Annotated in this window: 50 protein-coding genes and 3 pseudogenes (1 of these 53 only partly in view); 22 read left to right on the plus strand and 31 right to left on the minus strand. The window is 43.6% G+C overall.

The features are described from left to right. On the plus strand, positions 1-985 hold the final stretch of the coding sequence (locus WA1_RS02920) for an alpha-2-macroglobulin family protein (protein WP_017741418.1). The gene continues 4751 nt to the left of window position 1, outside the view; 985 of the gene's 5736 nt are visible here — the last part of the coding sequence; the start codon falls outside the window, past its left edge; its stop codon occupies positions 983-985. Positions 986-1491: 506 nt separating this feature from the next. Here the strand turns inward: WA1_RS02920 and WA1_RS52185 are convergent. From WA1_RS52185 to WA1_RS02945, 4 genes are all read right to left on the minus strand, one after another. After that, positions 1492-1695, minus strand: coding sequence for an SDR family oxidoreductase (locus tag WA1_RS52185; protein WP_081402821.1), 204 nt, complete (start codon positions 1693-1695; stop codon positions 1492-1494). 461 nt (positions 1696-2156) lie between these two features. Next, the gene (locus WA1_RS02935; RefSeq protein ID WP_026134451.1) at positions 2157-2444 is read right to left on the minus strand and encodes a hypothetical protein; all 288 of its coding nucleotides are present in this window, start codon (positions 2442-2444) and stop codon (positions 2157-2159) included. Positions 2445-2522: 78 nt separating this feature from the next. Then, positions 2523-3449 (minus strand): zinc-dependent alcohol dehydrogenase family protein, encoded by a 927-nt coding sequence (locus WA1_RS02940; RefSeq protein WP_051077013.1) that lies wholly within the window; start codon positions 3447-3449, stop codon positions 2523-2525. Then, the gene (locus tag WA1_RS02945; protein ID WP_272819054.1) at positions 3422-3925 is read right to left on the minus strand and encodes an SDR family NAD(P)-dependent oxidoreductase; all 504 of its coding nucleotides are present in this window, start codon (positions 3923-3925) and stop codon (positions 3422-3424) included. Before WA1_RS02945 ends, WA1_RS02940 begins: the two co-directional genes overlap by 28 nt. 34 nt (positions 3926-3959) lie before the next feature. Between WA1_RS02945 and WA1_RS58505 the strand changes: the two genes are divergently transcribed. Then, the gene (locus tag WA1_RS58505) at positions 3960-4235 is read left to right on the plus strand and encodes a hypothetical protein (protein WP_201789062.1); all 276 of its coding nucleotides are present in this window, start codon (positions 3960-3962) and stop codon (positions 4233-4235) included. On the opposite strand, the gene WA1_RS02950 is transcribed toward WA1_RS58505, so the two are convergent. From WA1_RS02950 to WA1_RS02995, 11 genes are all read right to left on the minus strand, one after another. After that, positions 4186-4956: an SDR family oxidoreductase gene (locus WA1_RS02950; RefSeq protein ID WP_017741424.1), complete on the minus strand. Its 771-nt coding sequence runs from the start codon at positions 4954-4956 to the stop codon at positions 4186-4188. The genes WA1_RS58505 and WA1_RS02950 overlap by 50 nt on opposite strands. Before the next feature lie 224 nt (positions 4957-5180). Then, a complete protein-coding gene (locus WA1_RS02955; protein WP_081402822.1) occupies positions 5181-5615 on the minus strand; it encodes a nuclear transport factor 2 family protein in 435 nt (144 codons plus the stop codon). Continuing rightward, entirely contained in the window at positions 5579-5827 is a 249-nt protein-coding gene (locus tag WA1_RS02960) for a hypothetical protein (protein WP_148662599.1), read from the minus strand. Before WA1_RS02960 ends, WA1_RS02955 begins: the two co-directional genes overlap by 37 nt. A 117-nt stretch (positions 5828-5944) precedes the next feature. Next, positions 5945-6310: a cupin domain-containing protein gene (locus WA1_RS02965; RefSeq protein ID WP_017741427.1), complete on the minus strand. Its 366-nt coding sequence runs from the start codon at positions 6308-6310 to the stop codon at positions 5945-5947. 11 nt (positions 6311-6321) lie between these two features. Then, the gene (locus tag WA1_RS56570) at positions 6322-6489 is read right to left on the minus strand and encodes a hypothetical protein (RefSeq protein WP_158516588.1); all 168 of its coding nucleotides are present in this window, start codon (positions 6487-6489) and stop codon (positions 6322-6324) included. A 19-nt stretch (positions 6490-6508) separates the two neighbouring features. Continuing rightward, complete coding sequence (locus WA1_RS02970; RefSeq protein ID WP_017741428.1) at positions 6509-6871, minus strand: hypothetical protein; 363 nt, start codon at positions 6869-6871, stop codon at positions 6509-6511. A 128-nt stretch (positions 6872-6999) separates the two neighbouring features. Continuing rightward, entirely contained in the window at positions 7000-7353 is a 354-nt protein-coding gene (locus tag WA1_RS02975) for a nuclear transport factor 2 family protein (protein WP_017741429.1), read from the minus strand. A gap of 97 nt (positions 7354-7450) precedes the next feature. Continuing rightward, positions 7451-7807, minus strand: a complete 357-nt coding sequence (locus tag WA1_RS02980; protein ID WP_017741430.1) for a helix-turn-helix domain-containing protein — start codon at positions 7805-7807, stop codon at positions 7451-7453. A 111-nt stretch (positions 7808-7918) separates the two neighbouring features. Next, a complete protein-coding gene (locus tag WA1_RS02985; protein WP_026134452.1) occupies positions 7919-8476 on the minus strand; it encodes a DsbA family protein in 558 nt (185 codons plus the stop codon). Between the two features lie 245 nt (positions 8477-8721). Further along, positions 8722-9138, minus strand: a complete 417-nt coding sequence (locus WA1_RS02990; protein WP_017741432.1) for a hypothetical protein — start codon at positions 9136-9138, stop codon at positions 8722-8724. Then, positions 9131-10024, minus strand: coding sequence for a pirin family protein (locus WA1_RS02995; protein WP_017741433.1), 894 nt, complete (start codon positions 10022-10024; stop codon positions 9131-9133). Before WA1_RS02995 ends, WA1_RS02990 begins: the two co-directional genes overlap by 8 nt. A 124-nt stretch (positions 10025-10148) precedes the next feature. Between WA1_RS02995 and WA1_RS03000 the strand changes: the two genes are divergently transcribed. After that, complete coding sequence (locus WA1_RS03000) at positions 10149-10691, plus strand: PadR family transcriptional regulator (RefSeq protein ID WP_017741434.1); 543 nt, start codon at positions 10149-10151, stop codon at positions 10689-10691. Positions 10692-10863: 172 nt separating this feature from the next. On the opposite strand, the gene WA1_RS03005 is transcribed toward WA1_RS03000, so the two are convergent. From WA1_RS03005 to WA1_RS03040, 10 genes are all read right to left on the minus strand, one after another. Next, on the minus strand, positions 10864-11589 hold the full coding sequence (locus tag WA1_RS03005; protein WP_017741435.1) for an alpha/beta fold hydrolase: 726 nt from the start codon (positions 11587-11589) through the stop codon (positions 10864-10866). A 93-nt stretch (positions 11590-11682) separates the two neighbouring features. Continuing rightward, positions 11683-11760 carry an SDR family oxidoreductase gene (locus tag WA1_RS52190; RefSeq protein ID WP_081403102.1) on the minus strand — a complete coding sequence of 26 codons (78 nt, stop codon included), beginning with the start codon at positions 11758-11760 and terminating at the stop codon, positions 11683-11685. Between the two features lie 15 nt (positions 11761-11775). After that, a complete protein-coding gene (locus tag WA1_RS03010; protein WP_017741436.1) occupies positions 11776-12741 on the minus strand; it encodes a zinc-dependent alcohol dehydrogenase family protein in 966 nt (321 codons plus the stop codon). A 76-nt stretch (positions 12742-12817) separates the two neighbouring features. Then, entirely contained in the window at positions 12818-13396 is a 579-nt protein-coding gene (locus WA1_RS03015; RefSeq protein ID WP_017741437.1) for an ester cyclase, read from the minus strand. A gap of 74 nt (positions 13397-13470) precedes the next feature. Beyond that, the gene (locus WA1_RS03020) at positions 13471-13794 is read right to left on the minus strand and encodes a carotenoid oxygenase family protein (protein WP_017741438.1); all 324 of its coding nucleotides are present in this window, start codon (positions 13792-13794) and stop codon (positions 13471-13473) included. A gap of 55 nt (positions 13795-13849) precedes the next feature. Next, positions 13850-14251 (minus strand): RidA family protein, encoded by a 402-nt coding sequence (locus tag WA1_RS03025; protein ID WP_017741439.1) that lies wholly within the window; start codon positions 14249-14251, stop codon positions 13850-13852. A gap of 162 nt (positions 14252-14413) precedes the next feature. Continuing rightward, positions 14414-14986, minus strand: coding sequence for a TMEM175 family protein (locus tag WA1_RS03030; protein WP_017741440.1), 573 nt, complete (start codon positions 14984-14986; stop codon positions 14414-14416). A gap of 44 nt (positions 14987-15030) precedes the next feature. Next, a complete protein-coding gene (locus tag WA1_RS59325) occupies positions 15031-15192 on the minus strand; it encodes a hypothetical protein (RefSeq protein ID WP_017741441.1) in 162 nt (53 codons plus the stop codon). 223 nt (positions 15193-15415) lie between these two features. Beyond that, entirely contained in the window at positions 15416-16045 is a 630-nt protein-coding gene (locus WA1_RS03035; RefSeq protein ID WP_017741442.1) for a response regulator, read from the minus strand. Positions 16046-16049: 4 nt separating this feature from the next. Further along, on the minus strand, positions 16050-22349 hold the full coding sequence (locus WA1_RS03040; RefSeq protein WP_017741443.1) for a PAS domain S-box protein: 6300 nt from the start codon (positions 22347-22349) through the stop codon (positions 16050-16052). A gap of 163 nt (positions 22350-22512) precedes the next feature. On the opposite strand from WA1_RS03040, the pseudogene WA1_RS03045 reads away from it, so the two are divergent. From WA1_RS03045 to WA1_RS03085, 9 genes and pseudogenes are all read left to right on the plus strand, one after another. Beyond that, positions 22513-23170, plus strand: a pseudogene (locus tag WA1_RS03045) (response regulator). Between the two features lie 198 nt (positions 23171-23368). Next, positions 23369-23926 carry a DsbA family protein gene (locus tag WA1_RS03050; RefSeq protein ID WP_017741444.1) on the plus strand — a complete coding sequence of 186 codons (558 nt, stop codon included), beginning with the start codon at positions 23369-23371 and terminating at the stop codon, positions 23924-23926. 202 nt (positions 23927-24128) lie between these two features. Then, positions 24129-24278, plus strand: a complete 150-nt coding sequence (locus WA1_RS52195) for a hypothetical protein (protein ID WP_201789063.1) — start codon at positions 24129-24131, stop codon at positions 24276-24278. Positions 24279-24335: 57 nt separating this feature from the next. Beyond that, a pseudogene (locus WA1_RS03055) lies at positions 24336-24747 on the plus strand (SDR family oxidoreductase). A gap of 229 nt (positions 24748-24976) precedes the next feature. Then, on the plus strand, positions 24977-25447 hold the full coding sequence (locus WA1_RS03060; RefSeq protein WP_017741448.1) for a nuclear transport factor 2 family protein: 471 nt from the start codon (positions 24977-24979) through the stop codon (positions 25445-25447). A gap of 432 nt (positions 25448-25879) precedes the next feature. Then, on the plus strand, positions 25880-26248 hold the full coding sequence (locus WA1_RS03065; protein WP_017741449.1) for a cupin domain-containing protein: 369 nt from the start codon (positions 25880-25882) through the stop codon (positions 26246-26248). A 204-nt stretch (positions 26249-26452) separates the two neighbouring features. Further along, on the plus strand, positions 26453-26728 hold the full coding sequence (locus WA1_RS03070; protein ID WP_017741450.1) for a UBP-type zinc finger domain-containing protein: 276 nt from the start codon (positions 26453-26455) through the stop codon (positions 26726-26728). Positions 26729-26798: 70 nt separating this feature from the next. Continuing rightward, positions 26799-27737, plus strand: a complete 939-nt coding sequence (locus WA1_RS03075; RefSeq protein WP_017741451.1) for a DUF5996 family protein — start codon at positions 26799-26801, stop codon at positions 27735-27737. Between the two features lie 725 nt (positions 27738-28462). After that, on the plus strand, positions 28463-28642 hold the full coding sequence (locus WA1_RS03085) for a hypothetical protein (RefSeq protein ID WP_017741453.1): 180 nt from the start codon (positions 28463-28465) through the stop codon (positions 28640-28642). On the opposite strand, the pseudogene WA1_RS03090 reads toward WA1_RS03085, so the two are convergent. From WA1_RS03090 to WA1_RS03095, 3 genes and pseudogenes are all read right to left on the minus strand, one after another. After that, positions 28630-28977 (minus strand): annotated as a pseudogene (locus WA1_RS03090) (IS4 family transposase); the annotation flags it as partial. The gene WA1_RS03085 and the pseudogene WA1_RS03090 overlap by 13 nt on opposite strands. A 142-nt stretch (positions 28978-29119) precedes the next feature. Further along, a complete protein-coding gene (locus WA1_RS56575; protein ID WP_017741455.1) occupies positions 29120-29284 on the minus strand; it encodes a hypothetical protein in 165 nt (54 codons plus the stop codon). Positions 29285-29641: 357 nt separating this feature from the next. Beyond that, positions 29642-29956: a PIN domain-containing protein gene (locus WA1_RS03095; protein ID WP_017741457.1), complete on the minus strand. Its 315-nt coding sequence runs from the start codon at positions 29954-29956 to the stop codon at positions 29642-29644. Between the two features lie 42 nt (positions 29957-29998). Here WA1_RS03095 and WA1_RS03100 point away from each other — a divergent pair, with 42 nt between their 5' ends. The 3 genes from WA1_RS03100 to WA1_RS03110 all read left to right on the plus strand — a co-directional run bounded on the left by WA1_RS03100 (position 29999) and on the right by WA1_RS03110 (position 33855). Then, a complete protein-coding gene (locus WA1_RS03100; RefSeq protein WP_017741458.1) occupies positions 29999-30223 on the plus strand; it encodes a DUF433 domain-containing protein in 225 nt (74 codons plus the stop codon). Next, entirely contained in the window at positions 30207-30530 is a 324-nt protein-coding gene (locus WA1_RS03105) for a hypothetical protein (RefSeq protein WP_017741459.1), read from the plus strand. The genes WA1_RS03100 and WA1_RS03105 overlap by 17 nt, the downstream gene beginning before the upstream one ends. A gap of 829 nt (positions 30531-31359) precedes the next feature. Further along, positions 31360-33855: a hypothetical protein gene (locus WA1_RS03110; RefSeq protein WP_066612686.1), complete on the plus strand. Its 2496-nt coding sequence runs from the start codon at positions 31360-31362 to the stop codon at positions 33853-33855. A gap of 232 nt (positions 33856-34087) precedes the next feature. Here WA1_RS03110 and WA1_RS03115 read toward each other — a convergent pair whose 3' ends face one another. The 3 genes from WA1_RS03115 to WA1_RS03125 all read right to left on the minus strand — a co-directional run bounded on the left by WA1_RS03115 (position 34088) and on the right by WA1_RS03125 (position 38526). Beyond that, complete coding sequence (locus WA1_RS03115; protein ID WP_017741461.1) at positions 34088-34882, minus strand: CAP domain-containing protein; 795 nt, start codon at positions 34880-34882, stop codon at positions 34088-34090. A gap of 420 nt (positions 34883-35302) precedes the next feature. Then, positions 35303-36130 (minus strand): sulfurtransferase, encoded by an 828-nt coding sequence (locus tag WA1_RS03120; RefSeq protein WP_017741462.1) that lies wholly within the window; start codon positions 36128-36130, stop codon positions 35303-35305. A gap of 353 nt (positions 36131-36483) precedes the next feature. Next, positions 36484-38526 carry a primary-amine oxidase gene (locus tag WA1_RS03125; RefSeq protein WP_017741463.1) on the minus strand — a complete coding sequence of 681 codons (2043 nt, stop codon included), beginning with the start codon at positions 38524-38526 and terminating at the stop codon, positions 36484-36486. A 319-nt stretch (positions 38527-38845) separates the two neighbouring features. On the opposite strand from WA1_RS03125, the gene WA1_RS03130 reads away from it, so the two are divergent. The 7 genes from WA1_RS03130 to WA1_RS03165 all read left to right on the plus strand — a co-directional run bounded on the left by WA1_RS03130 (position 38846) and on the right by WA1_RS03165 (position 57304). Next, complete coding sequence (locus WA1_RS03130) at positions 38846-44341, plus strand: trifunctional serine/threonine-protein kinase/ATP-binding protein/sensor histidine kinase (RefSeq protein WP_017741464.1); 5496 nt, start codon at positions 38846-38848, stop codon at positions 44339-44341. 51 nt (positions 44342-44392) lie between these two features. After that, positions 44393-45643: a hybrid sensor histidine kinase/response regulator gene (locus WA1_RS03135; protein ID WP_017741465.1), complete on the plus strand. Its 1251-nt coding sequence runs from the start codon at positions 44393-44395 to the stop codon at positions 45641-45643. 308 nt (positions 45644-45951) lie between these two features. Then, a complete protein-coding gene (locus tag WA1_RS03140; RefSeq protein ID WP_017741466.1) occupies positions 45952-46140 on the plus strand; it encodes a helix-turn-helix domain-containing protein in 189 nt (62 codons plus the stop codon). A gap of 695 nt (positions 46141-46835) precedes the next feature. Continuing rightward, complete coding sequence (locus tag WA1_RS03145; protein WP_017741467.1) at positions 46836-50273, plus strand: DUF4347 domain-containing protein; 3438 nt, start codon at positions 46836-46838, stop codon at positions 50271-50273. Positions 50274-51255: 982 nt separating this feature from the next. Continuing rightward, positions 51256-54267 (plus strand): peptidase domain-containing ABC transporter, encoded by a 3012-nt coding sequence (locus tag WA1_RS03150; RefSeq protein WP_066612688.1) that lies wholly within the window; start codon positions 51256-51258, stop codon positions 54265-54267. 119 nt (positions 54268-54386) lie between these two features. After that, complete coding sequence (locus tag WA1_RS03155; protein WP_017741469.1) at positions 54387-55976, plus strand: beta-barrel domain-containing protein; 1590 nt, start codon at positions 54387-54389, stop codon at positions 55974-55976. Between the two features lie 308 nt (positions 55977-56284). Beyond that, positions 56285-57304: a tRNA-dihydrouridine synthase family protein gene (locus WA1_RS03165; RefSeq protein ID WP_017741471.1), complete on the plus strand. Its 1020-nt coding sequence runs from the start codon at positions 56285-56287 to the stop codon at positions 57302-57304. Positions 57305-57671: the final 367 nt, after the last annotated feature.

Below are 57671 nucleotides of genomic sequence, written 5' to 3' on the forward strand. Positions count from 1 at the left end.
ACTGACGCGGTATTTATCCCAATTTCCAGAATGGCAGAATGAGTCGGAAAAACTATTGAGCAAATTGCAACAGAGTATATATTATACAAGTCGTGACGCAGTTGTCAGTTTACCTCGCTCCTGGGAATGGATGAATTCACCAACGGCTGTACAAGCACAAGCTTTGCGGTTGTTTATTGCTCAGCAGTCTAAACCAGAAGCGATCGCTAAATTATTGCAAAGTTTGTTGGCGTTACGTCGTCATGGGACATGGCAAACTCATTATGACAATGCTCAAGCACTGACGGCTTTGGTGGAATACAGCCAACTGCAACCAACACCGCCCAATTTTACTGCTACAGTGCAATTGGCTGGTAAGAAATTGGGACAACAAAAATTTGAAGGTTACCGCAATCCAAGTTTAGAGGTGAAGGTTCCAATGGCTGAGTTACCTCGCGGGCGTCACGATTTACAACTGAAAAAATCCGGACAAGGAACATTGCACTATCTGGTTGCGTATCGCTATCGCTTGCAAGGAAATCAACCGGGAAGGTTTAATGGTTTGCGGGTTACCAGGGAAATTAGCCCGGTACATCAAGATAAAGTCTTGCAAAAAGTTGGTTTATATGCTAATGATAAACCATTGACTGTTCCCACCGGGCAAGTCTTTGATATTGCTTTGGAAGTCATTACAGATCGGGCTGTGAATCATTTGGCGATCGCAGACCCCTTACCAGCAGGTTTTGAAGCGGTGGATGCGAGTTTTCAAACGGCGACATCTGCATTACAAGCAAAAGCCGATGCTTGGGAACTTGGGTTCAAGACAATTCATCGCGATCGCGTGATAGCATACGCAGACAGTTTGGAACCAGGGGTTTATCAGCTTCATTACTTAGTGCGTTCTGTGACACCCGGTACATTTTTCTATCCTGGAGCGCAAGTTTACCTACAGTATGCACCAGAAGAGTTTGGACGAACTGCTGATTCTACATTAGTGGTTCAGTGATTCAAAAAACCTCTGCTAGCATAAAAGTTACGATCCGTCAGTCGAATGGCACTAGAAAAAGAGTTGACTCTATCCGAATCAATCTCATACCAACTTAAATTGTAGATCGGGCAGATCGATGACTGAAAGCGACTCCTCACAAGTATTTTGTAATCTAAAATCCAAAATCTAAAATCCAAAATGGTATCAAGCCACTTAAGCGCTAAGGCACCTGTATCGGGCCGTGTTGAGGTAAAGCTTGTTGGCTGGAAGGAACGTGCTGGACAGTACGCCCCTCAACTGTGCTCTTCCCTCCTCGCATCTCGCGTTAGCCAGGATCTGACAGACACCTACGTCGTAAGCGACGGTGCTCGTGCATGTGACTGTCATATCCCGATGCGCTTCTCGAACGCCACCGTCAGCCGACGCTGTACATCCGCCCAGTGCTAAGCCTGCGATCGCCAAAGACATGAAAAGAAATCGATTTTCATACAGCATATTGATCTCCTGCGTTACTTCATACCTGTTTATCGGGGTGTTCTGTTGCCGTTTACAGGCAGCAAACTTGTGAGTCTCGATCGGCCCACTGTATGTCCGCCATCGATCGACAAAGCCTGACCTGTGATGTAGCTCGCAGCATGAGCACAAAGAAACACAACGGATCGAGCGATTTCTGCTTCTTCCCTCAGCCTTAATCCCGTTGTGTTGATCTGAAGTGTACTGAGTTCCAATGCTTGATTTCTTCCAGATTCTTATGGTGAAGAGCAAGTTTGTTTCAGTATCATCCGCTTTAGCCATCAATTTTCAGAATTCACTTGCCATGTAATCACAATGATTTCCGCAAACATTAAGACAACTAATAGCCTCGAAAACGCTCGTAGAATGGCTTCCATTGTCCAGTTCTGACTTTGAGCCTCCCAGATCATCACAACAATGTTCACTCCAATCACCAACCAGGGTAGAATGACCGCTGAATTCCGTCTGCGATAGATGCGGATCGATGTCTCACGCCAAAATGAGAAGGTACTGAGGAAACAAACGAAGTAGGATACTCCTGCATTGATGAACAAGCTGGTTTGAAGACTCGAAGAGAGGTTCGGGTACCCAAGCGCGATCGCTGTCAGACAAACTCCCAGCGCAAGATAGAGGAAAGTAAACAAGGTAAATCGTTTCATTCTTTTTCCGATAAAGCTTATTCTCGGTACCATACCCGCACACATTGAAAGCAGTTGATTGTCACGCCTTGACTGATCGTCACTGGGTAGAAACCATTACTGACCGCCACTCCGTAGACACCATCACTTGTGCCTTCGATGCGATCGGGTAAAACAACAGTCTCAACATCGATCGCCTGTATCGTTGTACTTTCAATCCACTGATTGACAGCACTCACAACCTCAGAGAAGGATTCATACTCGGCACCTCCGCCGAAGGGTCCCCGTTCAGTAATCCGAGGCGCAAAATCTTTGCACTTAATCATGTTGTTTACCACCTTAAAATTGTAGAGTTGAGCATCACTCCAAGAAACCATCGTGATTTGATTGGTTGATGAATCAATTTACTGCGATCCCATATCAATCAATTGCAGGACAATCTTGCCTCGCAGTCCTCCCTTTTCTAAACGTTGATGAGCTTGAACGATGTCGCTCCAAGGCAGAACTGAATCAATGACGGGTCGAATCTGGTCGCGTTCAATTAGGTTCCTCAGTGCGTCCAATTTGTCTCTATATTGAGGACTGAAAACGAAGTGAATCGTCAAATTCTTACCCCAAGCATCAAGAAGTGTTTGAGGAGTTGCAATATCGACGATTGTGATAAGTCTGCCAAACGGATGAATTACTTCTGGGCTACGTCCAATCGTATCGCCTCCAATCGTGTCTAAAACCAAATCAACACCCCGACCATTCGTTTCTCGCCCAATCACTTCAATATAATTTTCATGCTTGTAGTCGATGGGATAATCTGCACCCAGCTTCTTAACGAAGTCAAAGTTTTCTGCACTGCATGTCGTATATACATAAGCACCCATTGCTTTCGCCAGTTGAATTGCGATCGAACCAACTCCACCTGCTCCAGCATGAATTAGAACTGTTTCACCGACTTGTAAATTTCCTCTAGTTATAAGGCAATCCCAGGCGGTTCCTCCTGCCAACGGCAAGCAAGCTGCCTCGACATGGGTCAAATTAATTGGCTTAACTGCAACAATGCTTTCCTCTGCAACGTGGTATTGAGCATAACTACCAAACTCGCCAAAAACCTGGGGTGAGTAGTAAACTTCATCTCCGACCTGGAAATGGGTGACTGCCTCTCCAATAGCTTCAATCACACCCGAAACGTCAACTCCGATAATTGCAGGGAGACGAACTAAATCTTTGTAGTCACCCCGACGAGTTTGATAATCAATGGGATTGATCGATGTCGCGTATACTTTCACCAGAACTTGGGTCGCTTTTGGAACTAGCTTCGGTATTTGCGGGCAAACGATCGCACGGCAGCTTTAGTCGCGCTGTAAACGCTGAAGGCTGGAGTGCCAACGATAGAAGCAGTTGAGGCATTCAGGATGATGGAAGCGCCCTCTGGCATCAGTGGCAGTGCCTTCTGCACAGTGAAAAGTAGACCTTTGACATTGGTGTTGAATGTTTTGTCAAAGTGTTCTTCGGTGATCGATCCGAGCGGGATAAGTTCGCCACTGCCAGCATTCGCAAAGATCACATCCAAGTGACCTTGCTCTTGCTCGATCGTGGCGTAAAGACGATCGAGGTCTGCCAGATTTGAGACATCGCCCTGAATGCCCATAACGTTCTTACCAATTTCGTTTACAGCAGCATCAAGCTCAGTCTGACGACGACCCGTGATAAAAACATAGGCACCTTCAGCAACGAATTGCTTGGCAGTGGCAAGCCCAATACCGCTGGTGCCACCCGTAACGAGAGCGACTTTGCCTGAGAGTTTTTGTGACATTGTGTTCTCCTGGTTGAGTTTGGGGATTACAAATTTGATTACGTCTCGTTCAAGCGGTAAAGCCGCCATCAATTTTGAGGCTCGCGCCCGTGGCAAAAGCAGCTTCAAGACAGGTGAGATAAGAGACCATGCCAGCTACCTCGCTGTCCATCGCGACCAAGGGCAGTCATCGCGATCATCCCTACAGCAAGGTCTCTATCTGCGGGATTCATATCGGGGTCGATCGCGACTGGGTCGCAACGTTTCCCACTACCGATCGACTACTGCGCTACAACCCCACCATCTACCATCAATGTTGCACCTGTTGTGAACGATGCCATGTCAGATGATAAAAACAGAACTGCATTTGCAACTTCAAGTAGTGTTCCAACTCGTCCGATCGGGTGAAGTCCTGCCAAGTAAGCTTTGACTTCATCTGTAGCTGCTTCAAACAGATCTGTTTGGATTGACCCTGGTGCAACGGCATTGATGCGAATACCCGCTTTGGCATATTGGAGCGCAGCAGCTTTTGTTAAACCTACTACCGCATGTTTACTCGCGGTGTAGAGGAGTATTTCAGGAAGTGCAACGACTCCAGTCGCAGATGCCGTATTGACGATGCACATAGTGCCGCCAGAGGCGAACGCACCATTTCCCTGTTTCAACATCTGAGCGATTTCATATTTCATCGACAACCAAACGCCTTTGACATTGACGTTCATCGTGCGATCGTATTCTGCTTCTGTTTGCTCAATCAATGAGGGATTTTCGCCGACAGTTCCTGCATTATTAAATGCAATATCTAACCGACCAAAAACGCCAACCGCTTTATCAACCATTGCTTTCACATCGGCTTCTTTTGTGACATCTGCTTGCACAAAAATAGCCTCTCCGCCAGCTTCTTGAATCAATCGAACCGTTTCTTCACCTTCATCCATTCGACGACCCACCACCACCACCTTTGCTTGTTGTTGGGCATAAGCGATCGCAGTAGCTCTACCAATGCCCGATGTCCCTCCCGTCACTAAAGCAACCTTGTCTTTAAGCATCATGATAGTTACCTCTTGTTGTGAATGGTTATGTTACTTGCGTCAAAAACTCAATGGGCAGCAATACGTGTAGGAGCCAGCAACAAGAAGCGCCTCGATCTATAACTAGGATGAGTAACGATTCTGGTTGTAGGAGCCGGGTTTGAGCATTGTTCTAATTCACACGATGAATTCGATGTGGTTGCAAAATGGCGGGTTTGGGTATTGATGTTTGCTGGCTTCTACACTTAGTCGCGCTCGATTAGTGTGTTTGAAGGTAAGTTGGGATCGATCGCCTTACGCGCACTGTCAACGCCCACGACGGGAAGTGTACCCGGATCGAGCAAGCCGACTTGAACCAATACACTTGCCTGATCCCAGTAAATGTGTTCGTGGGCTAGTTTGCCGTCACGGAACTGGACGATCGCTACTACTGGCACTTCCACCCGTTTTCCGGTGGGAGCAACGCCGGGTAATATCCATTCCATCCAAACAGTATGAGTGAACTTAGCCACCATTTCATCCACGAGTTGATCTGTCCCGATGGTGCGCGAGATTGGGGTCAACTCCATGTCCGGCGGCATCTGTGGAATGAGGTATTTGGAATAAAACTCCCGCAGTGCTGGTTTCCCGACTCCCCCAGTCATTACCGGGATGTGGTTAACGTAAGCATCTTCAACCATCGTAGCGAGGGCATCTTCAGTACTGTGAGTGCCAATGCCTTATCCATCGTTTGCTTAACCAGTTCGGGACTCGCCAATCCTACAAAAGGTTCTTCCCGATCTATAAAGTTAGATGCGAAGTTTTGGTAAGCAATGGCAGAATTTTTGCGGTTCACAAACTCCTCAAAGTGATTGCGGATGAATGTTTTATTTTGTTCAAGTGTTTGTTCCATAATGTGAAATAACTCCATGATTTCTAGTTTTGTAATGTTCTACCTATCCGATCCAAAGTGTAGTAAGTCTCAATAATTGACTGACTGCTTTGGTGATTCTCACGCCTAAAGCTGTAGTTAGCCAGCGTATACGATTTCATCTTCTTTGCGCCAAGCAGGGTCTACGATACATAGAAATACTAAAGGTTCAACACCATAATTCCGAACGAATTGCTTAGTATTGGGCGGAATATAAACTGCGTCACCTGGTGCTATTGTCTCAATTTCACTGTCTATATACATTTCGCCTTCACCACTGAGTATGTAGTAAACTTCAGAGGCTTTTAAAGAATGCGGTTTAGAAGTTTCTCCTGCTGGCAAGATTGCGTGAGCTAAACTGGACCTTAAATCAAGAGGTTGCTTATCAGGATGCAAAAGCTCTTTCAATATAGTATTATCTCCACCAGTAAAGGTTTCGCATTCACTTAGTTTTTGAATCAGCATTATTTAGACTCCTAGAATATAACAGCGACTTGATGTGTGGCGCATATTGCTTTTGACGAGATTGCTATTCGCGATCGCTTCGAGCGGGCAGTATGGCTTGCTGTCACTTGAACGTAGGTTAGATAACCACGTCGCTCCAGTCGGTAGTCAGCCCGCAAGTGGGATTTAGGTGTTGGCAACTCATAGTTTGAAACGGCTCTATCCTAAAATTCGGGTTCGATAACCACGCCGCTCCAGTCGGTTGGCAGCACGTCGGGCATCGCGACGACTGTAGTGGATACTCTCAAAAATCCATCGCCGATTGTCACGGCTGCGGTAATAAACCACAAACTGCCGCTCGCGATATCGATTGTCACGATATCGATCGTCACGATATCGATTGTCACGATATCGATCGTCACGATATCGATCGTCACGATCGCGATCGTATTGAGCGATTGACATATTCGGCTCTCGATCGAGGTTCCGACCAATTTTTTCTGAATCTAGTGCCTGTGCTGTAAAGGGCATAGTTACTACGAATCCTGTACCCACCAGTGCTAGCAAAATTATCTTTTTCATGCGATTAGTTTGAAGGTGTAAAACTTGGATTGACCGATCGGAATGCTGATTGCCAGTGGAACGCCCATGCCAGCGATTGCCATCACCGGGATAGTAGGCAGGTTGAAAACGACGTGAACGACGGCGGATCAGACCGAGGTTTTGATGACAAAAGCCCTTAATTCGACAATCTTGTCGCCGCGAAAGCGCCAGATATCGCAGTACGAGTAATGAGCCGCCTTCCCGTCTTCGTCCTTCATTGTGATGTCGCCGAGTGCCGTAACAAAATCATCCTCAACGATGAAGTTAGAAACCATAAACTTTGGCGGCTCTACGTATGTCGTTGCCATCCATTGGCGAACAGCTTCTTTCCCTTTAAGGGTCTTGTCGCCTACAAACGTCCATTCCATGTCGTCGGCGCAGAACGACAAGAATCCTTCATTATTGCCTTCTGAGATCGCCGCGTTTGCCTCTTCTAAGATTGCTTTATTTTTGCCTAACATTTGCATCTCTCCTCTGTTCAAGTGAATGCTTTAATGGAGGGGTTTTCCGTTCGGCGCGTCCTTCTGCGGATCGCCGTCTCACGCCAAAATGGGAGAGTTAGCGAATCTGTTTTGGGGTCATTCCAGTGAGGCGCTTAAACTGTTGGTTTAAATGGCTCTGGCTGGAGAAGCCGACTTGTAGAGCGATGTCTGCGATCGCTAAATCCGTTTTCGACAGCATCAATTTCGCCTGTTCCACCCGCTGTTGAATCACATACTGGTGTGGTGAAACTGCCATCGCCTGTTTGAATAAACTTGCAAAGTAAGTTGGGCTAATGTTGATCGCTTTTGCAAGTTCAGTCAGTGACAAATCTCGGTCAAGGTGAGTGTGAATATAGTCGAGTATTTGCTGCAACTGGGTGCGCGTTAAGCCTCTGTTCTTGAATTCAAGGGTTGGCGTTGTAATTGTTAGCATGGTTCAAAAATTGACAATTTGTTCAACAAAACAGGCAAAAGCTAGCCATCAAAATTAGATAGCTTACTAGCAAACAAGTCAGATGTGAATTGGGAGTCGGGATCGGTGAGCTTAATGACTGGCAGCCATGATTGCTGCCATCAACTCCGTCATGTTCCAGCGTCCGGTATACCGATTTCCATTGATAAACAGGGCTGGGGCAGTCGTTACTCCACTCTTGCATCCACTTTCGATATCTTCATGGATGCGATCGATATGCACTTGTCGAGACAACTCTTTGAGAAACTGAGGAATGTCAAGCCCTAAATCATTGGCGTACTCAATCAGATAACCGTCCTCCAACTTTTGTTGATGCGTAAATAAAGTGTCGTGCATTAACCAAAACTGTCCTTGGGCAGCGGCGGTTTCGGCAGCTTGGGCTGCCCGTTGGGCATGAGGATGAATCTGTGTTTGCGGAAAATGACGGAAGATAAAGCATAAATAATCCTCTTCAAAAGAAGCACTAAGCTCTCGTTCGATCGCTTTAATCATCTTGTAAACGTCCGCACTTCTGGAGCATTGATAGTCTCCATACATCACCAGCACTACCTTCGCACTCAGTACACCTTGAATCCGATCGTGGCTTGAAGGTGATACAAGTAAGGAACTGTGGCTACAATCGTCGTTCATCTTTCTACATCTGCATCAAGCATGGAACCGGGCAATTTACTTGCATGGGTCCATTGATTGCATGACTGTTTACATAAATTCAATATAGGCGATCGCATTCAAGCCGTCGCCTATAGCAAGTTGAAATTTTTACGGTACAAATTGATAGAGTAACCATTCCATCGCGGAGTAGAAAGCTGATTATAACTTAAGTTAGAATCGGGTGCACTGATTTGTTTGAGAGTACATCGGTTTGTAGTGACTATTTATAGTTGAACTTTAGTTGCCAGCAGTGTGACCAAATCAGCATGAGCTAACACCACATCGGGGTTGCGTTGAAACGCCGCATCATACTTCACAGCAAAGTCATTTCCAGCTTCATCAGGTATGAGTAGAATCCGAACATCAGCAATGAGAGGAGCGATCGCCTCGGAGGTGATAGGCTCATCAGAGTGGATTAACTCATCAATTTGCACAATCAATTCTGAGAGGCGATGCAACCAGGCAAATTGATCGTGATTGATCGCCAGTTGCAGCAATTCACCTTTAGAGACCTGTCCGCGCACTTGTTCGTAACGAATACGCTCTATATCCAACAACAGTTTATGCAAATGCAATAACTTGATGCGTATATCGGTCAGCAGTTGATGTTGGGTAATGCGGTGTTGAAGCGTGTTAAGCATAAATATGTCCCATCTTTCCATTTTGGTAATCGTCGATCGCTTGCAGGATTTCGGCTTCAGTGTTCATCACAAAAGGACCATAGCGCACCACAGGTTCATTCAGCGGCACTCCAGCAATCAGCAATAGATCAAGGGGTTGGGTGGCATCCGCAGGATTGGCGATCGCCACTTCCTCCCCATCCGGTGCAAAAATCACCATTTGCCCATCCTCACCCCGTTCCTGCTCAGTGCCAAACAAACCAGACCCATCGAGGACATAGGCAAAGGCGTTGTACTCTTTCGGTACCGGTTGAACAATGCTTGCTCCCGGTTGTAGCGTGAAGTGCAGGTAGATAATCGGGGTGCGGGTTTCAATCACCGCTTTCGCCCCCAACGCTTCTCCCGCGATCGCGCGCACTGTCACAGACCCATCTTTTGTCTGAGCCACCGGAATCTGTGCTGATGGAATTTCCTGATAGCGAGGCGCAATCATCTTGTCCCGCTGCGGCAAGTTGACCCACAGTTGAATGCCATGCAGCCGCCCACCCGTGCGGTTAAACTCAGCTTCTGGCATTTCGGAATGCACTACGCCTGCCCCAGCGGTCATCCACTGCACATCGCCGGGATTGAGCAGTCCGGCATGACCGACCGAGTCCTTGTGTTCCAGCCGTCCATCCAGGACGTAGCTGACGATTTCAAAGCCACGATGGGGATGATCCGGTGCGCCCTTTGCTTGACCGGGCTTCTGATTCACGGGACCCAATTCATCGAGGAGGAGAAAGGGGTCAAACTCGGAAAAGCTACTCTTGGGAAAAGGACGACGCACCAGGAAGCCCGCTCCTTCAAGCGTTTCTACACTATTAATGATTCCAGCAACGGTTCGGAGTGTTTGAGTTTGAGTTGTCATACAGTTGCCTCCAGGCAGACAGTTTATAAAACTTATCCTATATGTGATTAATCATATATTAGCATAAGAGTATATCAATTCTATAGGTAGGGCTTGTCCTCCCTATTCGTTCGGTAAACCGCCTATGTCTCTTGCCCATGTGATTCTGGGTCTGCTCCAACAACAGGAGCGGACAGGCTACGACCTCAAAACCAAGTGTTTTGACGATTGCATTTCCCATCTGTGGCAAGCAGATCAGGCACAAATTTATCGGACTTTAGATAAACTGGAGTCACAGGGGTGGATTACCTGTACCATCGAGATTCAGCACGATCGCCCCAATCGCAAGGTTTACCGGATTACCGAAGCAGGTGCAGCAGAGTTAACCCACTGGCTTCAGACACATCATCCGTTGCCCGTGTTGCGAGAGCCGTTGCTGGCGCAACTCTATTTTGCAGCTCAGTTGCCTAACGAGGCGATCGTGTATCTGCTAGAGCAGGAACTGGAAGCACGGCAAGAACAGTTCGCCCAGTGTGAGGAAATCGAGACTATATCTTTGAGTAATCCGACTGCATCGCGCGAGCAAAAACTGCATCGACTGGTTTTGGACTTAATGAAGCAACGGGAACAGACTTATTTAGATTGGTTGGAAAAGGCAATCGCAACAATCCGTAGCCAATCGACGTAAATTCCTGCTTCTGGGTTAACATCCGAACTCGATCGCAAGAACCCACTTCCCAGGGTGTTACGGACACTCCGATCGGGAATGCGGGGCGAGGAACCGATAACCAACTCCTCGCCTTCACTTTTTTTAGTTTGCGCGTGCGCGTTGTAATGAAGTATCGATCTAATCTCCGTTGCTAGTCACGTCCTGCCACAATAATCTTTTCGGCTAAACCAACCGGGTTAGAAAACATCACCTCATGGCTACCGGGCATTTGCACGAACCGAAATTGCCCTAAGCGACTAGACATTCTCGGATGCCATCCCCATTCGCCTTGAGGTAAAACAGTGTCTTCTGTACAGTAGAGGTAACTTTTAGGAATAGACAACGAGTAAAACCGCTTCAAGTCCAGCTTGTCAATCCACGGTTGATACGGCTCAGGGGATAGTTGTGCGTAACTCGTTCGAGCCAAATCGAGGTCAGCATCGTTGAGAAACGCTTCTCGCCACATCTCAAAAGGTAGCATCACCGTCCGATCGTTTGATTCTCTAACTAGCTCGTCGAGTAATGTATGAAGATGCGGTGGAAGGTTATCTCTAAGGCTCTCTCCATCGTTGAGGACAAAGGCATCAAAGAAGATGAGCCGTTTAATGCGATCGGGAATCACTTCAGCAACTTTCGCAATAATTGTCCCGCCGAAACTATGACCTAATAGGACAATATCGGTTAAGTCTTTATCGAGGATGTAATCGACGATCGATTGCGTACATCGAGCATGGTTGACGTTTTTATTTACGCCTTTACCATGTCCGGCGATCGTGGGAGCAAAAGCGAGATGTCCTTTTGCTTCTAGCTGGTCGATGACTAGTTTCCAAGCAGAAGCATCATGCCAGGAGCCATGAACTAAGACAAAAGTTGACATAAAATTCCTTTAGGTGCAATCTGAAAATCAAGCCCATTTGTTCTCTCTTGAAATGGATCGGTTCGCTGTGAGTTCACCATTAACGATCGAAAATTAACTCGCTGTATATCCGCCATCGATCGCCAAAGACTGACCTGTGATGTAGCTCGTAGCATCAGAACAGAGAAAAATAGCAGCGCGTTTTTCTCACTCAGTCAATTGCAGGACAATCTTGCCGCGCATTCCTCCCTTTTCTAAACGTTGATGAGCTTGAACGATGTCGCTCCAAGGCAGAACTGAATCAATGACGGGTCGAATCTGGTCGCGTTCAATCAGGTTCCTCAGTGCGTCCAATTTGTCTCTATATTGAGGACTGAAAACGAAGTGAATCGTCAAATTCCTACTCCAAGCATCAAGAAGTGTTTGAGGAGTTGCAATATCGACGATTGTGACAAGTTTTCCAAATGGATGAATCACTTCTGAGCTACGTCCAATCGTGTCTCCTCCAACCGTGTCTAAAACCAAATCAACTCCGCGATCATTCGTTTCTCGCCCAATCACTTCAATATAATTTTCATGCTTGTAGTCGATGGGATAATCTGCACCCAGCTTCTTAACGAAGTCAAAGTTTTCTGCACTGCATGTCGTATATACATAAGCACCCATTGCTTTCGCCAGTTGAATTGCGATCGAACCGACTCCACCCGCTCCAGCATGAATTAGAACTGTTTCACCGACTTGTAAATTCCCTCTGGTTACAAGGCAATCCCAAGCGGTTCCTCCTGCCAACGGCAAGCAAGCTGCCTCAACATGGGTCAAATTAATCGGCTTAACTGCAACAATGCTTTCCTCTGCAACGTGGTATTGAGCATAACTACCAAACTCGCCAAAAATCTGGGGTGAGTAGTAAACTTCATCTCCAACCTGGAAATGAGTGACTGCCTCTCCAATAGCTTCAATCACACCCGAAACGTCAACTCCGATAATTGCAGGGAGACGAACTAAATCTTTGTAGTCTCCTCGACGAGTTTGATAATCAAGGGGATTGAGCGAGGTTGCATATACTCTTACCAGAACTTGGGTCGCTTTTGGAACTGGCTTAGGTATGGTTTGAAATTCAAACACCTCAGCGCTACCAAAAGCGGTCAGTACCGCAGCTTTCATGTACTCCATATCAGCCTCCTTGCGTCTAAAATAATTGAGTTAATTTAGTAAGTAGCAGTGCCCACCCTACTGGCTGCCTCCTGGCTTAGCGATCAATTAGTGCGTTTGAAGGCAAGTTCGGATCGAGTGCTTTTCGCGCGCTGTCAACGCCCACAACGGGTAACGTACCAGGATCGAGCAAACCGAGTTGAACCAAAACACTCGCTTGATCCCAGTAGATGTGTTCGTGGGCTAGCTTGTCGTCACGGAACTGAACGATCGTTACCACTGCTACTTCAACCCGTTTCCCTGTCGGAGCAATGCCAGGTAGCATCCAGTCCATTCGGATGGTATGAGTGAACTTAGCCATCATTTCATCGACAAGCCGATCGATTCCGATCGTGCGTGAGATTGGTGTCAGCTCCAGGTCTGGCGGCATCTGTGGAATGAAGTATTTGGAATAAAACTCGCGCAGTGCTGGTTTCCTTACTCCCCCAGTCATGACCGGAATGTGGTTAACATAAGCATCCTCAACCATCGTGGCGAGGGTATCGTCAGTGTTGAGAGTCTCAAACTCGTGCCGCAAATGCTCTCCCCAAAGTGCTTGCAAAAACTCCTGGGCTGGTGTCAAGTTAGTGGGTGCCTTTCTATTTGCTTGTTCGTCTACAGTTTGTTTGTTGACCATGTTATATTCTCCTGGTTCTATCTATTTAGAGTGTATTCAGTTCCAATGCTTGATTTCTTTCAGATTCTTACGCTTTATACTGTTTCCGATCTGAGCGATCGCAGGTCACTGATTATTCCTGCTGAAGAAAGTCCAGTAACGTTGTTCTCGCGATACGCTCTGGATTGGATAAAGCGATTGCGGTATGAAACACGTCCATTCTCAAACGCAAAAGAGTGCAGCATCGCCAAACCATCGATCCAGTGACGATACGATCGCGCTTTGATTTCATACTGTGCTGGCGTATTGCGAACCAAAGATCCGACCAGCCACTCAGGAATATTCCCGTTTATCGGAAGGTCTTCAACTGTAATCTCGTGGCTTTGCGTTTGGAGTCCGCCTTGAAATTGATTGTTCATAATTCTCCATTGATCAACACTGTAAACAGTTTGAGAGTTGCCTCTGATGCGAAACTCACGAAATAATTGCAGTAACGCGAATTTCAATTCGCATCGTTGGAAGTGCAAGAGCTGCAACTCCGACCTCTGTCCAAATGGGGGCATGGTTGGGCATGTAATGACGAAATAGCTTGACCATCACATCGTTAACCTCTGGGGGAAACCCTCCAACATGGTAAGAATTGATGTGGACAACATGCTCCCAACCCGCGCCGGCAGTTGCCAAGGTTCGCTCTACGTTCCGAAACGCCTGAGCAATCTCGTCCGCAAGCGATTCGGGAATTTGCAGATTGTCATCTACTCCGCCTTGTCCTGATGTCTCCACTCGATCGCCAATTTTTACCGCTTGCGAGTAATGCAATTCATTCAGCATGTATTCGCCATAACCAGGAGTGACAAAAAACTCAGGCTGATTCATTGTGTTCCTTTGTTTGGTACGTTTGACATCGTGAATGAGATGGAGTGCTGTGGTAGTCATCGATTACTTCTGAGATGAGCGAACTGAGTGAGTCTATGCGATTGAACCTCATTGTAAATCTTGTAGATTATTGGCATAGATGGCGATCTGACGATACTTTTATCAGCGCATTGCTTTCTCAATCCTGCGATCTGGAATCAACCACATCATTGCTACTAATACATAGAGACTAAAAGCCAACCATGAATTAGCAAAGGCGAGGAGAATCGATACGGCATAGATCGCCACTGATACCTTGCCCTTAAAATCTCTCCCGATGGCAGTCGCGATCGCCGAGCCTTGACCGTGGTGAACGATTAGAGTCATAGTCAGAATTAAATAAGCAATTGAGCTGAACAACAGCACACCACCATAAAAGGCAACAGGTAAAGCGGTGAAGTAATTTTCGCCCATCCAGGCGGTGACAAAGGGAATAAGCGATAGCCAGAATAACAAATGTAAATTAGCCCATAAAACTCGACCGCTGACATATTGCACTACCTGAAATAAGTGGTGGTGGTTATTCCAATAAATTCCCAAATTGATAAAGCTAAGGATGTAGCTGAGAAATAAGGGAATTAGCGGACGTAATGTAGCTAAATCATCTCCGTGGGGCACCTTCAATTCCAGTACCATAATTGTGATGATGATGGCGATGACACCATCACTGAATGCTGTCAATCTTCCTTTTTCCATATCAACATGCCCTTGTTAAAATTATGGATTTAACAATCTACAATTCAACGAGCAAAAACAACCGATCGATCGGATAAATTCACGCGCTGAAGAAAGTCCAACAACAAGGGATTGACTCGATCGGCATTGGCACTCAGCACACCTTGCATCCAATCTTGGGTTGAAGGTGGTACAAGTAAGGAACTGCGGCTACGATCGTCGTTCATTTTTCTAGATCTGCATCAAGCATGGAACCTTGCAATTGACTCGCATGGGTCCATTGCTTGCATAACTGTTTGCTATAAATTCAATATAGAAGATCGCCTTCGAGTCGTCGTCTATAGTGAGTTAAATTTTTTACACTACAAATTGATAGAGTAACCCTGCGATCTCAAAGTAGAAGGCTAGCTCTAACTTAAGTTAGAATCCGAACTCGATCGAAAGTACACCCTACAAACTGACAATGCCGCGTTTAACCGCAACAATCACAGCCTGGGTGCGATCGCTCACATCTAATTTATTCAAAATTCGATTGACATGGGATTTAACCGTGCCTTCACCAATACTCAAAGCATCAGCAATCTCGGCATTGCTCATCCCCTGTGCCAGCGAGCGGAGTACTTCTAGTTCTCTTTCACTCAGTTCTGGATTGCTGAGGCGCTGTACTAACTTTGCTCCCACATCTGGCGGAATATACTTCTGACCCCGATGAACGGTGCGAATGGCATTTAGAAGCTCGTCTGGTTCAGTTTCTTTCAACAGGTATCCTTTTGCGCCTGCCTGCAATCCCCGATAAATGTCTTCGTCGCTATCATACGTGGTCAGGACTATAATCCGAGCAGATTTAGCGATCGCACAAATTGCACCGATGGCAGCAACTCCTTCCACTTCAGGCATTCGGAGATCCATGAGCGTGACATCCGGTTGGTGTTCCCCAAATAGAGCGATCGCTTGAGACCCATTTTCGGCTTGGGCAATCACCTGCATATCTGGGTCGCGGTTAATAATCGTGGCTAATCCTTGCCGAAAAATGGCATGATCGTCCGCAATCAGAACCCGAATGGTCGTGGCTTGGCTCATCGTGCTACTCCCGATTGACGGTGACAATAATCTCTGTTCCTTGTCCAGGTTGACTTCTAATTGTAAGTTGTGCGCCGATGCGCTCTGCCCGCTCGCTCATGCCTAATAAGCCAAAACCCTCAGAGGATGGAATACTCCCAACTCCAAAGCCCTGTCCATTGTCTTTCACGCGCAAGCAAACCCGATCGCGATCGTAGACTAGCTCCACTCGGATTTCGTCAGCATTGGCGTGTCTGGTAGCATTGGTTAATGCTTCCTGTCCAATCCGCAGGAGGTTACTTTCGACTTCAGTGGGTAGAGAATACACTACACCCTCGATCTCATAATGTAAAGTGGTATCCATTGCGGCAGTTCTGAGTTGAGCGACGAGACGATGTAGAGCGCTCTGTAAACTGCCCTCCTCCAAAAGCTGAGGACGGAGCGCGACGACCGATCGCCGTGCTTCAACCAGTCCAGTTCGTGCCAATTCTTTGATCAGGTCTAGATGCGCCTGAGTTGCTTCTAAATCATCCGTTAGTACCTGTTTTGCAGCTCCCACCTGAGCCAGAATGCCTGTAAACGCCTGAGCGAGTGTGTCGTGAATTTCCCGTGCCATGCGGTTACGTTCTTCCAAAATCGAGGCTGCTTCTGCTTGCTTTTGCAGCGTAATATCTCGCGCCAGCCAAATCACCTGCTCGTGCTGAATCGGGGCAATGCGAGCCGAAAACCAGATTTCTCGTCCAGCTATCCACTCGCTGTATTCAACTGTGAGTACTTGTTGAGTTCTCAGCACCTGCTGAATGTAACTTAGGAATTCATCGGCTTGTTCCTGAGCATAGAGTTGATGCAGTGTTTTGCCAGTATACTCCTCCCTATAGGATGGATTTCCTTTGATTGCACAGCTCAATTGCCCTTCAGCATTGAAGATACACAGCGGATCGGGAATGGCTGAAAAGAGCGCTCGCAGTTCTGCTTCAGAGGCTTGCAATGCTGCTTCTGCCTGTTTGCGATCGCTAATATCCACAATCACCCCTTCGATGTAGTCATCGCCTGCATTCAAATAAGAAGAGAAAAGTCCCCAGAACAATGTCCTATCTCGTTTTCGCATCTGTACTTCAAAGCTTCGCACTTCCCCATTCCGCTTCAGCAACTCAATAACGTGTTGGCGATCGCTGGGATCTGCATAATAGCCGATGGTGTGTTCCACCCCAATGATCTCCTCTGGTGAATCAAAGCCCAACAGATTGGCAAGGCGTTGATTGGCATCAAGGATTAATCCATCCGAGAGGCGGGTGCGGTAGATGCCAACCTGCGAGTTTTCAAAGATCGTTCTGAACTTGGCTTCACTGCGTTGTAATGCCTCTTCTGCTTGTCTACGCTGGGTGGTGTCATTGCCAACCGATAAGATTTCAACGACCTCTCCCTGTTCATTAAAGATGGCTTGATTTGACCAAACAACCCAAACTCGCCGACCATCTCGACACAGGTTTTCACCCTCGCCTTGCGGGTACGATTGAGGATTACGAAGTAAATCGTGAACAAATGGTCTCATATCGCGTCCAGAGATTTCGATGTCTGGAATGATTGTTTCAAATAAGGTTCGCCCTAAAATCTGATGTTCTTCATAACCAAGGAGTTTTACCCCATAATCGTTGATGTAGTGAATCCGTCCTTGCGGATCGTAGCGAATGATGATTGAATTCGCGGTTTGTAGCAGGTTGCGATAATTCGCTTCACTTTGTCTCAATGCAGCTTCGGTTTGTTGACGTTCAACGATCTCCTGCTGCAAGGCTTGAGTTTGCTCTTCTACCTTCCTTTCCAGTGTTTCGGAATAATCTGATAACCGTTCATATAACCGAGCATTCTCCAGTGAAATCGCTGCCTGAGCAATCAACAGTTTAAGGACTTGCAAGCGATCGCTAGTAAACACTCCAGCGCTGAGATTGTTCTCTAGATAAAGGATGCCGATCAGCTGACTTTGCTGGAGAATTGGCATACAAAGGAGCGATCGCGTCTGGTGCTTTTGAATGTAAGGATCGGTTGAAAAAGACGATTCGCTGACTGCATCATCAAACACCAGCGTTTCAGATGTGCGTTCTACCAAGTGAATGACGGAAACAGGAATCGTTGCACAGTCGGCAACTGCGAACTTTTCTAGGTCACACGGTCTACTTCCGCTGCATTGAGCCACTACAGTAAGTTGATCCTCTTCTAGGAGAACCAGAGTACCAGTTTCGGCTCCTGCATTTTCGATCGCTACCTGCATCAACGTGGCAATCAGTTGATCGAGATGGATTATTTCTGAGAGAGCTTGAGCCGCTTTTATCACCGCCGCCAAATCGATCGCTGCTGTCGGATGACGGATCGTTTCATTGGTCACGATTGAATGTGATTGCCGAACTAGGTTGGTGTTGAGGAGTTGTGGATAGCGTTTTTCTAAATCTTTAACTTTAGCGGTTGCGCCCCAGCGATCGTAGCAATAGTGCGCCTCTTTAATGTAAGTTTGAGCAATTTTTTCCCGCCCTCGCGCCAGATAATGTTTAGCCGCTAATTCATAGGCGAGAGCTTCTTCCTGGATATACTCATTTTCAGCAGCACCTGCGATCGCCCGTTCATAAAACTCCTCAGCCTCAAGAAATTGCCCTAAGACTCGCGCTTTCTCTGCCTCGACTAGATAAAATTTATGTAGATAATTCATTGGGGCGTGTTCTGCCCATTTCTGCATTTTTTCTTGGTTGGTGTTAACACAGTTTAGCCAAGCTGCTTTTTCAGAGTTTGAAGTATCAGGCGATAGGCTCAAAAGCGCCAGCGAATGATAGAAACAGAATATAGGTAGAACCGTTATTGCTGTCACCTCTTCAAAATGTTGCCTTGCCAAAATAGCAGTCTGTTCAGCTTGATGGTGTTCTTCAAATAGATAACACAACATGACTTTGTGCAAATAGAGTATCTGGATTGCAGTTCCATCTTTAACTGCAATAGCGTGTGATAACGCCTGTTCTTCATTATGTAGCCTACTAACTAAGCGGCTGGAATTCTCAGGCCTATCTTGCAAATTAAGAATAGTCTGCCGCAATATTGCCAGCCAATTCGAGGGACTTTTTCGTCTAATTTGGTCAATCGACTTGCTGTAAACTGCTGTTTTTTGTTCCAGTTGGGTAAGTTCCTCTCCAGCAAAAAATGAGTTATAGCACACGTAATATGCAGCATAACCAGCAGTTTCAAAGTCTCCAGTTTCCACTCCATTTTGATAGGCAGCAGCCAGCATGGGTATTGTGTTCCTAAAATGCACCTTCCAGTGGATGATATGGACATTCGAAAACATTAAGGTTCTAGCATTTCCTCTGGCATTCAATCGTTCTGCCAAACCCAGAGCCAATTTGCCGAACTCATAACCGAATTCAATGTCTTGAACAACTCCACATAGAACAAACCCGTAGCCAGCATAAAACAGTGATGACCAGATAGCATTCCCGTAGTTGATTGATAAATTTACCGCTTTGCAAGTAATCAATATCCACAGTGCTGGTAACGTTATAAATGCAACAGACCTCATACTCGCTAGGATTGACATAGCTGAGCGCGGTTCTGGTGCAGTCATCTCTGGTAAATTAATCAAGTCTTCGATTTCTCGTTCAGCGAGTAGTGTAGCCGTTGACTCCAATTCCCTTTGAATATCTGCCTGACTTGGATTTTCTATTAAATCTATTCCCAAGAGCTTTAACGCTTCCAATCCAGTTTTTAGTGCTGATTTCAGGTTGCCCTGTGACAAATATCCTTGAATTCTGCTATCGTAAGCCTGCACTTTGTCAACCACTGTTTTGGCGCGATTGAGTACCACTTCTACCAATTGTTCCATCTCATCAAAGCGGCCGTGAAGATACGCTGCTCCTGCTGCTTGGGAGTAAAGCGCCAAGGTTAGGTCATACTGATTGTGCCAACTTTCTGTATCTAGGAGTTTCAGTCCTATATTGAAATACTGAAGAGCTGCTTCATAAGCCGTTGCTGTGTTTGCTTTCTGACCTGCGATTAAATTTAATTTGGCAATTTCATTTCGTTCTGTTTGATCGCTCTCCAGTTCAATTCCCCGATTGAGATGATCGACGATTTCAAACAGTCGTTGCGATCGCTGCTCTGGTGAAGTTTTTTCGAGTAGATTGCGACCGATTTGGAGATGAACAACTTGTTTGTGTGACTCATCAATTAAGGCATAAGCCGCTTGCTGCACACGATCGTGCAAAAACTTGTAGTCTTGAACTAACAAGTTTTCGTCTAATTCAGATAAAGGTTGAATTAATTCAGCTTGTATTGCTGCTAGTAAATCCTGGGAAATCGCTTGAGGCGATCGCTCACAAATGATCGCTAACGTTTCTAAATCAAATTTAGATCCAACACAAGCGGCTAAGCGAAGAATTCGCCGTGTTTCATTTGGCAATTTCTTCAACTGGATCAGCAGCAACTCCACCACATTCTCGGTAATATTTTGGGCTTGAATTTGAGCAATATCCCACTGCCAGCTTAACTGTTTCGCATTAAAGATTAACAGATTTTCGCTATACAGCATTCGCAAAAATTCACCGACAAAGAAAGGGTTGCCTTCGGTTTTACGTAACACTAATTGGGCTAAAGAACGAACGGTGTCAATATTGCGACCTAGCGTCTCGGCAATCAGTTGACTCAAGGGTTCGAGCGTTAAGGGTGCTAAGGTAATCTCCTGAAGTACTGCCCCTTGGTTTCGTAGTTCTAAGAGCGTTAATGCTAGTGGATGCGTTGGATGCACTTCCGAGTCTCGGTAGGCTCCAATCAAAAATAGATATTGGGTTTGCTCGTCGAGTAATATTAACTCGATTAACTTCAGCGTCGCGGAGTCGAACCATTGTAAATCGTCTAAGAAGATGACCAGGGGATGTTCTTTTGAACAAAACACCCGCACAAAATTTTGAAAGATTCGATTAAAGCGATTTTGAGCTTCAGTTGCTCCAACTTCGGGTACGGGTGGCTGTTTGCCAATAATTAATTCAACTTCAGGAATGACATCAATAATGATTTGCCCATTGCTTCCTAAAGCTGAGAGCAGACGCTCTTGCCACTGTTGCACTCGCTCATCCGGTTCCCCCAGAAGTTGCTGCACCAACTTTTGCAGGGCATCCACAATGGCGCTGTAGGGAATATTGCGCCTGAATTGGTCAAATTTACCAGAAATAAAATAACCGCGCTTTGCTGCGATCGGCTTATAGAGTTCCTGCACTAATGCTGATTTGCCAATTCCCGCATAGCCAGAAACCAACATCATTTCGACTTTGAATTGAGGATTTTCTATGCCTGACTCTGGTCGGTGGGCTTCGCCAACATTCCCTCTTGGGGCTACTCTTTCAAACGCCGCCAATAATGCTGCAATCTCCGCTTCGCGTCCATACAGCTTTTGGGGAATCTGAAACTGATCCGAAACATCTTGCAGACCTAATTGAATATGAGCAATTTGACCTGTTGTTGTAAATTGCTCTGTACAGCGTTCTAAATCCGCTTTGATGCCCCAGGCACTTTGATAGCGATCCTCTGCGTTTTTCGCCATCAGTTTGAGAATGATGTCTGAAACGGGTTTAGGAATCGCTGCGTTCACCTGATGTGGCGGTATAGGTGGTTTGGCAATATGACAATGGACTAGCGTAAGGATGTCGGTTGTGAGAAACGGTAACTGTCCGGTGAGCAGTTCGTAGAATGTTACGCCCAGCGAGTAAAAATCCGTGCGGTAATCGAGCAAACGGTTCATCCGCCCTGTTTGCTCTGGCGACATATAGGCAAGCGTGCCTTCTAACACATGGGGACTTTTGAACGTCGGATTGGTGCGGTTAAAGCGGGTGGCAATACCAAAGTCAATAATTTTGACAACGCCAGTATTCGGATTAAGGACGATGTTGCCAGGATTGATATCTTTGTGAATGACTCCAGCAGCATGAATTCTGCCCAAAATATCTGTGATATCGATTGCTAATCGTAAGAAATTGGATAAAGGTATAGGACAAAAGTTTGGTTGCTGCCGCATCCATCTTTCGATAGATTCTCCACCGAAATCTTCCAAGAGAGTAACGAGCGTGCGCTGATAGTCTTGCTGACTATATGCTTTGATGACTCCTTCCTCTTTGAGGGAACGGGTAATTTCATATTCCTGCCTATAGCGAATGAGTTCTTCAGGAGAGGGATAATCTTGCTTAAGTAGTTTGACGATGATTGCCCGACCATCCTGCACCCTGATACCCCGGTACACAACAGATGCTGAACTTGAATAGATTTTGCTTTGGATGGCGATCCCAGCTAGAGCAATCATTGAACTTTCTCCCGATCGGTACCATGGGTTGTGTTGCTTTAACTGCGGTCTGACAAGCCATTGACTTGACTAAAACTCGCTTTAAGCAACCACTCCAAAAATTTGAGTTCCGAATTCTGCGGCCGCGCTAAAATATTCCCTTTAGTATAGTAACGCCTTTAACTTGCCCCAAGCCATAACCATTCGGGTTCTGATTGCAGACGATCATGCTATTTTTCGGCAAGGATTAGCCACCATTATTAACTGTGACCCAGATATGCAGGTGATTGCCCAAGCCGAAAATGGGTCTCAAGCGATCGCCGCCTTTCGGGAACACCAACCGGATGTCACGCTCATGGATCTCCGAATGCCTGAAGTGGAAGGAGTTGCCGCCATCGGTGCAATTTGTGCTACTGCTAAATCTGCTCGGATTATTGTACTGACCACGTATGATAGTGACGAAGATATCTATCGGGGATTGCAGGCAGGCGCAAAAGGATATCTGTTGAAAGAAACTGAACCTGACGAGCTGCTGAATGCTATTCGTACCGTTCATCGGGGTCAGAAGTATATTCCGCCCGATCTAGGAGCAAAGTTGGTACAGCGCCTCAGCAATCCAGAACTGAGTGAAAGAGAACTAGAAGTACTCCGCTCACTGGCGCAGGGGATGAGTAATGCCGATATTGCGACTGCTTTAAGTATCGGTGAAGGCACGGTTAAATCTCATGTTAATCGGATTTTGAATAAGTTAGATGTCAGCGATAAGCTGGGTACAGCTTGCGCTTCGCGAACGCACTCAAGCTGTGATTGTTGCCGTTAAACGCGGCATTGTCTGCTTATAGAACTTTCGATAGAATTTAGATTCTAACTTGAGTTAGAGGCTACCTTCTATTTTAAGAAGGAGTGGCGGCTCCATCAAATTACAGCCTAAAAATGTTAACTTATTGTAGACGACAACTAAAAGCCAATTGCTTATATTGAATTCATGTGGATTGAGCAAGTGAATCGCAAGGTTCCATGCTTGATACAGATGTAGAAAGATGATCGACGACCATAGTTCCAGTTCTTTAGTTGTGCCAGCTTCAACCCAAGATCGCAGTCAAGGTGTGCTAAGTGCCGCCGTGGTGTTAGTGATGTATGGGGATTATCAATGTCCTAAAAGTGCAGCCGTTTACAAGCTGATTAAAATCATTCGGCAAGAGCTTACGGTTTCTTTTAAAGAGGATTATTTATGTTTTATCTTCCGCCATTTTCCACAGATCCAGATTCATCCCCAGGCGCAACGGGCAGCCCAAGCCGCCGAAGTTGCCGCCGCCCAAGGACAGTTTTGGTTAATGAGCGATACTTTATTTGACCATCAACAAAGGTTGGAGAACGGTTATCTTGTCGAGTACGCCAATGATTTAGGGCTTGACATTCCTCAATTTCTCAAAGAGTTGTCTAAACAAGTGCATATCGATCGCATCAATGAAAATATCGAAGGCGGAATACGGAGTGGAATGACGACTACCCCAGCTCTGTTTATCAATGGAATTCGGTATACCGGGCACTGGAACACGACGGAGTTGATGGCAGCCATGATTGCTGCAAGTCATTAAGTTCTCCGATCTTTGCTCCCAATTAATATCTGACTTGTCTGTAAGTGCTGTAAGCTATCTAATTTTGATGGCTAGATTTTGCCTGTTTCACTGAACAAAATTGCCGCTTTTTGAACCATGACAACAATTACCATGCCAACAACTGAATTCTTGAGTATTGATTTAGTCAATTACAAATCGGTATTTCATTGAAGATAGTTCTATGACGCATTCACTAGTACAAGGCAAGAATAATTCTGGGCATGAAGGTACACCTCAAACTGATTCTCTTCGCGACTCCTCAGTTAATCCTGCCCTGATTGCGATAAGCTGGGTACAGCTTGCGCTGCGCGATCGCGCAAGAAGTCATTGAGTTGCTGAGACAAACTTACCCGATACAAACTGATGAAATTAAAACAGGAAAAACAGAATGATACTGCAAGATAAAGTGGCGTTAGTCACCGGAGGCACATCGGGAATTGGTAGAACAACGGCGATCGCTTATGCCCAACAACAAGCAAAGGTGGTGGTAGTTGGTCGTCGAATTGATGAAGGTGAAGAAACGGTTCGATTGATTCAGGAAGCTGGCGGAGAAGCTATTTTTGTGCAATTATGCCAAAGCGGGTATTCGCATCAATGTTGTTGCACCAGGGGCAATCAAAACAGATATGTTTGAAGCAGTTACAGATGAAGCCAAAGCTTACTTGACAGGACTTCACCCGATCGGACGAATTGGAACACCGCTTGAAGTTGCAAATGCAGTCCTGTTTTTATCATCTGACCTAGCATCGTTCGTAACAGGTGAAACGTTAATGGTAGATGGTGGGTTTGTAGCGCAATAGTCGATCGGCAGTGCGAAATGTTTGACACAGCACTTCAAGCGACTCACTAAAGCAACACTGAAATCGGTTCGCTAACTCCATAGGAAACTCCATAGAAATCTGCAAGAAGTTGAGTGTTGGAACTGACTACACTCAAGTGAACTAAGACAAAGAGAACTTAGGAGTTGATGATGATGTCCAAAGTGTCTTCTACCTCACCACTACAAAACTAAAGAAAGGAATCGTTACCATGAGTATCCAACCGACCGAAGTGATCAAAGAGTTTCTGGCGAATACGGCAACCGAAAAGGTCGAGGCGGCTGCCCGTCGGCTCGTCGCGGAGGACGCAACATACATTTCCCTGAATTTCGACAACCCTGAACTGAAGCAAATCTTGCCTTGGACAGGAACCTCCAAAGGTCCCCAAGCGTTCATCGATACGTTCTCCGGGGTTGCGAAATGGTGGACGCATGAGGACTTCACCGTTACCGCCCTCTTTGGTGAAGGCGAGAACGTTGCCGTGTTCGGCAGGTTCACGTACCGCTCGGTCTCGCTGAGCAAGGCGGTGACCTCACCGTTCTCGATCCACGCAAAGGTGCGTAACGGGAAGATCGTGTACTTTCAGTTCATGGAGGATACTTTCGCGACCGCTCGCACTTTCAGCCAGAAGGGGACTTGGACCATCAAAATCGCTCCGAACCAACCGGAGTTCGAGGTGTAATAGCAGCCTACGACGCCTAACCATGCGCTGCAGCGAACCTAGCCCTCGCGCTCCGGTTGCAATCCACGCTGTCACCGCGGGCCGGGTCGCTGAGCTTGGGTCGTTATAGACCGTATGAATCTCAATGCTGGTGTGCGTACCGCGCTGGCTACTGAAGCAGAATTAAAGCCATGGCAACAACCCCTCCAGTGACCTCAGGTAGATCTTAGACGTGTTGCGTTTTAGATGTAGAGCGCAACAACCCTATTAATACATGAGGTTTCTGCTACAGAAGCAACAAAGAGGAGGGGGAGATGACGAGATGACGAGATCGCACTATCCCATCACCCCATCACCCCATCATTCCATTACCCTACCCGCCTTTGCCCTTCGTATCTTTGTGGTTAATTACATCTGAACTTGCTCCGATTGTGTAATTGCAAGCCGAAACTTATGCTGCTCCAAAAACTAAACGACTGTGAAGAAATTATCGCTGGAGATGGAACTGTTCTGCGCGAACTGCTTCATCCTGACAAACAAGACATCAACTTGCGTTACAGCTTGGCGTATGCGAGCTTGCCTGTTGGCAAAACTTCGACTCCCCATTCCCTAAAGACTTCTGAGGTTTATTACATCATTAGCGGTGTTGGAGAAATGTCGATCAACAGTGAAGTTCGTCGCATTGAACCAGGCGATGCGGTTTACATTCCTCCAAATGCAATCCAGTTCCTTCACAACTACGGCAACGAACCCATTGTTTTCGTTTGTCTAGTTGATCCAGCTTGGCGAAAAGAAGACGAAACGATTTATGCACCAGTCTGATTCATGCAAATCTTACTGTTAGGGGATTCAAAGTTAGGGGATTCAAATTCGCGTTACTGCAATTGTTCCGTGAATTTTGCACAAGCAGCAACGGGGTGATTTGGCGACTACGCTGAGGAGAAGGACGCGCCCCTAATTTTAGATTTCACATCAGCCTCAATCATTCTGTTCACCGTTGTCTTCTACCAGGGATACCAAAAAACTATGACCTGCGAACATCTTAACAATCTAATTGTGGAAAACCTGATTTCTAAAGCAGCCTATCCCATATTTCGTTGTGAAGAGTGCATTAAAATAAATAGCCGCTGGGTACACCTCCGGATTTGCCAAACCTGTGGCAAAATGCTGTGCTGCGATTCTTCTAAGCATCAACATGCTCGTCGTCATTATGAAGCAACCAATCATGCAGTGGTTAGTTCGGCTGAATTGGGGGAGCTGTGGTTATGGTGTTTTGCAGATGAACAGGGAAAAGAATATTGATAGCGATTCTGATTTTATCTAGATTTCCTTCTCATTTCTTCAACATGTTCTCCTCATGTGGGTGATTTTCATGCCTGTTTCTAATCAAAGTACTTCCATTGACATCGTTTGGCCCAGTTTGCCCTTAGCAGCTTGGCAGGATACCTATGCAACTCTCCATCTATGGACGCAAGTCATCGGTAAAATCCGGTTGGCACTGGCACCTAAACTCAATCACTGGTGGCAATCTACTCTTTATGTCACACCGCGTGGACTAACAACTGCTTCAATCCCTTGCGGAACTCGTAACTTTCAAATTAGCTTTGATTTTCTCGACCATCAACTACAAATCGACACTAGCGACGGCATTGTTAAAAGAATTGCACTGTCTCCTCGCTCTGTGGCAGATTTTTACCAAATGGTGCTAACTACATTGAGCAACATCGGCATCGAAGTCCGAATCTGGACGATGCCGCAAGAAGTGTCAGAACCAATCCCGTTCGAACGGGACTATCAACACACAGCTTACGATCCGGAATATGCACAACGATTTTGGCGAATTCTTGTGCAAGTCGATCGGGTCATGACCTTATTCCGTTCCCAGTTTATTGGTAAATCCAGCCCTGTACATTTTTTTTGGGGCAGCTTTGATCTTGCTGTGACTCGTTTCTCTGGTCGTCGTGCGCCAGAACACCCAGGGGGAGTTCCGAATATGGCAGATTGGGTCACACGAGAAGCCTATTCACACGAAGTCAGTAGCTGTGGTTTTTGGCCAGGGGGTGGGTCAATTGTGGAGCCTGTTTTTTACGCTTACGCTTACCCTATGCCAAAAGGGTTCCATGATTACCCGATCCAACCTACAGAAGCTTTTTACAGTTCAGAGATGCAAGAGTTTATTTTACCCTATGAAGCCGTGAGACAAACTGACGATCCAGATGCAATGCTCTTTGCTTTTTTTCAAAGCACCTATGAAGCAGCAGCCAATTTAGGACATTGGGATCGAATTGCGCTGGAGTATACTCAAAGTTGAGTGTTAGAACTTACTAAACTCAAGTTGGCTAAAACAAAGACAACTTGAATAGATTCATATCTTGCACCACCGTTTTATTGAGAAAATCAAAGCCCAAAAAATTGATTGTTTCGTAGGGTGGGCACTGCCAGCCCTTTCAACGCGAACACATATACTAACTTTTGACTCCCAAATCAACGTTCAATTAACCCTTATGCAATCAGACTTACGAAATCTTGTGCAAAAAAATGCCCAACTCAACGAGCAATATATCGATCGTTTTTGATGTACTTTTCCATGGAAAAGCATCAATAGCCAAAAGACCTCATTTTTTGCTCTAGTCTGGGAGCGGGTTTCAGCCTTCACTTTAGTAGTTCATTTGTTCGCGTTGAAAGGGCTGGGTGGGCACTGCCCACCACCCCCTTATTGAGAAGGTGCAAGATGTCAGCCTCTAACTAGCGGACTACGCCGAAGCGTGATATATAGAAGAAACACAGGAGAGCTAGAGGAAAATTTGATAGCTAGGAATTATAATTGATAGTTACCCTGACAGTCAAGACCGTTTTAACATTGGTGCTAATTACGCCCGTATGTCAGCCTGGTTCTGAGTGCCATTGGTGAATTTATTGGTGAAGTGGCATTTCAACTGTCACTATCCCGTGCGCGGAGATTAGATTTGAACACCGCACTTAGGTCAGGGTACTTATTTACTGTTAAAAAGCGCGATTGCCATGATGGAGGTTCCCATGAGCAAAAAAGAATCGCAACCAAAGTCGCCAAGTTCTAATTTACCACTAATTAACCTCAATGCAGCGGGTATAGATATTGGTGCAGACAGACATTGGGTAAGCGTTCCTGTTGATAGAGACAAAGATTCAGTACGCAGTTTTGGCTGTTTCAATACCTTTGCCAATTATGAAGGCTGAACAAAAGCTGAAGGTGCGTGAATACGACCATTACAGGAGATAGCATGGAAAATCTGAGCCAATAAAACTGGCGTTTGTTTTTGGGGAAGAAGTTTTAATGTTTCCTTGGCATAGAGACAACCACGGTAGTAAGCTTTGAGGTCCATAATACTGCCGTTAAGATTACCATGAGGAAATCGAGCCAGTAAGCAATGGGACAAGTTAACCATAAAGAAGGATAAATTGGCGGCGTTAGTGACAGAGTTTTGAGTGATATTCATAAAGTCTTCTAACCCCCAAAATTGCTTAGCATCTCGAAAATTAAATTCAATCTGGAAGCGAAGGCTGTAATAGTCACGCTTCAACATCAGCCCTTACCATGTATTACACCGTAAGTTTAACGCGCTGATTGGTGAAACCGAGAATGTAACTTGCGTCCTTACACTGAGGGGATGTTTACGACCAATAGCTCTCATGTAATACATGGAAACACTTCATTTATTCCTGCCGATAGCGAGTTAATTCCTGAGAAGAAGGATAATCCTGCTTCAGAACTTTGGCGATGACTGCACAATTCTCCCGCTCTCGTATGCCTCGATACACAAGAGTTGCCAAGCTCTCATAGATTTTTCTGTGGATGGTAACTCCAGGTAAGGCAATCATTGAACTCTCTTGGGATGAGTGTCATCAGCCATATCACAAAGTATATCATTTGCCAAACTCCAACAAACAGCAAGGAGAGAGCAAGCTTCACAATAATGAAATTTGTCTAACATTGTTAGACGAGCCGTTTTTTTGCTATTAAGGGAAAAAATGCCCATAAACCTCTAAAACTGTCTATTGGTGCAATCGTACCCAAAACTAATTTCAAAGGGCTTCAAGGCGATTTTAGAGGGTATGTTTTTTGATGATTCTTTTGTAAACGACTGTCAAACAATGTCTTACAATGATGGGAGTAGGCAAAAAATGGGCAAGAACGCTTAATTTCTGTTGTCTAATATGCGTTATACAAAGTCAAACCTATGACAAAACCCTTGGCATTTCGGATATGGCAATTGATGCAATTCTCAAATCCATTGTAGACACACGAACCCGTTGGTTTTGTAACTCATCAAAGATAGCGATCGCTCTAGCATCAAATGGTAAAACCAGAGCTGTCGCAAAGCCCTGGAGAGTTTCCAGCAACAGAGCATATCCACGTATCACCTCAGCATTTGTCCGAGCACGATTGATAAAGTTGTGAGCGCCGAGTACCTGTTCGTGGAAACTAACGACAGATAATCCAAAATCTGTAGACGAGTGCTGTTCCATCCGACTTAAATAAATTTCAGTCATTCTGGGCTAGGATTAAGGGGTCCTAATATAGCCTAGATATTTATGTCCTCAACGCTGCGTGTTGTGCATAGCGACCCTGATATATTAGGGGGAACACCTGTTTTTATTGGCACTCGTGTACCAATAAAAACTTTAATTGACTATTTTGAAGCGGGTGACTCTTTGGATGAGTTTCTCGACCATTTTCCCAGCGTAAGTCGCGCTCAGGCAGTTGCAGCTTTAGAATTAGCGAAGGAAATGCTGATTGCGTATGCAAATCCTGCTTGATGAATGTGTACCAAAGCCACTTAAACGTGAACTTACCGATTATAATATTCGTACAGTTGTAGAGATGGGCTGGTCAGGCAAAAAGAACGGTGAGCTACTCCAACTTATGAGTCAGGAGGGATTTTCAATTTTGCTCACCACGGATCAAAACTTACGATATCAGCAAAATTTGCAACAGGCTGGAGTTGCTGTCGTTGTTATGGTTGCGCCAAGCAATCGTCTAAGCGATCTCGTACCGTTAATACCAAGTGTTCGTGCTGCGCTAGATGCAGTTAAAGCAGGTGAAGTTTTTGAGATAACGGTTTAACAATAAAGGCTACAGATTCGTTGATAATACTTGCAAACCAACTTGTTTAGCAACAAATTTGCCATTAATAAGCGGGAGCATCCCAATTTGGCACATAGCTTCAAACAGCTGTCTTTACGAAAAAACTAGGTTTTTATGATTTCTGTATCGGTGCTCTAGGGGTCTGTGTACACCGTAGCCCCTTTCCAAGGGGAGGGAACTCGATCGCTTGTTTCTTCCCTTGGAAAGGCTCAAAATTAGCGAACGGACAGCAACAAGCCTAAATATCTTCGGAATAGCCGTAGCACAATAGATTTTCTTCTGGCGAGGTTTACTTTCTCTTTAAAATAGAGAACCATAGTATGAAGTTTATGTAAACATTTTGAATGTTTCCTGATTGAGTTGGATGATCTACCCTAATATGCAGTTGTAAGAAAAACTGGAATTATATTCAGTTTAGTTAGATACAAAAGCCAAGATATTTGCCCAAAATGTCTCAGGGTTTTGTAAGCCAGTCTTTTAAGCAATCTCGTTGAAATGGGAACATTCCAACTTAGAAAAAACACCGGACGATTGGAAAACGCAAATATGCAGGCAAATTCCTCCGACGTAGACTTCATTAAGTCTCCAAAAGCAGGCTTTTGCTGATTCTGTCAATGCACGAGCAATGCTAGCGCACACAGATGTGAGTGGGTTCAATACGGTTTGGATGACCTCTCAGGCTAGAAGCCTGGGACTAAACAAACGAAGCCTGCGCTTCTCTGGCTTTGTATGTGTAGCCCTAGGTTTCTAGAAGCGTAAATACTTTCAGATAGAGCAAGTATATTCTCAATTAGGAGTGACCATAATTATGACAACAACGAAAAACTCTTCACCGATTGTTAGCTTAAGTTCTGAGCCAGCTGTTTCCTTTGAATTAAAAGATGTTGTGATTCCAGCACAGTCAGGTGTCGCCAACGTCAGTGTGAATCTAGACTATAAAGCAGGAATAGACAATTCTCAGTTCCGCAATATCTTACCAGTGGCTGAGTTTGTCAAAGATAGCTTGACGAATTCTCGCAATCCGAATGATTACTATGAAATCATCAACAGAAATGTCACCACGTCACTGCTGAATAATAGCAGTTTTGATTTCACATCGGTTTTGGACTCTGCATCAATAAAATTGGATGTAGCACCAAATGCTGGGATTCCTTTCGCATTTAGCAACACTATCGCACTCACTCCTGATGGCAAAACTGATGCATTAGTTTCCTTTGAATTAAAAGATGTTGTGATTCCAGCACAGTCAGGTGTCGCCAACGTCAGTGTGAATCTAGACTACAAAGCGGGAATAGACAATTCTCAGTTCCGCAATATCTTACCAGTGGCTGAGTTTGTCAAAGATAGCCTGACGAATTCTCGCAATCCGAATGATTACTATGAAATCATCAACACAAATGTCACCACGTCACTGCTGAATAATAGCAGTTTTGATTTCACATCGGTTTTGGACTCTGCATCAATAAAATTGGATGTAGCACCAAATGCTGGCATTCCTTTCGCATTTAGCAACACCATCGCACTCACTCCTGATGGCAAAACTGATGCATTAGTTTCTTTTGAATTAAAAGATGTTGTGATTCCAGCACAGTCAGGTGTCGCCAACGTCAGTGTGAATCTAGACTACAAAGCGGGAATAGACAATTCTCAGTTCCGCAATATCTTACCAGTGGCTGAGTTTGTCAAAGATAGCCTGACGAATTCTCGCAATCCGAATGATTACTATGAAATCATCAACACAAATGTCACCACGTCACTGCTGAATAATAGCAGTTTTGATTTCACATCGGTTTTGGACTCTGCATCAATAAAATTGGATGTAGCACCAAATGCTGGGATTCCTTTCGCATTTAGCAACACTATCGCACTCACTCCTGATGGCAAAACTGATGCATTAGTTTCCTTTGAATTAAAAGATGTTGTGATTCCAGCACAGTCAGGTGTCGCCAACGTCAGTGTGAATCTAGACTACAAAGCGGGAATAGACAATTCTCAGTTCCGCAATATCTTACCAGTGGCTGAGTTTGTCAAAGATAGCCTGACGAATTCTCGCAATCCGAATGATTACTATGAAATCATCAACAGAAATGTCACCACGTCACTGCTGAATAATAGCAGTTTTGATTTCACATCGGTTTTGGACTCTGCATCAATAAAATTGGATGTAGCACCAAATGCTGGCATTCCTTTCGCATTTAGCAACACCATCGCACTCACTCCTGATGGCAAAACTGATGCATTAGTTTCTTTTGAATTAAAAGATGTTGTGATTCCAGCACAGTCAGGTGTCGCCAACGTCAGTGTGAATCTAGACTACAAAGCGGGAGTAGACAATACTCAGTTCCGCAATATCTTACCAGTGGCTGAGTTTGTCAAAGATAGCCTGACGAATTCTCGCAATCCGAATGAGTTCTATGAAATCATCAACACAAATGTCACCACGTCACTGCTGAATAATAGCAGTTTTGATTTCACATCGGTTTTGGACTCTGCATCAATAAAATTGGATGTAGCACCAAATGCTGGGATTCCTTTCGCATTTAGCAACACTATCGCACTCACTCCTGATGGCAAAACTGATGCATTAGTTTCCTTTGAATTAAAAGATGTTGTGATTCCAGCACAGTCAGGTGTCGCCAACGTCAGTGTGAATCTAGACTACAAAGCGGGAATAGACAATTCTCAGTTCCGCAATATCTTACCAGTGGCTGAGTTTGTCAAAGATAGCCTGACGAATTCTCGCAATCCGAATGATTACTATGAAATCATCAACAGAAATGTCACCACGTCACTGCTGAATAATAGCAGTTTTGATTTCACATCGGTTTTGGACTCTGCATCGATCAAACTGGATGTAGCACCAAATGCTGGCATTCCTTTCGCATTTAGCAACACCATCGCACTCACTCCTGATGGCAAAACTGATGCATTAGTTTCTTTTGAATTAAAAGATGTTGTGATTCCAGCACAGTCAAGTGTCGCCAACGTCAGTGTTAGCTTAGACTACAAAGCGGGAGTAGACAATACTCAGTTCCGCAATATCTTACCAGTGGCTGAGTTTGTCAAAGATAGCCTGACGAATTCTCAAAATCCGAATGAGTTCTATGAAGTCATTAATAGAAATGTTACTGAGCAGACGTTCTCCGATTTAGGATTGTCCTCTGTTCTAGACTCTTTGAGTATTACATTAGGTGTGGTACCAAATTCAGGTATTCCTTTCCCCTTTACTAATACAGTGACCATCACCCAAGACGGGATTACTCAATTGCACGGGAATCACGTATTGGAATTGATAACAATTTGATATTGCTGCTTGCTCTTTCTCTTGTGGTGTGGGCTTCTAGCCCACACCAGATAGAGAACGGGCGAGGACGCCCGTCCCACAAGATAGATAATTTATTTCTTGGACATCCCAATCCCCAATGCCTGTTCTTGTTCTGTATCCGTTGGTATCCAGTTGCCTTCAGCATCATACCAGCGCAATCACAGGCGAGGAATCTCCGCAAACTCTCCTTGCCACAAGCCTGTCTATTACGTCAAACTAAGTTAACTTGTTCTATTTGTGGAAACCAATTTTCTGTATTTTGATTTCCTATTAAGAAGTCATTAGCCGCAAACCCTGGTGGTGTTTCAAAAGGTCTGTTGGAACCTATAATTTGTCTATTGTCAAGTACAAACTGTTCAATCAAACCAACATTTTCAACCTGACTGACGATCGAGTCATTAAGTCTTCCATCGCCCTCTGATGGGAGGCTATCCAGACCACCATTAAGCAGCCAATCACTTTTTTGGGAGTCCATGTCACTACTACTTTCTTGGTTTGGTTCATAGACAAAGTCATCTGATGCTATGTAACCCATAACAGACTGGGTTGTAGGAACGACAGATTTCGAGGGTGAGTTAGATGCAATCTGTGAAGAGCTTGGTATTCTGCTAATGGGGTTGCGATCGCCACTCCCAAAATTTTGAACCCAGAGATTGTTATCAAAACCAGTACCAATTTCGGTAAAGTTAGGGTTAAGGATATTTGCTCTGTGTCCACTGCTGTTCATCCAACCTTGAAGAACCTGTTGTGGTGTACGTTGACCTTTCGCGATGTTCTCACCTACTGTTCGAGCTTCATAGCCTATTGTCTTTAGTCGGTCCCACGGTTTTGAGCCATCTGGTGCTGTGTGGCTAAAGAAATTACCGTTGAACATATCTTGAGCATATTTGTCTGCAACATAATTTAGCTCGGCATTTGCTTTCAGAGGTTGAAGCCCTTTCTTAGTGCGTTCTAGATTCGTAAGTTCAATGACCTGCTGTTCAAATGTCAAGTTATTTGATGCCATGAATCCTTCCTCTTAGTTTGTTCGTTTGGATTCAGCAGGAATCAGCTATACACATTCAATTTGCATGACGAATTTTCGTAAGACGGGCATCTTACCCTTCCACGTTATGCTAATTAGATGTGGAAAAGCTTAACAATTCTGCTGCAACGTTTGGTAGAAGCAAACCTGTAGAGGCTGGTGAAAAGTGAGTCAATATCTCACTGCAAACATTGGCTGCGGTAAACGACTTTTTTCCCTGTTATCAACTAAAGGAGGTGAAAGCACTTCACCCCTGAGGTTCACCATAAGCCTTGTTTTTCCCGAAAGACAGTCTAACATAATTTATCAGCAAAAATTTATTTTTTTACAATTTTGCGATCGCACAAATAAATCTCTAAGAGCATTCAGCTTGTCGTTGAACTCAAACGATCGCTATTTTTCTCAATCGGTGCATTTTTGAAATCGGCTCCATTCATTCCACGAACCATAGTAGTTCCGCACACGCGGATAGCCCAATAAGTACTTTAAGACAAAGCAAGTGTGTGCCGATCGCCCTCCAACAGCACAATATGCGATCGCTTCCTTGTCAGCAGTTATGCCTTTACTATTATACAACGCCTGCAATTCCTGGACTGATTTGAAAGTTCCATCTTCCTTTAAGGTAAGTTCATAGGGGATATGTATCGCACCAGGAATGTGTCCTGTACGTTCGTCTCCCACGGGAGGTTTAATATTAAACCATTCCCCACTATATTCTTGAGAGGTTCGCACATCAATTAACACGCAATCTTTCCGTTCCATGGCTTGTCGTACATTCTCATACATCACCCGCAAATCTGCATCAACGGTTTGCACGGAGTATTGAGTAGGTGCCACTCTTGGCAGCTCTGTCGTTAGTAAACCTCCTTCTGCTATCCATTTCTGGCGATCGCCGTTCAGGACGCGCACATCTTGATGACCCAATACTTTCAATAACCAGAAGAGCGCTGCTCCAATCGCAGGGTGTTCTCCATAGACAATGACAGTACTATTGTTAGTTATACCGGAACGCCCAAGTAATTTTTCTATAAAAGCTGGGTCGAAATTAGCGCGATCGTCAGGAAGCATGAGTTCGGTGAAAACGTTCCAAAATATTGCACTGGGAATGTGTCCGTTATTGTAGGTTTCTGGATTGATACCCCCTTCAATCAAGCAGACGTTGGGCTTGTCCAATTGCTCAGCCAGCCATTGAGTCTCAACAAGTACTTCAGGATGTGCGTAATTAAACATAAGTCTTTTCCTTTGCCCGATCGAGATTGCAACAAATCTAGAATTTATACTAGGAATAGTCATAAACTATGCCCAGTCCTCGATCGAGTACACTTTAATTTCAGATTAATAGATCTCATGGAGTGGGGTGGGCGTCCTCGCCCGCCCTCTGAGAAGTGCATCCTCGCCCGCCCTCTGAGAAGTGCATCCTCGCCCGCCCTCTGAGAAGTGCGTCCTCGCCCGCCCTCTGAGAAGTGCGTCCTCGCCCGCCCTCTGAGAAGTGCATCCTCGCCCGCCCTCTGAGAAATGTACGGGCGGGGACGCCCGTACCACAAGAACAAAGTGTGGTTTATTTACTTGAAAACTGCTGTAAGTTAGGTTCTTGTTTTTACAGCCTTCACCTCAGGTAAATTAATCGCTGGGTTGCGGTGAAAAAATCCCCTCGGAACTAGCTTAAATCCAACACGATGTGTTGACATTACAGGCCAATCCTCTGGTCTGGGGATATGAGTCACACCCATCGTATACCACAGCACGATATCTTCACCCATTAAAGACTCATCATTTGAAATATATTCTGGTAAACCCTTTGCGGTTTGAGTTTGATTGGGATAATCCCCAGCAGCATAAAGTTCACCAGGCTGATATTTAGTTACCCAAACATGGTGAGTTGCAAAGGCAGCTGTTTTGCGAATTGCTGCTGACTCAACAGGGAACAATACGGTGTTTCCTCCCGGCATTAACATATATCCAGTTGCAGCTCCCAAAGTATTCTTGCGATCGCTACTGACAATCATCCATTCACGACTGTGTTTCATGTCCAGATCGCGCACAGCAGTCGTTTCTGTTGTCAGTGGGCTTTCTTCCACCATAAAGGCATTTCCTAAAGGATTATTCAAAAGCGAGGGTAAGGCTTTGACATTCATCTCCATAACTTGATTTGCTTGACTATCAACATCCATATCCAAACGAAAGTTGAAGATGTGTTGATGATTTACCCCCAGGATGTTTTTTGCGACCAACTTACCATAAGGTTCATTTTCAGATTGCTTCTGGGAAGCTGTTGCCTGTGCCAGTATAATACCTGTTAGATCGGTCTCCACCTCCAGAGTGCCATCTTGGTGAAAAATCCAACTGATACCATAATCATAGTTTTCGATCGCAGTTGTCGTTGTCACCACTAGCTCTCGCCAGCGACGAACATCATTACGCTTGGTATTATACTCATAGTGTTTCCAGAGCATACCTTTATCTCGCTCGTAAATACCAATAACCCCTGGCATCACTAATGGTTTTCCTTTGTCGTCAGCCAAGACAGCATCAAGTAGTATACCGTTTTCTGGAATTTCTTTGCCTAACTCCATTGTGGTTGCTAGCGTGCCAAAGTTATATTCGCCAACATCAAAGGCATTTCTAAACGACCAAGTAGGGTCAGGATTTCCGTAAGGTACTACCATCTCCGATAGACTAGCCCTGTACAGCACTGGTCGAATATTTTCCCCATCGTTGTAACTGACAAGATACAACACCAAGCCATCACGGGGATGTATCTGATAGCGAAATTTCCAACCTTGCCAACTCACTTCATTGCCGTTAATACTGAAATCGACACCATCAGGCTGTTGAATTTTCAATGTTTTTGGAGATGGCCGTAATTTTCCCAAGGTTTTAGGATCGTAATTCCAGTTTTCCTTGGAGAAAGGAACTACGCCACTGTCAATAAAACTGGTAACTTTACGGGTATTCAAATCTACAGTTGCTAATACACCTTCAATGGGACTACCCAAATAATTCCAGTTGTTGCCTTTATAGTAAGACAAACCCCGACACAAACGATGACCTGTCTTGTGTTCCTCTTGAGAGAGGATTCCAGGTGCCCAGCAGCTAACTATCACTTGCTGAAAATTTGCGATCGAGCGCTTTCGCATAGCTTGTTGCCAGCGCAAGTCTGATTTTACTATCTTTGCTGCCAACTCATATTCTGAAAAAAACATTGCTGGTTGGACATCAGGTATTTCTTTCCAAGAACTTAAGGTTTTGGTTTTTAAGTCAACAACTGCTTCGTAAGTTTTGTTTTGCTTTTGCTCGTAGATAACGATAAAAGCTTGTCGCTGGAAGGGACGATTGGGTGTAAAGTTCAAAACTTCGTTTTTATCTGGTTCTTGCAAAGTTAGAATTGGAAAAGCTGCCCTTTCAGTCAAAGTTTTCTCTTTTCTGATGACCGCAACCGCTGTTTTAATTTCTAACTCTGTTAACGGTGCAAGAGGGTGATTAATGATCTGCTCTTGAGCAGAGGTGATTCCTATCAATCCTACAGATATAAGAATGACGAGGATGATGGAAATAGGTATTGCTAACCACTTGTGCCAATTAAATACACCCAATTCCTTACCTTTTAACACTGTTGAGTCAAACATAGGGTTTTGTTGCAAAAAATATTCAGTTTAAATAGGTAAAACTGAGGTTAACCTATGCAGGAATGTCACTGATTTATCTTAGCTCACAGCCTAGTTCTTGTGGTGCGGGCGTCCCGCCTGCCACTCATACAGGACGTCTGGGACAGACATCCCACAAGATAGATAATTTATTTCTTGGAAATCCTTGAGAGAAAGCTACCTTCTCACCCTGGGAGAAGAGCTGGGGATGAGGGAAAACAGTTTTTTTCTAAGTGTTAATCTTAACCTATTTCCGGGAATCATAACCATGTAACCAGAAATACTGTGGGTGGCAATGACAATGGTAGAACTAGCTGGGTATCAAATTCATGAGATGCTCTACTCAAGTGCGAGAACCTTGGTATACCGAGGAACTAGAGAATTTGACCAAAAATCAGTCGTTATCAAACTGCAGCGTCAGGAATACCCCCGCTTCAACGAACTGGTCAAATTCCGCAACCAGTACACCATTGCCAAAAACCTCAATCTTCCTGGGATTATCCAAACTTACAGATTGGAAAACTATCTCAACGGCTATGCTCTGGTGATGGAATTTGGGGGAATATCTCTTAGTGACTACCTAACTAATCAAGAACAGTTACGTACATTATCTCTCCAGCAATTTTTCTATATTGCCATTCAAATTGCTTCTATCTTAGATAAGCTGTATCGCAACCGGGTTATTCATAAAGATATTAAACCAGCCAATATTCTCATCGACCCCGTAACCGATGAGGTGAAACTGATTGACTTCAGCATAGCTTCTTTACTTCCAAGAGAAACACAAACTCTGACAAGCGCTGAGGTCTTGGAAGGAACTTTAGCATACCTCTCTCCAGAACAAACAGGGCGGATGAACCGAGGAATTGACTACCGCACTGACTTCTATTCTTTAGGTGTCACCTTCTTTGAACTGCTCACAGGACAACTCCCCTTCCAATCAGACGATCCCATGGAGTTGGTTCACTCGCATCTTGCCAAACTTCCGCCAAAAGCACACAGCCTCAATCTTAACATTCCGCAACAATTATCTGAAATTATCAGTAAACTGATGGCAAAAAATGCGGAAGATCGCTATCAGAGTGCTCTCGGTCTGAAGTATGATTTGGAAAATTGCTTGCAGCAGTGGGAAACTTCAGAGGTTATTTCAACTTTTGAACTGGGACAACGAGACATTTGCGATCGCTTTCAAATTCCCGAACGGCTTTACGGTCGTCAAAAGGAGGTCACAACATTACTACAAGCCTTTGAGCGAGTTGCAACAGGCTTAACAGATAATGATGTCTCCCAAGATAATAATTCATCAGTTAAACCCGCGAACCGTTCGCCAGCAGAAATGATGTTAGTTGCTGGATTTTCTGGAATTGGAAAAACTGCTGTTATCAACGAAGTTCACAAACCTATTGTTCGAGAACGGGGTTACTTTATCAGAGGAAAATTCGATCAATTCTTGCGAAATATACCTTTCTTAGCCTTTGTGCAAGCCTTTCGCGATTTGATGGGACAACTGTTATCTGAAAGCGATCCCCAACTTGAGAAATGGAAAACAAAAATTCTCAAAGCTTTAGGAGAGAACTCTCAAGTCATTATTGAAGTTATCCCCGAGTTAGAACATATTATTGGCAAACAACCATCCGTCTCCGAACTTTCAGGAAACGCAGCTCAAAACCGATTTAATTTGCTGTTTCAAAAGTTCATCCAAGTCTTTACCACCAAAGAGCATCCCTTGGTGATTTTTCTGGACGATTTGCAATGGGCTGATTCTGCATCTTTAAACTTAATACAATTGTTAATGAGCGAAACAGAGACACGTTATTTGTTGCTCATTGGTGCTTATCGAGATAATGAAGTTTCCGCAGCACATCCAGTAACAGTGACATTAGAAGAAATCTGCTCTTCTGGTGCAATGGTGAATACAATTACCCTAACTCCTCTCAATCCATCGGATTTAAACCATCTCGTTGCTGATACCCTCAATTGTTCCTCACAACGGGCGGAACCTTTAACTCAACTCGTTTATCAAAAAACCAAAGGCAATCCTTTCTTTGCCAATCAATTTCTCAGAGCGCTCCATGAAGATGGATATATTAATTTTAATTTTGATGAAGGTTATTGGCAGTGCGATATAGCTCGAGTCAAAGCAATAGCGCTCACTGATGATGTTGTCGAGTTCATGGCTTTACAATTGCAAAAGTTACCTGTTGCAACTCAATCCGTTTTGAAATTAGCGGCTTGTATTGGAAACCAATTTGATTTAGAAACTTTGACTATCGTGTATGAAAAGCCGTTAGTAGAGACAGCGATGGATTTGTGGAAGGCGCTGCAAGAAGGGTTTATCATCCCCAAAAATGAAATTTACAAATTTTTCCACAATGAACCTGCTTACGATCGACTCTTAACAACTAACAAGTACGAACAATTAGCTATTAGCAACGAGCAATTAGCAATTCACTATAACTTTCTCCATGACCGAGTACAACAAGCAGCTTACTCTCTCATTCCTGAGGATAGCAAACAGGCGACTCACCTCAAAATTGGACAATTGCTGTTAAAAAATACTCCATTAGCGGAACGGGAAGAGAAAATATTTGAAATTGTGAACCACTTTAACTTGAGTCGCAATTTAATTTCAACGGAACGGGAAAAGCAAAATCTTGCCCAATTAAATTTACAGGCTGGACAGAAAGCCAAGTTATCTACAGCTTACCAAGCTGCTAAAAACTATTTCACAATTGGTCTTGAATTACTTTCAGCAACATCTTGGGAAGATGACTATACTTTAACTTACGAACTCTATAAAGAATGTTCGGAAACAGAGTACCTTTCAGGAAATTTTGAAGAAGCTGAGTTACTTTATGCAGAAGCTTTAAAGCGTACAGTAACAGTTCTCGATAAAGTAGGAATCTATTATATACAAATGACTCAGTATCAACTTCAGGGTAAGTATGCTGAGGCGATCGCAATCCAGAAAGCAAGTTTGGATTTACTGGGTTTGAGCATATCTTTAGAACCAGAGGCTTTACAAGCTGCTTTGAATGCAGAACTTAATGCAGTTAATACCTACCTGAAAGAGCATAAAATCGATGAACTGCTTGATGCTCCTAAAATGAGCAATCCTAACATCATAGCAATGCTCAGACTGTTACAGGTTATGTTCTATTCGGCTTATCTGATTGGGAACCAAACCTTGGGCAATTTTACCTTAGTTAAGATGACCACGCTGTCATTGCAGTATGGAAATAGCGATTCATCTCCGTTTGGTTATGTTGGATATGGCTTAGTTGCTGGTGTACTTGATGACTACAAAACGGGATATAGCTTTGGAGAAATGGCTGTTAAACTCTGCGAGCAATTTGACAACAGTTATATTAAGTGTCAAACCAATTTCTTGTTTGCTGCTGATGTCCACAATTGGAACAGATCGATAAAGCTATCTGAAACCTACTACGAAAATGCTTACAAATTTGGTCTTGAGTCGGGTGATTGGGTAACTATTGGCTACATGATTATTCAAAGTTGTTCTGACAGACTCACTCGCGGTCAAAATTTGTCGGAACTTTATCAGCTTTGTCAAACATATTTGAATTTTCTTTACCAAGTCAAAAATCAAGATATCATAGAACTTTTGTATGCGGGGGTGATACAGCCTATTTACAATTTGCAAGGGTTAACCTATTCTCAATCTACTTTTGATAATCAAGATTTTAGTGAAGCGAAGTATTTGAGTAAATATAAAGATTTACCCTATTACTTAGCTTGGTTCTATTATATCAAGATTCGTAACGCTTATATTTTTGATGAGAGAGATACTTGGTTGCATTTAATTGACAAATTAAGTATTGTCGAAAATTTTGTTCCCAGTCATAGTAAAGTACCTTCAACGTTTTTTTATGTTGCTCTGATGTATTTGGCGCTTCATTCATCAGCAAGTCATAGCGAGCGCCAAAAAAATTGGGAGCAACTCACAAGACTTGAAGAACGCCTGTTATTTTGGGCTGACAATTGTCCAGAGAATATTTTACACAAGTATCTTCTTGTTCAAGCTGAAAAAGCTCGTGTCAGGGGTCAAATGCTTGAAGCCATAGATTATTACGATCGCGCCATTGCCAAAGCCAAAGAACACGAGTACATCCATGAAGAAGCCCTTGGGAATGAACTTGCTGCTAAATTTTACTTGGAATGGGGTAAAGAAAAAATTGCTCAAGCGTATTTAACGGATGCTTACTATGGCTACGCACGTTGGGGTGCAAAGGCAAAAGTTGAGGATTTAGAAAAACGCTATCCGCAATTACTCGCCCTCATCCAGCAACGGGAAAAAATTTACCTTGACACTTACAAGACATTACCCGGTGTGAGTCAACCACTTTCACACATTCACAACATTACCCAAACTTTTAGTTCTAGCAGCACAACTATTTCAGAAGCATTAGATTTAGCATCTGTCATCAAAGCTTCCCAAACCCTCTCTAGCGAAATTCAGCTTGAGAAATTGCTTTCTAAGTTAATGCAAGTCATCATAGAAAATGCAGGAGCCGAGCAAGGTTTTCTCATTTTGCCAAAGGTTCAAAATTTGGAAATTGCTATCCAATGTTTCAGTGGTGAAGATTGTCATTTGCGCTCGGAGCCAATTCAAAATTCTCCCGAACTTCCTGTCAGCATTATTAATTATGTGTCTCGCACTTTAGAAACTTTGGTGATTCATGATGCTGCAAGTGAGACGGCTTTTGCTCGTGATGTCTATATAATTCATCGAGAGCCAAAAAGTTTGTTGTGCGCTCCTATTTTAAATAAAGGAAAACTGATAGGTATGATTTATTTAGAGAACAACCAATGTACGGGGGCGTTTACAAGCGATCGCTTAGAAACAATAAGTCTGTTATGTTCCCAAGCTGCAATTTCCCTAGAAAATTCCTTACTTTACGAGCAACTAGAAGATTACTCTCGCACTCTGGAACTTAAGGTTGAAGAAAGAACAAAGGAATTAAAAGCCGCTCAAAAGCAAATTGTTGCTCAAGAAAAACTTGCCTCACTTGGGCAACTCACTGCTGGTGTTGCTCATGAAATTAGAAATCCTTTAAATTTTGTCAATAATTTTGCTGCTTTGTCTGTTGATTTAGCTCAAGAATTGCTAGAAGAAATTGAGAACCAGTGTCAGAAATTAGAAAACGGCACAGTTGACTATATCAAAAGTATTGTGACTGACCTCATAACTAATGTCGAAGATATTCAAAATCAAGGGAAAAGGGCTGATAGTATCATTCAAAATATGTTACTTTTAGCTCGCTCTGATAGCAAAAGTCAACGACAAATAACTGACATTAATGCTTTAATAGCTGAATCAATTCAACTAGTATATCATAGTTTGCAAAGTAAGTATCAAGAGTTTAATATTGACATTGAACTTGATTGCGATCGCACTTTACCAAAAGTGGCAATTGTTTCTCAAGATCTTAGTCGTTCTTTGATTAATATTATTGACAATGCTTGCTATTCTGCTTATCAGAAGCAAAAGACATTGGGTGGAATATTTGTGCCAAAAGTGAGTGTAATGACTCAAAAATTTGAGAATTCACTCTTAATAACAATTGAAGATAATGGTCAAGGTATAGCAGCAGATAACATTGATAAAATTTTCAATCCTTTCTTTACTACAAAACCTGCAGGAGAAGGAACAGGGCTTGGCTTATCGCTTGTTCATGACATTGTGGTTGGTCAACATCAAGGCAACATTAGAGTACAAACTGAATTAGGAGAATTTACAAGATTTATGATTGACTTGCCAATCAGTGACCAGTGACCAGTGACCAGTGACCATATTTAAGAAGAAGAGAAGGAAATTAAGAAAAATATGAGTGCAAAAATTTTAGTTGTTGATGATGAGTTACTAATAAAGCGTCTTATCAGTCAATACTTCAGAAAAAAAGTGTCTCAGCAAGAGTATGAATTTATTTTTGCTAATAATGGCAAAGAGGCATTAGAACAAATACAAACCCATTCAGACATAGATCTCGTTCTGACTGATATTAATATGCCAGAAATGGATGGGCTGACTTTGCTGAATAAATTGCGGGAATCTAGTTATAATTTTAGAACGGTTGTTGTCTCAGCTTATGGAGATATGAAAACCATTAGGCAGGCAATGAATCAAGGTGCTTTCGACTTTATCAATAAGCCGATAGATTTTCAGGATTTAGAAATTACCATTACTCGAACTTTAGATTTTGTCCAGAGCCTTAAAGAAGTTCAGTCGATGCTTCAGCAAGCTGAAATTCAAATCATTCAAAACGAAAAAATGTCTGCTATTGGTAAAATGCTTGCTGGGATTGCTCATGAAATCAACAATCCAGTCTGCTTTATTAGCGGTAATCTTCATGAAGCTGAAGCTGCTATTCAAAATATTACTCATCACTTGCAACTTTATCAGCAAAATTTTTCTAATTTAATACCAGAAATTAAGGAGCACTCTGAAGAGATTGATGTAGAATATCTGTTGGAGGAATTGCCGAAAATGTTAGCCTCCATGAAGGTAGGTTCCGAACGCCTCCGTCTCCTCAGTGCTAGCCTATGTAATTTTTCTCGTGGCGATCATACTAACAAGCTAGGCGTCAATATTCATGAAGGCATAGAAAGTACGCTCATGATTTTAAGACACCGCTTGAAGGGGAATGAAAAACGTCCGGCGATTGAGGTGATTAGAGAATATGGTGATTTACCCCTAGTTCAGTGTTACCCTGGATCGCTCTATCAAGTATTTATGAATATTATTACCAATGCAATAGATGCACTGAATGAGGCTAGCGTGCATCGTTCTTATGCTGAAATGGAAACTCATCCTTGTCAGATTAGAATTAAAACTGAGGTTTTAGAAGGTGAGAATGCCGCGATCGTTCGTATTCACGATAACGGTATAGGGATGTCAGATGAAGTCAAAGAGCGAGTCTTTGAGCATTTATTTACTACAAAAGCTGTTAGTAAGGGAACTGGCTTGGGTTTATCTATCTCACGCCAGATAGTAGAAGAAAAACATGGTGGTTGTCTGACTTGTGATTCTACACTGGCAGAGGGTGCTGAATTTATGATTCAAATTCCTCTTTTGTAAAGAGTCGGGAACAGAATCTCGCTTACCTATTTATTAACACCTCCACAGCTAAAAGCCGTGGAGGTGCCAATTTGTTTTATATTCAGGGTCTTTATATTAGCTGACCCCGTTTGAATTGAGAAATTTAAGCTTGTCTTTAGATTCTCATCGAATCAGTTATATTTGATTAAATTTAATATTTTCTTTAGAATTTAGAAGATTTTTATCATTTTTTAAGTAAATATTAAATTTTTTTAACTTTTCTTCATCATTTGCTATACTCTAATTAGATAGCAATCTAATTAAGATTGCAAGGAAGGCAACAGAATATGCAAAGGCACGGTGTTTCACTGGCAGAGGCAGCAAGACGTTTAGGCATGAGTCAGAGCGCTTTGTATGTGGCTGTGCAAAAAGGACAGATCCCTACCTTTAGAAGAGGTGGCAGAACTGTAGTTTTTCAAGGAGCATTAACGGATTATCAAGTCAGACAGCGCCCTAACTCGCCTTACAGGCTGTAAATATCTCTGGGCAAAATGTCGTATGAATACAGTTCTAAAGAATAATTAAGCGCTCAGGTATGGGTTTCTCATAACTGAGCGCTTTCTTATTGTTTGCGCTCAACTTTTTTTCTTGTGGTGCGGGAGTCCTCGCCCGCCACTGATGTGAAAGAAGGGAATAGGGAGTGGGGAGTAGGGAGTGGGGAGTAGGAAAGAGGGATTTTCATGATTGGTGATGAAATTTTTCTCTCGCTCCGGTGGTAGAGCCACCGGAGCGAGAACGAATGAGAACGAACAATTCCGAACCTACGGGATTTGAAAAAATTGAATGATTTTATACAAGTAGGGAACTTGCCCGAGGAATTGGCGTCTGAGTGAATTAGGCAAGAGCAAAGTAAGTTTTACGGCAATTGCTAGCTAGTTATTTTATAACCCTTGTTCTTACTTATCTCTTTTGATTTAGTAGGAGCAATTATGTAACATAAAAGAATTGATTTTCCTTCGCAAATTAGCTTTTAAAAGAGAATATATATAGATGCGATCGCTCTCATTAAAATTGGACAAAAGTTCAATGATATGAGGGCATTTCCTTTATTTGACGTTGTAAAAGTTTACGATTTTATTTTAGAAAAAAACCTGTTTGACTGATAGTTTTAAAAATTTATTGGGCAACTTAAATATATAACCTTGTATTGTGGTTTCCAGGATAGATAAACATGAAAAATCTTCTCTTCATTGACAGCGCTGTAGATAACTACGAGATTTTATTAAAAGGACTTGTACCAGACATTACAGCTATTATTCTTGACCCAAATCGCGACGGAGTCGAGCAAATTTCCCAAGTATTATCCCAAAATACTCTCATCGAAAGCGTTCACATTGTCTCCCACGGATCTCCTGGAACCCTTTACTTGGGAAATAGCGAACTTAACCTTCATACTTTAAAAAATTATTCTAAGCAACTACAGAATTGGTTCTCCCCATCATCCCATTGCCCAAGTCTTCTTCTTTATGGTTGTAATGTTGCAGCAGGTGATGTTGGAGAAGAATTTATTACCAAACTTCATCAATTAACTAGAGCAAGCATTGCAGCAACTGCGCGTCCTACCGGAAATGCTGCTTTAGGTGGCAATTGGAATTTGAAAGTCAATGTAGGTAGTCTTGTTAATTCGCCACTAGCATTTACAGCAGAAGCGATGGCTGCATATCCTGCTGTACTGGCTTTCTTTTCTTTAGGTAGTTACAGCAGCACTACTACTAGCATGACCGCTAAAGTTACAGTAGAAGGGAGTTACGCCTATACTGTTGATAGTGAATTAGGTTTACAAATTCTTGACGTTGCCGATCCTAAGAAACCGACCTTTAAAGGGAAATATAAATTCTCAGATGATAGCGAAGTCAAAGGCGTAGCTATTAAAGAAAAATATGCCTTCGTTGCTAGCTATACTTCAGGTTTGCAAGTCGTCGATCTTACCGATCCTACAAACCCCGTTACCAAGCTTAACGACTCGACTTCTTGTAACACCGCAGAAGATATAGCCATTAAAGACAACTATGTTTATGTTGCTGGAGGTATCTCCGGTCTGCAAATTTTTGATATCAGCGATCCAACCAAGCTCACTGTAAAAGGTAAATACAAGCACGCCACTGGCTCTATTAGAAACGTAACTGTAAAAGGGAATTATGCTTACGTTCTTTCTGAGTCAAGCTTAATATCAACTTTGCAGATTGTTGATATTACCAACCCTGATAGCCCCGTTCTTAAAGGAAGTTACAATACCTCAAGTACAGCTTTTGAAGTCAAGGTAGAAGGCAACTACGCTTACATTGCTGGTGGCTATTCGGGAATGCAAATTATTGATGTCAGCGATGCGACTAAGCCAACTTTGAAAGGCAGTTTTGATACTTCTTATAATGTCTTTGGCGTCAGTATTGTCGGAAATTTAGCTTACATTGCCGATGGTAATATGGGCGTGCAAGTCCTTGATGTTACCGATCCTGTGACTCCTAAATCTGTCGGGACTTACCAAACCACTGGTATGGCAAAAGGTGTGTTTGTAGTAAACAACCAAGCTTACATTGCTGGAGGTTCTACAGGTTTGGAAATTGTGCTGAACAATACTCCTCCTACTGCTACTGACACAACGATTAGCGTTGATGAAGACACCGTCTATGCCTTTGCTATGGATGACTTTGGCTTCACTGATAGCGATAGCGATGATGACGATGATGACGATGACGGTGGTGAGAGTGATGATGACGATAACGATGATGACGGTGGTGAGAGTGATGATGACGATAACGATGATGACGGTGGTGAGGGTGATAATAATGATGATGGTGATGGCGGTAGTAGTTTAAAAGAGGTACAAATTACTGAACTGCCCCTAGTCGGTCAGTTTTTCAAAGATGCTGATGACGATGGTATCCAAGATGATGGAGAAGCTATTAAAATTGACCAAAAGATCGCATTAGCTGATATCTCCAAGTTGAAATTTAAGTCCATTGCAGAAGCGAGTGGTACTAACTACGCAAGCTTCAAGTTTAAAGTCAGTGATGGTTTAGAATATAGCGCTGTAGCATATAAGGCAACAGTTGATATCAAACCCGTTAACGATGCACCTGTTCTAAGTGACACTGACGTGACTCTCAGTGCTGTTATCAAAGGTGTTGGCGCACCAACAGGCGCAGTTGGTACTTTAATTTCTTCCTTAGTTAAATTGGGAGGCAATGTTAAAGATGTAGACACCGATGCACTGACAGGTATTGCGATTACTAAAGTTGATACAACCAAAGGCAGCTGGTTCTACAGCATTGACAATGGCACTAAGTGGACATCGTTGAGTTCTGTATCGGATTCCAACGCCCTACTGTTAGCTGCAAATACCAATACCCGTCTCTACTTCCAAGCCAACGCTGAGACTACTGGAAAAATTAGTGACCTCGTAACCTTCCGTGCTTGGGATCAAACCAGTGGTACTAATGGTGGCAACATTGACATCACAAGCAGTACTAATGCAACTGCTTTCAGTAGTATGACTGACACGGCGGGAATTACGGTTAAAGATGCCATGGATGGTACAGATTCTGGCAGTACTGGTGGTTCTATAAATGTCAAACTCAGTTTAAAGATAGCATCTAATAATCTTTTCCTTTTAGGTGATGCTTCGGAAGGTGGCAAACTCAAACTCCATATTAAGCTTGATGGACACAAATCTAAACTGGTGAATGAGTTAGGAGTGTGCGTTGTTGACGATGACAAAGGAACAATTGACGGTATTGCTCCTGATGCGGAAGGTTACGCCCAAGCTGCATTATCAAGAGCGCAAGTGATTTTCTCGTCCATTGCTAATGCTCCTAAAGGGTTTAGTTCTGACATCACACGTCTTTTGGAATTTAAAGCTGGTGCAAAACTAAAATTCTTCATGATTAAAGACGGTACGCTTGATGGTGTCATGTCTGGTAAGATTTCCTTTAAAAATGTCCTCTTTGCTGATGCTAAAACGCAAAAGACAACAGATTTGGGGAATGGAGAGTTCGCTCTAGATTGGGATGAGTTACTTGAGGGCGGCGGTGCTGACTTTCAAAAGCTGAAAGTCAAGATTAAAGCATCAAACGAAGAGATGCCCATGGGTACGGGTTTACAAGGCACATCAGGTGGAGAAGTCATTGATTTGCGAGAAGCAAAAACAGAAGTGAAAGCAGAATTTACCGTTCACAGAGAAGCCGCGTTTAAGAACTTTGTGTGCTTCTACCAGATGGCTGATGCAAAAGGTGGTATTGATATCAATGGTGATGGTAAGGCAGACTTGATGCCTGGTGATGAAGGTTATATCAAAGCCGCAATGAATGCCCGTGTTTCTGGAATTAACCTATCAGTAGAAAATCAAGGTTCTGGGACTTTCTCAGGCGTTTTCCAAAAAGGTTCTATCTTTGCACCAATGATTATCGCCAATGGTACAGCAGAAATGCTTTTAGATAGTGAGACCAATAACGATCCTGCAGTGTACTTGCCCTTCTTAGGGGCTAATCCAAGCAAGGCTGACCATATTCGTTTGTTGGGAAGTAACTGCTTTGGTTTTGAAGATTTACCAGGTGGTGGTGATAATGACTTTAATGATATCGTTGTTAAGGTGAATTTAAAGACCGCCTAATTTCTTGAGAACTCCATAAAAGCAACATACTGCGTCTCTACATTGATTGCAAGTAGAGCCAGTGAATTAAATGTGAGATTGCTTGTCCTCAGAAACCCTGTTTCTCAAAGAAACCGGGTTTCTATGTCTCATGTTTCATTGATTTAGAATTTCTCTAGCCAAGAAATTCCTCTCTAACTTCCAATTAAAATAAGGGAGGGATTAGAGAGGCTTGTGTGTACTTTAAAAGCACAAACTGATATACATTAGGCAACATCAAGTCTAACTGTACTCTAATTGTCAACCAATCAGTAGCTCTACTGATTTTTTAAAAATCATTAACAAGATACGATGTTTAATTTATTAAAAAAATATGAACAAAACTTATCGAAGAAGGGAAGGGGAATAGGGAACGGCGAACAGGGATATAGACTTTATGGTTCTTCTCAAGAAAGACCTATTCGTTCTATCAACCGACAAGAGTAAAAATACGGAAATATATAACTTTTATTAATGTATAATTAATAATTTTCTCGGCAAATTATTAAGAAAAGTTAAAAGATTTACTATTTTTGGGTTTCTTGAATAGGATAAAGTGTCATTATACCACTTTTCCTACCAACACTCATATGATAATTTCTCAAAAAAAAGCCTGCTTTTCCTACTAAATTCTTTGTGCAAACTTTACAAATTTTGAAGGCTTCGGGGTTGAGAACGCTATTACTAATACAGACTTATAAGAAGTTTCTTTTGTTAAAAAAGTATTAAGTATCTCAGTGTTGTGTTTGGGATACCGTAATTGACTACAATGTTTATGGAACAAGAATTCAGTATAATAAGTTAATTTATACAAAACTTGTTGGATTAGCTATTTTCACAGTCTTTTGGTTTTATTCAATTGAAAGGCTTTTGTCAATAGGAGATAGCGATATAACGAAAAAAAAGTCACAGTCTACAACAAGAAAATCAAATACGTAACCTTAACTGACACTTTATATTCAGTATGACTTATATAAAGAACACTGCATTTCTAGAATTTCTTACAAAGATAGAAGGGTTTGACCAATTACCGCAAGAGGTTATAACCGCGATCGCACAAAAAGTCCAAGCCTTACGCTATCGTATAGGTCAAAAAATAGTCGGGAAAGAAAAAATACCCGATCGCGTCGCCATTCTTTACGAAGGGAAAGCACGGTTGTTGGCATACGACCCTCGCACGCAAATGCCAAACACCTTGAAATTGCTAGAACCGGGAACAATTCTAGGGGAAATCAGTTTATTTCGCGATATCGCCTGCGAGACAGCGATCGCATCCCATGAAGTAATTTGCTTAACAATTGAAGGAGCAGAGTATCTAAAGTTACTGGCAAATTACCCAGCTTTTGCCCAAAGTCGCCAACAAAAAGCTCATCTCATTGAGATATTTGATGTGATAGGTGCTCAACCAGAAGTCCAAGCCCATGGTGGATTAAGTCTGAAAGAACTAGCACTCAACGCTTACAGTCGTGCAAAAGTGCATTATCTCCCACCCGGAAAAAATCCATTCGATCGGTTAGAAAGCGAAAAAATTTGGTTTGTCAGTGGCAATGGGCTTCTCAAAGACTTTACACCAACAAACCGATTGGAACCTAGCGATGGGTTAAATAAACTAGAAGTTCAAGGAAACAACCCCGTGCGGTTGATTGGTTTGCAAGCAGAAGATTTGTTCTTCTTAGATGAAGAACCAACAATACAAGCTCAACCAATCCCCAGCCAATCTGTAGATACCGAGCTAGATATTCCCTACGCAGCCAACGAAGATTTACCCCCACCACAACCACCAACCTCACAGGAATCGTCAAAAGGTAATAAAAGATACCCGTTTTATGGTGGGAAAGGACAATTAAATTCTGCTATTGCCTGTTTCCAAATGGTCTCGAAACATTTGGAAATGCCATTTCGCAAAGAAGTGGTTCGCCGCGTTCTCTCGGATCAAATGAAACGTGGGGGGACAATTTCATTTCAGCTGTGTGCGTACCTTTCAGAACTGATTGGACTGAGGGCGCAACTGGTGGATGTCCCCACAACTTCTGCGACACGCATTCCCACACCAGCAATGATTCGTTATGAAGACAGCTACGCCATTTTGTATGAAATTGGCGATCGCATAGCTGTTCTGGGAGTCCCCACCAAAGGAATTGTACGCCTCAAACCAGCCGAACTCATAGATCGATTAGAAACAGAGGAAAGCAGTTCCCCGCCACAAGTGAGAGTCTTGTTACTCTCGCGCACCACAGCAACACCCCAACAACGGTTTGGCATCAGTTGGTTTACCCCTTACCTATCGCGCTACCGCCGAGTCCTCATAGAAGTTTTCCTAGCGTCCTTTTTCGTACAATTGGCAGCGCTAGCAAACCCATTGGTCATTCAGTTAATTATCGATAAAGTCATCTCTCAGAATAGCATCAGTACCTTGCACGTTCTAGGTGCTTTGCTACTGGTCGTCGGTTTGTTTGAAGCCATACTTGGGACACTGCGGACTTACCTGTTTGTCGATACAACCAACCGCATTGACATGGGTTTAGGCTCAGAAATCATCGACCATATGCTGCGTTTGCCCTTGCGGTATTTTGAGCGCCGACCTGTTGGGGAACTTTCCACCCGCATCAACGAGTTAGAGAATATTCGACAATTCCTAACAGGAACAGCATTAACAGTGGGGTTAGATGCACTGTTCTCAGTGGTTTATATCGTCGTGATGCTGTTTTATAGCTGGCAATTGACAATAGTTGGCTTGGGAACAATTCCCGTGTTTATAATTATTACATTAATAGCATCACCTACAGTCAGCAAACAACTCCGTACCAAAGCCGAACGAAATTCCGATACGCAATCTTACCTAGTGGAGGTGATGTCAGGAATTCAAACGGTGAAAGCGCAAAATATCGAGTTACGCGCTCGTTTTTCCTGGCAAGATCGGTATGCGCGATACGTAGCCGCCGGATTTAAAACCGTCGTGACCTCCACCTTAGCAAGTTCTACAAGTAACTTCCTCAACAAACTCAGCAGCTTGCTGGTGTTGTGGGTGGGATCTTATTTAGTTCTGGAAGGAGAATTAACGTTAGGAGAATTAATTGCCTTCCGAATCATTTCAGGTTACGTAACCAGCCCCATATTGCGTTTGGCACAACTGTGGCAAAACTTCCAAGAAACAGCTTTGTCACTCGAACGCTTAAGCGATATTGTCGATACACCACAAGAAGCAGAACAAGATCGGGACAACATTCCCCTACCCCAGATAGTAGGGTCTGTAAAATACGACAATGTGTCATTCCGGTTTGCCAGTAGCGGTCCCCTGCAACTAAGCAACGTCAATATCGATATTCCCGCCGGGAAATTTGTTGGGATTGTGGGACAAAGCGGTTCGGGAAAAAGTACGATGATGAAGTTACTTCTGCGACTCTACGAACCCGAAGCAGGCAGAATCCTAATTGATGGTTACGATATTTCCAAGGTGGAGCTGTACTCCCTGCGGAGACAAGTCGGTGTTGTGCCGCAAGAAACACTGTTATTTGATGGTACGGTGCAAGAAAATATTGCCCTAACCAATCCTGACGCCACAACCGAAGAAGTTATTGAAGCAGCAAGAGTCGCCGCCGCCCACGACTTTATTATGAACTTACCCAACGGCTATAACACGCGAGTGGGTGAGAGAGGTGCAGGGCTATCCGGCGGACAGAGACAAAGGATTGCCATTGCACGTTCTGTTTTACAAAGACCAAAATTACTCGTTCTTGACGAAGCCACAAGTGCGCTAGATTACCCCACAGAACGCCAAGTCTGTCTCAATCTGGCAGAAGAATTTTTAGGAAGTACAGTGTTCTTTATTACACACCGATTGAACACGGTCAGGAATGCAGACATTATTATTGTGATGGATAGCGCTAAAGTCATCGAAATGGGTACTCATGACGAGTTAATGGCTGCACGAGGTCATTATTTCTACCTTTATAATCAGCAAGACGTGAAACTTTAATTGGTTAGTTGTTAGTTGTTAGTTGTTAGTTGTTCTACCAACCATCAACCACTAACCACTAACCATCAACCACTAACCATCAACCACTAACCACTAACCACTAACCACTAACAAATACTATGAAACTTAATGAAAATCATCTCAACGGCAATAGCCGTGACGGTCACTTAAAGGATGGAACTAACCCTCGAAATCGGGTGACAACAGCTGACCGCAAAACACCAAAAGCATCTGAAACGGATGCTAAAAGATACATTACTGAAGAATTTGACCAATCCGTCGTTTTGCGCCAATCGCCATTTTGGTCGCGTACCATTATGGCGACATTGATGGCATTAGCAGCTTTTGGAATTGGTTGGGCTTGCGTTGCTAAAATTGAGCAAGTCGTACCTGCAACAGGTCAATTAAAGCCAGAAGGGACTGTCAAAGAAATGCAAGCCCCTGTCAGTGGTGTAGTAAAGGCAGTTTATGTGAAAAACGGACAAAAAGTCAATCCAGGGGATTTACTACTGCTGTTTGATTCTGTAACCTCTAATGCTGAGTTGAATTCATTAAGGAAAATTAAAGCTTCGTTAACTCAAGAAAACCAGATTTACCGTCGCTTGATAGAAATGGGTTCTGGAGTGGCTGCGGAAATAGAATTTTTGCGAGGAAATGTGCCCAAAGAAGCGGCGTTTCTACTGAAAAATCGGGCAAATTTAATGGCAGAAAATGAACTGCTACGACAAGAGTTGAAAAATACGGGTGGCGTTGCGGGGATGACAACGGAAGACCAACAACGTTTAGATGTTGCTAAAAGGGAATTAGAATCTCGTGCGGCTGCAGCGATATTGAAAGTTGAGCAAAGCCGGAGAAAATTGGCTCAAAATCAAGTTCAATTGGCAGATACTAAAGGGAATTTGGCTATTGAACAGCAGATTTACACGAGAATGAAGATTTTGGCAGAAGAGGGCGCGATCGCACAGCTACAATATCTTCAACAAGAAAGAAAAGTCCAAAATACCAAAGCACAAATAGCAGAACTTTTCCAGGAACAGCAACGCCTGCAATATGAAATTGCTCAAGGACAACAGGAAACCCAAAATACAGTTGCTGTTTCTAATAAAACAGTTCTAGAAAAGATAGCAGAAAACAAAAAGCGGATTGCAGAAATTGATAGCCAATTATCAAGAGTTTTGCTAGAAAATGAGAAGCAATTGGCAGAGATTAATAGCAAAATTCTGCAAGCTCAAACCAATATAAAATATCAGGCATTGCATGCACCAGTATCGGGAGTGGTTTTTGACTTACAAGCAAAAAATCCTGGATTTGTAGCGAATACAACCCAGAAATTACTCACAATTGTACCAAACGATAGCTTTGTTGCAGAGGCTTTTATTACCAACAAAGATATTGGTTTTGTGAAAGAAGGGATGAAAGTTGATGTTAGACTTGACTCCTTCCCATACAGCGAGTTTGGCGATATTAAGGGAGAATTAGTTTGGGTTGGTTCAGATGCATTACCGCCCGATCAAACACATCAATACTATCGTTTTCCCATCAAAGTGCGTTTGGCAAGACAAAATTTAGATGTCAAAGGTAGAACCATTGCTTTGCAATCAGGTATGTCTGTGACTGCCAATATCAAAGTACGTGAAGAACGGACTGTTATGAGTTTGTTGACTGATATGTTCAGTAATGAGGTGGAAAGTTTGAAACAGGTTCGTTAAGAGGATTTTCAAGCAACACCAAGATCCCCGACTTCTTGAAGAAGTCGGGGATCTGACCCAACTTAATCTCTCAATATTAATCCGTTATCATGCGTCAATTGACTATTTATGAACGACTCAATGCACTACTGCCAAAACTACAAGATCCACGCTTACTGAGTCATCGTGGCATTGGCAATGAGATTGGTTTTTATATTTTTGATTACGCTCCCTGTTACATGAACGATTGCCCCTTGAGGTTAATTGATAGTTTCCACCTTGTAACTATTTTTTGATACAGTGGTGCTTTGTCCAGCGCCCGAATCTCTATGTCTGAGGTATTGCTTCCCCAACCGCTCCATCCAGACTTACCCCTTACCGCTCTTGCCCCCATGCAGGATGTAACAAACCTCTGGTTTATGAAGGTCATTGCCCACTACGGCAGTCCTGACTACTTCTTCACCGAATATTTCCGCGTGAATGAGACCTCGCGGCTCAATCCTAATATTCTCTCGGCAATTACTGAAAATGATACTCTTCGCCCCGTTTTTGCTCAAATCCTTGGCGAAAGCATACCAGACTTAGTCAGAACAGCGCGGGAACTCTGCAACTATAATATTGCTGGCATTGACTTGAACATGGGCTGTCCTGCACCGAGAATTTATCGCAAAAATGTTGGAGGTGGATTGCTGCTGTTGCCCGAAAAAGTGGATCGGATTTTGGGAGAACTGCGGCAAGTAGTGAACGATCGACCTTTGACCGTCAAGATGCGCGTAGGTTTTGAAAATACAGATACCTTTGACAAAATTCTGTATCTGATCGATCGCCACGGTATCGATTTGCTGAGTTTGCACGGTCGCACGGTAAAAGATCTGTACCACGGGGCAGTGAGATACGATCTGATTGCTGAAGCGGTCAGACGAGTTCGTTGTCCAGTGCTTGCCAATGGCAATATTGACTCTGCGACAACTGCGCTTGAAGTGCTTTCTCAAACGGGCGCGGCGGGTGTAATGGTAGGACGTTGGGCAATTGGGAATCCGTGGATTTTTCATCAAATTCGGCAGGCTTTGCAGTCCAAACCGATCGTTCCAGTTCCTTTAGTAGAGGTACGTAACTATATCGATCGCTTGTGGAAAACCCCCACAGTGGCAACTATACCTATGCAATCGCGCTTGGGCTACCTTAAAATGTACCTCAACTACATTGCGCTAAGTGTTGACGCGAATGGTCATTTTCTGCGACAGATGCGACAGTCCTCTACCGAAGCAGAACTGTTTAACCTGTGCGATCGCGTTCTTCTTGCCGATAAACACGAGAACTTTAGCTCAGCACCTTACTCAGTACTATAACTATTGAAACAGATTAAATATGAACTTAGGACTGGACTTATTTGAATGAATTCCGCCCTTAAGTAGGTAACTCCAGTATGGTTAAAGCCAAAACTTTGACTTCCGAGCCAGCTACGTAGTGAGAGCAGATCCCTCAGTTTCAGGTGACTCAATACTGCCTTGTTGATTCGTAGACATAGCAGTAAAGTTATACTATGCCAAAAATCTCAGATTGTGAGGGACAATTGGGTTGTGGTGTTGGGGCAAGATATATCGGAGAGGAACTGGTTAAAAGTTTGTGGTTAATTAACTTTTTTGGTTGATTACTTTGTCCTGGTGTCACAGACAAAGATTGCGAGATTGATGGTATTTTATTTTTGCACACACT

This window comes from Scytonema hofmannii PCC 7110 (assembly GCF_000346485.2).
GTDB lineage: Bacteria > Cyanobacteriota > Cyanobacteriia > Cyanobacteriales > Nostocaceae > Scytonema > Scytonema hofmannii.

What these genes read in the sequence shown, in the direction of transcription:
- WA1_RS03075 (WP_017741451.1), top strand. Translation starts at nt 26,799, where the DNA reads ATGCCTGTTTCTAATCAAAGTACTTCCATTGACATCGTTTGGCCCAGT.
- WA1_RS02990 (WP_017741432.1), bottom strand. Translation starts at nt 9,138, where the DNA reads ATGCTTAACACGCTTCAACACCGCATTACCCAACATCAACTGCTGACC.
- WA1_RS03050 (WP_017741444.1), top strand. Translation starts at nt 23,369, where the DNA reads ATGATCGACGACCATAGTTCCAGTTCTTTAGTTGTGCCAGCTTCAACC.
- WA1_RS52195 (WP_201789063.1), top strand. Translation starts at nt 24,129, where the DNA reads ATGACGCATTCACTAGTACAAGGCAAGAATAATTCTGGGCATGAAGGT.
- WA1_RS03110 (WP_066612686.1), top strand. Translation starts at nt 31,360, where the DNA reads ATGACAACAACGAAAAACTCTTCACCGATTGTTAGCTTAAGTTCTGAG.
- WA1_RS03095 (WP_017741457.1), bottom strand. Translation starts at nt 29,956, where the DNA reads ATGACTGAAATTTATTTAAGTCGGATGGAACAGCACTCGTCTACAGAT.
- WA1_RS02980 (WP_017741430.1), bottom strand. Translation starts at nt 7,807, where the DNA reads ATGCTAACAATTACAACGCCAACCCTTGAATTCAAGAACAGAGGCTTA.
- WA1_RS56575 (WP_017741455.1), bottom strand. Translation starts at nt 29,284, where the DNA reads ATGATTGCCTTACCTGGAGTTACCATCCACAGAAAAATCTATGAGAGC.
- WA1_RS03125 (WP_017741463.1), bottom strand. Translation starts at nt 38,526, where the DNA reads ATGTTTGACTCAACAGTGTTAAAAGGTAAGGAATTGGGTGTATTTAAT.
- WA1_RS03150 (WP_066612688.1), top strand. Translation starts at nt 51,256, where the DNA reads ATGACTTATATAAAGAACACTGCATTTCTAGAATTTCTTACAAAGATA.
- WA1_RS03070 (WP_017741450.1), top strand. Translation starts at nt 26,453, where the DNA reads ATGACCTGCGAACATCTTAACAATCTAATTGTGGAAAACCTGATTTCT.
- WA1_RS03040 (WP_017741443.1), bottom strand. Translation starts at nt 22,349, where the DNA reads ATGATTGCTCTAGCTGGGATCGCCATCCAAAGCAAAATCTATTCAAGT.
- WA1_RS03035 (WP_017741442.1), bottom strand. Translation starts at nt 16,045, where the DNA reads ATGAGCCAAGCCACGACCATTCGGGTTCTGATTGCGGACGATCATGCC.
- WA1_RS02950 (WP_017741424.1), bottom strand. Translation starts at nt 4,956, where the DNA reads ATGATGCTTAAAGACAAGGTTGCTTTAGTGACGGGAGGGACATCGGGC.
- WA1_RS03030 (WP_017741440.1), bottom strand. Translation starts at nt 14,986, where the DNA reads ATGGAAAAAGGAAGATTGACAGCATTCAGTGATGGTGTCATCGCCATC.
- WA1_RS03015 (WP_017741437.1), bottom strand. Translation starts at nt 13,396, where the DNA reads ATGGTCAACAAACAAACTGTAGACGAACAAGCAAATAGAAAGGCACCC.
- WA1_RS03105 (WP_017741459.1), top strand. Translation starts at nt 30,207, where the DNA reads ATGCAAATCCTGCTTGATGAATGTGTACCAAAGCCACTTAAACGTGAA.
- WA1_RS03130 (WP_017741464.1), top strand. Translation starts at nt 38,846, where the DNA reads ATGGTAGAACTAGCTGGGTATCAAATTCATGAGATGCTCTACTCAAGT.
- WA1_RS03085 (WP_017741453.1), top strand. Translation starts at nt 28,463, where the DNA reads ATGAGCAAAAAAGAATCGCAACCAAAGTCGCCAAGTTCTAATTTACCA.
- WA1_RS02945 (WP_272819054.1), bottom strand. Translation starts at nt 3,925, where the DNA reads ATGTCACAAAAACTCTCAGGCAAAGTCGCTCTCGTTACGGGTGGCACC.
- WA1_RS03020 (WP_017741438.1), bottom strand. Translation starts at nt 13,794, where the DNA reads ATGAACAATCAATTTCAAGGCGGACTCCAAACGCAAAGCCACGAGATT.
- WA1_RS03140 (WP_017741466.1), top strand. Translation starts at nt 45,952, where the DNA reads ATGCAAAGGCACGGTGTTTCACTGGCAGAGGCAGCAAGACGTTTAGGC.
- WA1_RS03060 (WP_017741448.1), top strand. Translation starts at nt 24,977, where the DNA reads ATGAGTATCCAACCGACCGAAGTGATCAAAGAGTTTCTGGCGAATACG.
- WA1_RS03120 (WP_017741462.1), bottom strand. Translation starts at nt 36,130, where the DNA reads ATGTTTAATTACGCACATCCTGAAGTACTTGTTGAGACTCAATGGCTG.
- WA1_RS02995 (WP_017741433.1), bottom strand. Translation starts at nt 10,024, where the DNA reads ATGACAACTCAAACTCAAACACTCCGAACCGTTGCTGGAATCATTAAT.
- WA1_RS03135 (WP_017741465.1), top strand. Translation starts at nt 44,393, where the DNA reads ATGAGTGCAAAAATTTTAGTTGTTGATGATGAGTTACTAATAAAGCGT.
- WA1_RS03145 (WP_017741467.1), top strand. Translation starts at nt 46,836, where the DNA reads ATGAAAAATCTTCTCTTCATTGACAGCGCTGTAGATAACTACGAGATT.
- WA1_RS02985 (WP_026134452.1), bottom strand. Translation starts at nt 8,476, where the DNA reads ATGAACGACGATTGTAGCCACAGTTCCTTACTTGTATCACCTTCAAGC.
- WA1_RS03115 (WP_017741461.1), bottom strand. Translation starts at nt 34,882, where the DNA reads ATGGCATCAAATAACTTGACATTTGAACAGCAGGTCATTGAACTTACG.
- WA1_RS02970 (WP_017741428.1), bottom strand. Translation starts at nt 6,871, where the DNA reads ATGAAAAAGATAATTTTGCTAGCACTGGTGGGTACAGGATTCGTAGTA.
- WA1_RS02965 (WP_017741427.1), bottom strand. Translation starts at nt 6,310, where the DNA reads ATGCTGATTCAAAAACTAAGTGAATGCGAAACCTTTACTGGTGGAGAT.
- WA1_RS03155 (WP_017741469.1), top strand. Translation starts at nt 54,387, where the DNA reads ATGAAACTTAATGAAAATCATCTCAACGGCAATAGCCGTGACGGTCAC.
- WA1_RS03010 (WP_017741436.1), bottom strand. Translation starts at nt 12,741, where the DNA reads ATGGAGTACATGAAAGCTGCGGTACTGACCGCTTTTGGTAGCGCTGAG.
- WA1_RS59325 (WP_017741441.1), bottom strand. Translation starts at nt 15,192, where the DNA reads ATGAACGACGATCGTAGCCGCAGTTCCTTACTTGTACCACCTTCAACC.
- WA1_RS03165 (WP_017741471.1), top strand. Translation starts at nt 56,285, where the DNA reads ATGTCTGAGGTATTGCTTCCCCAACCGCTCCATCCAGACTTACCCCTT.
- WA1_RS02960 (WP_148662599.1), bottom strand. Translation starts at nt 5,827, where the DNA reads ATGGAACAAACACTTGAACAAAATAAAACATTCATCCGCAATCACTTT.
- WA1_RS03025 (WP_017741439.1), bottom strand. Translation starts at nt 14,251, where the DNA reads ATGAATCAGCCTGAGTTTTTTGTCACTCCTGGTTATGGCGAATACATG.
- WA1_RS03005 (WP_017741435.1), bottom strand. Translation starts at nt 11,589, where the DNA reads ATGTCAACTTTTGTCTTAGTTCATGGCTCCTGGCATGATGCTTCTGCT.
- WA1_RS03000 (WP_017741434.1), top strand. Translation starts at nt 10,149, where the DNA reads ATGTCTCTTGCCCATGTGATTCTGGGTCTGCTCCAACAACAGGAGCGG.
- WA1_RS02975 (WP_017741429.1), bottom strand. Translation starts at nt 7,353, where the DNA reads ATGTTAGGCAAAAATAAAGCAATCTTAGAAGAGGCAAACGCGGCGATC.
- WA1_RS03100 (WP_017741458.1), top strand. Translation starts at nt 29,999, where the DNA reads ATGTCCTCAACGCTGCGTGTTGTGCATAGCGACCCTGATATATTAGGG.
- WA1_RS02955 (WP_081402822.1), bottom strand. Translation starts at nt 5,615, where the DNA reads ATGGTTGAAGATGCTTACGTTAACCACATCCCGGTAATGACTGGGGGA.
- WA1_RS03065 (WP_017741449.1), top strand. Translation starts at nt 25,880, where the DNA reads ATGCTGCTCCAAAAACTAAACGACTGTGAAGAAATTATCGCTGGAGAT.
- WA1_RS02935 (WP_026134451.1), bottom strand. Translation starts at nt 2,444, where the DNA reads ATGATTAAGTGCAAAGATTTTGCGCCTCGGATTACTGAACGGGGACCC.